The organism is Sphingorhabdus sp. Alg239-R122 (assembly GCF_900537065.1).
Taxonomy (GTDB): domain Bacteria; phylum Pseudomonadota; class Alphaproteobacteria; order Sphingomonadales; family Sphingomonadaceae; genus Alg239-R122.
Genome location: NZ_UNRC01000011.1, coordinates 1 through 57,671, shown reverse-complemented (window position 1 = coordinate 57,671; position 57,671 = coordinate 1). Strand labels below are relative to the sequence as shown.

Genomic DNA, 57,671 nt, shown 5'->3' with positions numbered 1-57,671 from the left:
GTCATAAAAGCCGCCCGGCGGACTGCCCTGGGGCAGGTTTATCGCATGCTCCAGTCCATCAATCACCCGGCCAACATAGCCGAAAGTCGTATCGAGGCTGCGCGCCTCTTCACCCGTTATAATGGAAATTTCACTCCCGCTGCCCGTATCGGGTGGATCATAATGCGCAGGCGAGAGCGCACCGCGGCAGGTGATCGGATAATATTTCCCGCCCTTCAGGCCCACCGGCCAGCCAGCCGCAAAACCGACCTTTGCGCCGTAACTCTCATATATGATTTTCATGAGCGGTTGGATTTCGGTCTTTTGGTGCGTGTTCGACCAGGTCCGCATTTCCTCAAGCCCGGCCATATCGGTTCTGCGCTTCTGCCCGAGAGCTGTGTTGAAATATTCACTTTCCGGCACAGTTTCGAGGGTCTCGGGCGGCATCTTGCCATAGGGGTTACTGCCAAACTGCGTAACAAAACCCCTGTCCACACGATAAACCCCCGTGTCATTCCACCAGCCCATTGCCGCGAGTTTGCGAACATTGCGCACATGCCCGCCTGAATAGCGGGCGGGCAATAGTTGTATGACAATTTCGCGTTTCGAACCATCTGCAGCATCGGCAAGCCGCATCACCATCAGGTCGGCCACGGGGATGGGCAGCCAGTGTTCAGCGGGCACGGCGGCCAGCACTTCTTCCGGGGACGGTCCTTCTACAGTCTCCTCTTCATACTCATCATAATCCTCGTCCTGTGCATGGACCGGGAAAGCGATGAGGGCGACGCATGTAGCAAGCGAAAGTAGCTGCCGCTTCATTCACCTGTCTCCGTTTTCACCCGGCGCACGGGAATCGGGATATTGCAGATATCCGCACCGCCCGCGGGCACGATAAAGAACGGATCGCGGCGATTGGCGCGCGCGTCGGCATATTTGGCGAAAGTCTTGCCAGCACCCAGATACTCGAAATGCGGCTGTTCCGCTTCGGGCAGGTCGCCGGCAACACGAACCGTCAGGATCGGAGTGCGCTTGTCGAGCTCATCCTCACCGTAAAAACCGAGCACGCCTTTGCCGCGCGGCAAAGAGGAAAGGTGTTCCATCCCCTCAATAATCCGTCCCACCAGCGCGATATTGCGATCGAGGTGCCGCGGCGCATGGCCGATCACAGTGTAGAGCTCGGCGCCGGAGCCGGTATCCGGCGAATAGCCGCGTCCGACCCCGACCATGCCATAGCAGTGGACGGGCCAGGTCGCGCCATACCCCCCCGCAACCGGAAAGCCTTTCCAGTGCGTTGCCATCGCTGCATAGGGATCTTTGCTGGATTTTTTCTCGTAATCAAAGTCTTCCTGATCGGCAATTCCCCCATCATTTCCGTAAAAATTTGGGGCTGCATACTGATCCTCTGTCATTTTTTTAAGATCCCCGGGCAACGCCTTTGTCTCCCCTTCCGCCTCGGGATTGTCGTAATTGGGGTCGCCCCACTGCACGACATAATTGTCCTGCACGCGGTTGACGCTGATATTGTCATACCATTTGGCACGTGCAAGGGCGCGGATGTTCTGGACCCAGCCCTGCGAAAAAGGTGCGGGCATCAGCTGGATCACGACCTTGCGCTCATTGCCACCGGCATCGGGCGCAAGTGTCATCACGACCAGGTCTTCAGGGTCAATCTTCACCCATTCCTGTGCCGATGCCCCCGCGACAATCTGCCCCGGCGACGGCGCACCTTCCGGCTCTTCCTGCGCATGGGATATGGTGGGGGAAAGCAGCAGTGCCGCGGCGGACAGGGTGGAGATTATCTGTTTCATGGGAAACAACCTGCCAGAAATACCAGCGAATGCAAGCAAGCCGCGATATGGATGCTTGCAAAAGCGGGAAAGCACCTTTAGGGGAGGCGGAATTGTTGGTTTGATGCCCTAACGGACATAATACGGCAGGCGCCGAATTGCGAACGAAAGTGAGCCAAAACAACTGCGGAGACGTGGCAGAGTGGTCGATCGCGCTCGCTTGGAAAGCGTGTATAGGGCAACCTATCGAGGGTTCGAATCCCTCCGTCTCCGCCATTACATTTTCATGGGCAGGCCTGAACTCCGGAGCTGGCATCAGATACTGTCCCGGTTTTCGGCGACTGCGAGCCTACCACAACCAGATATAGAGCACGATCAGGATCGCGATGACCAGCGTCGCCAGCGTATTGAAGAGCATGCTGGTGGCAAAGGCGATGTCGCCCATCTTTACCGTACGCTCTTCCTCTGGTGGCGCGGTAAAGCGCGAAACAACCGCAGCGGCGATCAGCGAGAGCACGAACACGCCCCAGATACGGATGATGAAAGGGACGTCGGGCATGACAAATTTCAGTAGCACATTAACCGCCAGCGACCCCAGCAAAGCGGTAAACGCCCCGGCTGCGTTCATCCTTTTGTCAAAAAAGCCCAGCAGGAACACAACCACGATACCCGGCGCTATGAAGCCGGTATATTCCTGCACCGTCTGAAACCCGCTTTCAAAGCCGCCTATAAATGGACGGGCAAGGAACAGCGCGATCACCATGGCCAAGAATGCCGCAATGCGGCCAACCATCACATAATGTTTTTCCGCTTCATCGGGCTTCCAACTGCGATAGAGATCCATTGTGAAAATGGTCGAAATCGAGTTCATCATCGACGCAAGCGATGAGACCACCGCCGCAATCAGTGCCGCAAAGACGAGGCCCCGCAGGCCCGCAGGTGCAAAGCTCATAAGTTCGCCATAGGTGCGGTCTGACTTCTCGGCCAGCGCCGCGCCGTCAAGCACGCCCTGCTGCGCCAGGATAATGGCGGCGATACCGGGAATAACCACGATGAAAGGCACCAGCACCTTCAGGAAGGCAGCAAAGGCCAGACCTTTTTGCGCTTCGCCAAGGTTTTCCGCACCCAAAGCACGCTGGATGATATACTGGTTAAAACCCCAATAGCTGAAGTGCAGCACCCATAGCCCGCCCAGCAGTGTCCAGATGCCCGGCAGGTCGCCATAGGCGGGGTGGCTTTCATCAAGGATCATTTCAAAATGCCCAGGCATTTCCTGGAACAACAGGCCAAGACCCCCGAGTGCGCCGTCCGCCGGAAGCGCGTCAAGCGCGATCCAGGTGATCGCAAGGCCGCCCAGGATCAGGATCACAACCTGAATGATATCCGTCAGCGCGACAGCTTTCAGGCCGCCATACAGCGAATACAGTGCCGCAAACCCGGCCAGCGCGGCCATGGCGGACATCACACTCCAGCCCGTCAGCGATGTGACCGCCAGACCGCCAAGCCACAACACGGTCGTGAGGTTTACGGCGGTGTAGAGCGCCACCCAAAAGACGCTCATCAGCGATTTCACACCTTCGCCATAACGCTGGTTCAGGAATTGCGGCATGGTGTAAATCTTGCGTTTGAGGAAAATTGGCAGGAAATATTTTGCAACAATGATCAAAACAATCGCGGCCTGCCATTCATAGGCGGCAATGGCTATACCCACGGCATAGCCCTGTCCCGACTGGCCGATAATCTGCTCGGCCGATATATTTGAGGCAATCAACGAGGCCCCGATTGCCCACCAGGGCAATGCCCGCCCAGCGAGAAAATAATCCTCGGTATTCTTGTCATGGCCCGCCGGTTCGCGGCTTACCACCAAGGCAATACCAAGCAGCGCCAGCGCATATATCGCAATGATAATGACATCAATTGTCTCAAGATTCATCGTCTTTTCCTCCCCGGGAAATAGCGCAGTCATGCATTATCGCCCACCTACCAAATCCATGTTGCTCTATGCCTGACATGGAGAACCATATTCGGCTATCTAGAACGAACACTGTGTCCCTTCAGGCAATTCCTGCCTCGCTATCGTACTGATGCGTATTGTCATCGGTGCGGCACTGGCAATCGTAAAGCTATCTCCCGTCATGCCTAGACATGCCTCGGTAAGCACCATTTCCCGCCAACCCTTGCCTGCACCTACGGTCAGCCCTTCGGTGATGTCAGCACTGTTATCACCGTTGGTGATCTTCACTGTGCCAGCAGGTGCTGCCGCGATGTTATAAGTAATCAGAAACGCCCCCTTGCCTTCGCCAGTCAGCGTAAAGTCGGTGTTTGCACCAAAACTAATCTCGCGCGCATCCTCCTGCCGGTCCTTGTCGACCCCGCGCGCGACCACACCGCCGCCTTCACCACGCAGGTTCGGCAAGTCGACACCACCCGCGCTAGCGACGATGCCAGCGGCCAAACGGCCGTTCGAATACCAGTCGGACACCGCCCCACCGCCGAGGAAGCCGCATGTTTCATCAAGCTTTTCAAGCGGTCGTGCATCCGTCAGCGAACGACCAAAACCAAGCGGGAAGAGCGCATCTGCAGGTCCGTTGAGCGGCTCACCCTCACAGCGCGCAGGCCAGCTGAAAGACAACTTACCGACCGCTTCACGCTTGCCAAACAATATATCTGCTACGCCTGCACCTTCACTGCCAGGCAGCCACGCGGCAACAAATGCGTCAGCGGCGTTGAGTTCGCGATTGACCCACATCGGACGGCCAGAAAGGAACACAGCGATAGCGGGAATACCCTGCTTATCGAACTTCCTGAGTAAATCGAGACCTTCAGTATCGGTGAAGACAAGGTTCTTCCTGTCACCGGCAAACTCCGCATAAGGCTCTTCGCCAAAAACTATGATGGCAACATCAGGTTTCGTTTCAAACGAACCGTCTTCGGACAACACGGCGCTGCCGCCATTTGCCTTGGCAGCCTCCTTGATCCCGGCAAAAATCGAAGTTGCACCTGGAAAATAGTCATTGGTAAGCTCACGGCCGCCCTGCCAGGTCAGTGTCCAGCCGCCCGCCGCCTGTGCAATGCTATCCGCTGCTTTGCCGGAAACCAGAATCGCAGCACCTTTTTTAAGTGGTAGCTGGCCGTTATTTTTCAGAATCACCTGTGATTTTGCCACAGCTTCACGGCCCAGGCTACGGTGCGCGGCCGATCCCAGCTTGTTCAAATCACCGGCATTGGGCCGCATGGAAGGTTTGGCGGCCCCCCGATCCAGAAGGCCCGCACGCAATTTGACCCGCAAAACGCGCCGCACGGCTTCATCTATCCGCTGTATCGGTATCGTCCCGTCCTGCACCTGTTTCACCAGATTTTCATGCAGCGTTTTCCAATCATCCGGCACCATGTAGATGTCCAGCCCCGCAAGCAGCGCCTGCGGACAGTCCTCTACAGTACAGCCCTTGATCTGCCCATGTCCGTTCCAGTCCCCCACGACCAGCCCGTCAAAGCCCATTTCCTCACGCAGGACACCTGTAAGCAACTCCTGATTCCCATGCATCTTCTTTCCATTGATCGAATTGAAACTGGCCATGATGGATTCTACTCCGGCATCGATAGTCGCCGGATAGGGCGCGGCGTGCACCGATTTTAGCTCTTCAATATCTCCATTGACATCCCCCTGGTCGACACCCTGCTCGGTTCCGCCATCGCCAAAAAAATGTTTTGCCGTGGCAATGACACGCCCTGCACCAAGATAGTCTGGGTCGTCAGTTCTGCCCTGCAGACCTTCAACCAGAGCTGCCCCGAGCTTCGCCACCAATTTTGGATCTTCCGAATAGCTCTCGTAAGTTCTGCCCCAGCGGTCATCGCGGGCGACGGCCACCGTGGGCGAGAAATTCCAGTCTATGCCCGTAACTTCGATCTCGGTCGCGGTTGCTCCGCCGATGCGGCGGACCAGGTCGGCATCACCTGCAGCACCAAGTGCAATATTGTGCGGGAAAATGGTCGCACCCACTATATTGGTGTGTCCGTGGACGGCGTCCGTCCCCCACATGGTCGGGATAGCAGGCTCTCCCCCCGGCAATGGTTTTGTGGAGGCGTCCCACATTGTGTCGGCAAGCCGCAGCCATTCAGACGCGGGAGCAAATTCGTCTCCGCTCGGGCCGCCATTGCCGCCATTAAGATAACTACCAAAACGATAGCGCTCCATATCCTCCGGAGTGAAGGAATTTATCTGCGGCTGAAGCAACTGCCCAACCTTACGCTCCAGGCTCATGCGTGCGATCAAGCCGTTAACGTGCCGGTCTTCCTCGGACAAGCCCTGGTTGACTGGCTCGCTATTGAACGAAAGCTCTGTTTCGGTCGGTATTGTTGCACACCCCGCAACAGCCATGAACCCCAGCAAGCTTGGCAGAACCTTACGCATCAAAACAGGCCTTTCTAATTTGTGAACGTTCTCAAGATTTGAGATTACAGCTACGGGTGCGGAAATCAAGCTTCTATTTACGCAAGGCCAGCGAAAGCAGCAGCAAGCTTGCAATAGCCGCTAGCAAGGCCAGCAGCATGAACAGGCCAGAAAATCCGAAAACCGGTACCAATGCCAATGCAAGCCACGGCATAATAAGTGATGGCACAGTGTTGGTAAGGTTAAACACGCCCAGATCGCGTCCGCGCCGCTCTGGTCTGGGCAATATGCGCAGAGTTTGCGCAGAATGCAGCGAAAGGAATATGCCAGCGGCAATTCCAAATATCGCATAACCGAAAATGGCTGCACGTATGTCAGTGACCCACGCCATGATTGCGAGGCCGAATGCAGCTATGGCAGCGCAGACAGACAGGGGCAGTATTGGCCGGTTGCGCAAATCTGTCCAGCGCCCTGCGATCATGGCCAGCGGAACGGCGGCCATCAAGACAAAGCTGAATATACGTGCAGTATCATTGTCGCTGAAAGAGGGCGCGATCGAACGAAACCAAAGCAGGAGGTAGGCAAATAATGCCGCTTCAGTAATTTGCACTAACAGCCGCGCGAACCACATGCGCACCACATCATTGTGCAATTTCGGTAAATCTGGGTTCGAACCTGTCTGCAGCTCTGTGACTTGCAGCAGTTCGGGAAATTTCCGCGGTCGGCCAAATGCAAGCACGGGAAGAACACAGATAGCGACCAGCATAGCGACAATGCCAAGACGCGATTCCACTGCAAATAGCCCCGGTATCGTCACAAGAGCCCCTGAAAGCGCACCGATCGCCGGAGCGAAAGCGAGCAGCCCCCCTAAAGCACCCTTCTGATGATCTGGCACACAGTCCCCAGCCCATGCCGCAAGCGGTCCCAGCATCATATTCAGGCCCAGCTGCCAAAGAACCACCATGCCCAGCAACGGAAGTAGGTGTTCCACTGGCCCGGCAGCCATAAGCAGCGCGCAGGACAGCACAAGGCCCACCGCAATCCACCCTCGGCGATTGCGTGTAATATCGCTGAGCCAGCCAAAACCGATATTGCCGGCGCTGGCGGAAATGGCACCGGCAAAGGCAATATAAGCCAGCCAGCTGACACTGTCTTCCTGGGCCAGGGTGATAACGTGGGCAGGAAGCAGGATGGTCAGGAACGGGACATAGGCAATCGAACCTCCTGCCCATGCCAGGGCATAGAGTATGAGAAACCGTATGTCTTGCCGATCTGCCAGTTCGTGCGCGCCCATGAATCAGGCAGGCGCTGGCGCAACGGAATCCCGTTTGACAAGTTGTGCGGGGACAACAACCTGCTCACGCGGCAGGTCATTGCCTGTATTTGCCGCAATGATCAGCTCAACCGCGACAGAGGCTATTTCTGCAACCGGCTGGTCAATGGCCGTCAACTGCGGCCGGGTAAACCTGACGCTCGGTGTGTTGTCGAAGCTGATGAGTGAAAGGTCGCGCGGGATATCCAGGCCTTTTTCCCTGGCAGCATCCAATGCGCCATGCGCCATATGGTCATTGCTCGCAATTATGGCTGTTACCGGATTTTCGCCCGACAATAGCTCGCGGGTGGCGCGCTGGCCCGACTCATAACTGAAATCACCCCGCACAAGCAGTCCATCAGCAGGAAGCTGTGCCGCTGCCATCGCCGTACGCCAGCCATCCACACGCCAACCGCTCAGGCTGTAATCTTCCGGACCGGCAATAAAACCGATGCGCCTATGGCCCTGCTCAGCCAAATGCTCCGTGGCGATGCTCGCAGAGCGCTCATCGTCCATCGATACCGGAATACCCGATCCAATCCCGTGCGAACCAACCCGCACAAAGGGGATTTGATGTTTTTCCAGCAGGCGTACAATCAAAAGATTATTCGAGTGCGGAGGCGTCAGGATCACACCATCGGGCTGTACCGCGGCAAGCGCGGCGGAAAGTTCGCGTTCAACATGGTCATTGCGAGTATCAACCAGTTCGACAAGCAGGCGATATCCATGCTCCGCGCATTTGAGCATGCCGCCAAGAAGCATCTGATCCACCCAGTCATTGCCTTCACGTGCGCGCCAGCCCGCAATTGTACGCTCCCGGTCATTCAGGGCGAGGATAAGATACGAGCGCGACCCGCTCATCCGCTGCGCAGCGATTGAGGGTACATAGCCGAGCTTGTCTATTGAAGCCTGCACCCGCTCTTTCATGGCCGGGCGAACATTGGGTTCATTGTTGATGACACGGCTTACCGTCTGCAGGGACACACCTGCATCGGCAGCGACATGTTTGATGGTTACTGCTTGGCGACGCCTCGCCATAGACTTAATTTCCCCCTGCGCAGCTCGGTATGTCAGCCGTTTGCCTATCACATTTCCAGACACGGACCCAGTCTATTTCGAAATGCTTCGGAAATCCGCCTGTATCGATACCGCCTCCATTGCGTTCCTCTGGCAAACCTCCACCAATTGCAAGGTTGAGTATCAGGTGGAAAGGCTGATCAAATGGTGCATCCGCCTCTTTTGAATTCGCGCTCCACCAGCTATCCGCTTCCTTTACGGCATAAACCTGTCCATCAATGGACCATTCTATCCGGCCCGGTGACCAGACAATCCCGAATGTGCGAAAACCGTCAAGCACGGCGGGGACATAGATTTCGCTGCTGTTAAGTGCATTATCCGGCCATTCCGTGCCAAAATGCAGCGTGCCCAGTACCGTGCTTTCTTTTCCGCCCGGACAGTCGTCGCAATCGACGCCCAGATTGACCGCCTCCATGATGTCAATCTCTCCAGACGCGGCCCAGCCACCATAGCTATTGCCTTCAGGCAGCATCCAGATTGCCGGCCAGGTCCCCTGCCCCTGCGGCAACTTCGTACGCACTTCGATACGGCCATATTTCCACGACTGTTTCCCGCGCGTTGTCAGCCGGGCCGAAGTGTAAGGTTTTGTCGCCTGCGCATCGGGATTTTCCACATTGCCCCGCATATGCGGCGGGTATGCGGGGCCGGTATGTTCTTCCCTGCGCGCCGTAATGATCAGCTTGCCATCTTCGATAGCGGCATTTTGCGGATCATCGCGGTAGCATTGCTGCTCCTCATTGCCACCGCCCCAGCAATCGACATCAAATGTCCATTTCGCCCGGTCAATTTCCGTACCTTCAAATTCGTCGGACCAGACCAGCTGCCAGTCGCTTTCATCAGACGGCTGACGCGAGCTTTCTGCCTGAGGCAGAGCAACTCTCTCAATTACTTTTTGCGGACGTTCAGTTTGCGCCTCACAAGCAGCAAGGCTAGCCGCTGCAAACGCAACCGGAAGGAAAAATGCAAATCTACACATCGAAATCATCCTCAGCTCCCCGCACCGCCCGCGCAGAGCAGCGCCCAGTGGAATGGCGCTCCACATGACTTTTTAATCGAGCGTTACTTCCCTTTGCCTAAAAATCAAAGCGGGCAAGGAATGTAAAGCGGCGGTCATTGCGGAAAGCAGAGCGTGTCAGCCGTGTGCCATCAAAGTCTACTACCTGCGATGTGCGGGTGACCTGGTCTAGCAGATTAACACCCTGAACGCCGACCTTAACACCATCAGTAACGTTAAAGAAAATGGAGGCATCAAGCTGCCCGCCCGATTCCTGCCAGATTGGCGAGAATGGGAAAATATCATCGCGCGGCGTGATCAGGAAGTCAGAGCGCCAGTTGTAAGCGGCACGCGCCGATACCGGCCCCTTTTCATAAAAGACCGTGGCGTTGAATGTATGCTCGGAAATTCCGGCCAGCGGCTGAAGCGAAGAAAACAAGCCTTGGTTTTCATCCAGATCGGCGTTGGTAAAGGCGCCGCCATCTACATAAGTATATGTCAGCTGCGTTCCCAACCCGCTTAATAGGCCCGGCAGGAAATCGTATGTTTGCTGATAGGCAACTTCTACACCCTTCAATGTGCCGCCCTGGTTATTACCGGGCCGCCTGGTTTCACCAACCACGCTTTCACCATTGTCGCCTGTGTAGGTAACAACAGGCACTTCAGTGTTTATTATTCCGCTGATGTCTTTCAAAAATGCTGAAACGGTCAGTGAGCCGACAGCATCAAAATACCACTCAGCAGAAAGGTCATAGTTCCACGAAGAGATCGGACGCAAACTTCTATTGCCGGTCTTGAGGGTAAATAACGGTCCCGTCTCAAGCGTTGCGTTGACCAAGTTGCCCACGTTGTTTGAAAGCGTGCCGCCAGTTTGGAATAGAGAAAGATCAGGCCGCGAAATACCTTTGGAAACAGCGGCTCTGAAGACCAGGCCGCCGCCTGTATCCAGCCTTGCGTTGAAACTGGGCAGCCAGTGGTCAAACTTGATGTCAGTGCTGTCATCAATAACCCCGCCTGTGAAAGCGGCCGCGAACTCTGCCTTGCGGGCATCTGAAAGGTCGCAATACTCCAGGCCAACTTGTCCTGGTACAGCATTGGCACAAATGGTCTGTATATCAGCCAAAGTTACAGGCATTCCTACAGGTAGCCCAATTGCATCAGGACGCGGAAAACCAATTTCCCCCGCACTTTGTATTCTTGTGTCGACATAACGCAGACCAATATTGCCAACTAGATTCCAACCATTGCCAAAATCCTGTCCAAAGTCGACCCGCACATAAGCAGCTTTGGTCTTCTCTGAAACATCAGAGATTTCAGATTGGCAGAAAGGTGAGCACGGCGTTCCGTCCTCATTGAAACGGCTATTAATCGGATTCCATGCATTTGGCGTCAATGTAAATGCTGTCAGCGTCCTGCCCTGATCGGTGGTCGTGCCATTCAAATATTCACCCAAGAAATCGTCACCACCGTAGAAGAATCCACCGCCATTTTCGATGGGAAGCGGCGCGTTACCGCGCTGGAAGCCATCTGCGAATGGATTGCGCGCACCAGTAAATCCAGGAAAGTCAGCTGCATAAGCACCGCCGCATCCGTAAATTTGCGGATCGCTGCAATTCCAGTTGCCGCCGCGACCGGTCCATGGTGCCCCCAGATTGCCCCAGTTACCAAAATTGCTGTCGCGGGTGACGCGGGTGCGGTCGGCCCAACGCGCGCCAAAGCGTGCCTTTTTGAAAAAGCCATCATCGCTGATATCATATTCCAGGTCTGCACGGAAACTATCCAGCTCGCCATCATTGCGCGCCTGGCTGTCAAGCAGGAACCAGAAATAGGTGTTGTTGGGGTCGCTGTAGAAATTGGCTGGCGCGCCCGCTGGTGCAAGAAATTCCACTTGCGGCACGTTACCGGTATTATCGATCCGTACGTCTGCGAAGGAGGCCATTGCACCGATGATCGAATCCTGGCGCAAATCTGACTTGATGTGCTGCGCTTCTAAATTAAGACGTAAGCGGTCAGTCACTTCCCAATCCACATCAAACGAGAAGTCTTCTGTTATAGCTTTTGTTGCACGCTGGAAGCGCAGCATTTCCAGTGGCAAACCGCCAAAAGGAGAAAAGCCAGAATCACCTGTCGATTGTGTCAATATGCCCGTTTGGAAAAGACCGTTGGAATCGAAGGTCCATGTATTGCCCGGTGCCTGAACCGGGAAGCCAGCATCATTATTAACCAGAGCCAGAAGCGAAAACTCTTCGGTGAAGAATTGGGTTTCTGAACGCAGCCATTCAAATGTCATCAGGAAGTCCTGATTCGGGCTTTCATACTGGAGAACTGCGGACCATGCCTCACGGTCACGCTTAAGGTCAGTCGTACGAACACCCGCTCCTTTTGGAGCCACCACAGTTCCGGCAGGCGGGAAATTAGACGCATCAAAACCGGTAGAATTTCCAACTCCGCCTGACGATACGTCCGCAGTCCGAATGCAGGTGGCATCCAATGCGGCTGTGCGATAACAAGGATCTGTAAGCTGAGATGCATCTGTGCGGCTGGTCAGTTCTGACTGCGCGTAACCAAGCTGGAAGCCCAAGCTGCCTGCATCGGTATCAACCGTGCCTGAACCCACGAGCGAGAAACCAGGAGACCATTCCTCTGCCAAATCACCCACATTGGCCTCAATCGTGCCTGCCAGCCTGAAGCCCGGATTATCAAGTGGCTTGCGCGTTACAAGGTTAACAGTGCCGGCAATACCGCCATCAATCATGTCAGCGGTGACGTTCTTGAAAACCTCTACCCGTCCAAGTAGTTCAGGGGAAATGTCATTAAAACTTAAAACCCTGCCGCCAGTGGCCGAGAAAATATCGCGCCCGTTCAGTTCGGAACGCACAAAGGGAAGTCCGCGGATGATAACACCAGTGCCTTCGACAGAGAAGCGGTCGGGATCGGTAGTCTTTTCAAAGCGCCCGATATTAACGCCCGGGACACGTTGTAGCGATTCGGCCACGGATCGGTCGGGCAAAGCGCCAATGTCTTCCGCCGTGATCGCATCAACAAAAGTGTCTGAGTCACGTTTGATATTCTGCGCAGATTCGAGAGAAGCCTTAAAGCCTGTCACAATAATTACGTTTTCATCTTCGGCAACGGCTTCGGTATCATCGCCACCTTCTTCCGCCTCTTGCGCAATGGCACCCGGGCTCATGGCGATCGAAATCGCCAGGCTGGAAGCCGTCGCAAGTGCCTTTGATCGCCCCGAAGACAGATCGAATAAAAACGGTAATTTACGAATCATCTGCATATCTCCCCCATGAATTACGGTTATATTCCGCTTTCACTTTATACCCCCATATCTGCTATTGTGAGCGTTCACAAGCCTAAAATGAACGTTCACATTTTTTACACCAGATGCTAGATGCGCAGCGAAAAATGCCCTAGTGCTATTTGGAACGATGGCAAGCAGGGGTGAAAATGGCAATCGAACACATTATTATTGTGGGTGGCGGCACTGCAGGCTGGATGGCAGCGGCGGCGCTGTCCAGGCTTAAACGTGGCGGCAACGTCGAGATCACGCTGATCGAATCTGAACAGATCGGCACAATTGGCGTTGGCGAAGCGACGATACCTCCTTTTGTCGACTTCAACCGCATGTTGGAAATTGACGAGCGCGAAATGCTGGGCGCGATCCAGGGCACATTCAAGCTTGGCATCCAGTTTGTAAACTGGGGCGGGGTTGGTGACAGCTACATCCATCCATTTGGTGATTATGGCTATAACATCGATGGCGTATCGTTTCACCATGTCTGGCATGCGATGAAGAACGCGGGAGACAAGCGCCCTATCCAGGTTTTTAACGCCGAAACGATGGCAGCCTATTTCGGGCGGTTCGCCCGTACGCCAGAAAGCCAGCGTGAAGACCTGCCGCCAATCAACTATGCCTATCATATAGATGCCGGACGATACGCCCAGTTTCTGCGTAAATATGCCGAGACAAGGGGCGTGGTCCGCCGTGAAGGCAGGGTTGCCGATGTCGCGATCGACAGCCAGAGCGGATTTGTCACGTCGGTGACAATGGATGATAGCGAAGTGCTGACAGGTGACTTGTTCATAGACTGCTCTGGTTTTCGCGGACTCCTGATCGAACAGGCACTGAAAACAGGTTATGAGGACTGGACGCACTGGTTGCCCTGCAACCGCGCCGTAGCCCTTCCCTGTAACCGCGATGATGGCAGCGCGCCACTCCCCTATACACGCGCCACCGCCCATTCCGCCGGGTGGCAATGGCAAGTTCCGCTCCAGCATCGCAACGGCAATGGTCATGTCTATTGCAGCGACCACATGGAAGATGAAGAGGCGCACCGGATTTTGGTGGAAAACCTCGCAGGCAAGCCAACCGCAGATCCGAATTTCCTACGCTTTGTAACCGGGCGCCGCAAGAAATTCTGGAACAAGAATGTGGTTGCCCTAGGGCTATCTGCAGGATTTATGGAGCCGCTTGAATCAACATCAATCCATCTGATCAACACCGGTATCAACAAGCTGATTTCCCTGTTGTCGCTGGGCGGTATTACACAGGTGCAGGAAGACGCATTTAATCGCCTGACCGCCAAAGAATATGAAAAGATCCGCGACTTCCTGATACTGCATTACCACCAGACAAGCCGGGATGATTCAGAATTCTGGAATTATTGCCGCACGATGAGTGTCCCCGACAGCCTGACCGAGAAAATGGAACTGTTCCGCGCCAATGGACAGATTTTCCGCGAAGATGACGAATTGTTCACCGAGACAAGCTGGGCCGCGGTGATGATGGGTCAGGGTATTGAGATGCAGGGCCATAACGCCATGGCTGATGCAATTGATTTTGCAGCGCTGAAGCCGGAGATAGATGGTATGGAGAAATCCATCCGTTACCTTGTCCAGAATATGCCGGGCCACGGTGAATTTTTGGCAAGATACTGTCCCGCACTGCAAGCGGGATGAACCCATTAGGCAACGCGCCAGATCAGGTGTGATTCAAAATCCGTATTTTATAAAAATCTGGATGCCCCACGAGGATTCGAACCTCGATTGACGGAGTCAGAGTCCGCAGTCTTACCATTAGACGATGGGGCAACACCCAAGAGCGCGCGATTTAGGTGTGATGACTGCGCAGGTCAAGGATTTTGTACGTTTCTACTATTATTGAATAGGCTTCCTGCCACTCGGAAAAGTGCGGCGCATGCTGCACCTGTCCGTATAACCTTGCACTTCATGCCGGTTTTCCCTACATTTGCAGGCAAGTACCGGCGGTATGACCCGATCCGGATAAAGATAAGAGTATTACGGCCGTGGTGGATAGATCGACCCCCCTGCCGCATGACAGAAGAGCCAGTGACGATGTGTCGCATGCCGATACCGAGTCTCCGGTCTATGATGCGGCCTCCCAGACAGGTGATTCGCCCAAGCGGGTGCCTCACAAAGGTCGCGTCAAACCGACGCGCAAACATCCCTATGACAAGCGCAATGCGCAGCAAAAGAATCATCACCATGCAAAGCCTGCACACCGGCCGACACAGGCCAATCGCGGGCATAATGGCTGGCCCGCTCGGCGTGCTTATGCAGCAATTGATCTAGGCACAAATAATTGTCGTCTGCTCATCGCAAAGCCAGCAGATGACAGTTTTGTCGTCGTAGACGCCTTTTCCCGCGTAGTGCGGCTCGGCGAAGGCCTGACGCACAGCGGGCGGCTCAGCGACCAGGCAATGGACCGCGCCGTCGCCGCACTTTCCATCTGTTCCGACAAGCTGCGCCGGCGTCATGTCACTCTGGCCCGTTCCGTCGCGACTGAAGCCTGCCGGCGCGCCAGCAATGGTGCCGCGTTCATTGAGCGGGTACGCCATGAAACGGGCATCGCGCTTGATATTATTACGGCTGAAGAAGAGGCGCGCCTGGCCATGCTGGGGTGTCATATCCTGCTCGAACCCGGGCAGGGTCCCGCCATGATATTCGATATTGGCGGCGGCTCGACCGAGCTCGTGCTGGTTGATACCGAGGGCAGCGCACCGCAGATTCTCGACTGGCAATCAGTGCCCTGGGGCGTTGTGTCGCTTACGGAAAGCGAACGCTATGACCGTGACGACGCAGCATCTCGTGCCACTGCCTATAAGAATATGCGCACCCGGGTCATGGACAGTTTTTCGGAATTTCGCGAACGCCTACCCGTCCACGCCGATGAGCATAAGCGCCTGCTTGGTACCAGCGGTACTGTCACAACACTGGCCAGCTTGCACCTGAACCTGCCCAGCTATGACCGCAATGTTATAGATGGCCTGATCGTGCCGTCGCAATCGATGCGGGATATCAGCACCGGCCTGGCCCATATGTCCCTTGATGAGCGGCGCGAGCTGCCATGTGTGGGATATGAGCGCGCGGACCTGGTGGTTGCGGGGTGCGCGATACTGGAAACGATACTGGATATATGGCCAGCACAGAGACTGGGTGTCGCCGATCGGGGTATCCGCGAAGGGATATTGCGCTCGCTTATGGCTGCAAATAATGCGAACCAGAACGGCAAACGGCAGGCCCGCAAATGAATCGCGGTAAAGTCGGCCAACGCCAGCGCGTCAAAAAGAAGCGCGGACGCAAGGCGTCCTCAACTGAATGGCTGCAACGCCAGCTTAATGATCCTTACGTGCGCAAGGCCAAGGCGGATGGCTATCGTTCGCGTGCTGCCTATAAACTTATAGAATTGGACGAACGCTTCAAACTGGTGCGTAAAGCGCGGCACGTCGTTGATCTGGGCATTGCGCCGGGCGGCTGGACACAGCTTGTCCACCGCCTCTCTCCACAGGCCAAAGTGGTTGGCATTGACCTTTTGCCCGTTGATCCGCTGCCCGATGTCACAATATTCGAAATGGACTTTCTCGACGATAAGGCGCCGGACATGCTGCTTGAAGCGCTGGGCGACAAGCCAGACCTTGTTTTATCGGACATGGCCGCAAATACTGTTGGTCATCAGCAGACAGATCATTTGCGTACCATGGCTTTGGTCGAGGCGGGCGCATGGTTTGCCATTGAAAACCTGAAACCCGGCGGCGCATTTGTTGCAAAGGTTCTTGCAGGCGGAACTGACAAAGACCTGCTCACCATGCTGAAAAAGCATTTCACCTCGATCAAACATGCCAAACCTCCTGCCAGCCGCAAGGGTTCATCCGAATGGTATGTCGTGGCGCAGGGGTTCAAGGGTGATAATCCGCCCGCATAGGCACCTAAAGGCCAATACGCAGTAAAAAATAAACGCGTGTTAACCATCTTTTAGAAGTTTTCATTCATTCCCGTTTTGAACCAGAAAACGGGGGAATGGGGAATGACAACAGGCGCAACCAATGTTGACGTGGCAATTATCGGCGCTGGACCAGCCGGACTGACTGCTGCCTATTTGCTGAGCAAGAAAGGCTATAGCGTCACGGTCATCGAAAAGGACGAGAAATATGTGGGCGGTATCAGCCGTACCGTTGAACATGAGGGCTTTCGTTTCGACATTGGGGGGCATCGCTTTTTCTCGAAAAGCCAGGAAGTTGTCGATCTGTGGAACGAAATCCTGCCAGATGACTTTATCCAGCGCCCGCGCATGAGCCGTATCTATTATGAAGGCAAGTTTTACAGCTATCCGCTACGCGCTTTTGAAGCGCTATGGAATCTGGGTATCTGGCGCTCTACGCTTTGCATGGCAAGCTATGCCAAGGCAAAAGTCTTTCCGAACAATAATGTGAAGAGTTTTGAGGATTGGACCGTAAATCAGTTCGGCCACAAACTCTATTCGATATTTTTCAAAACTTACACCGAGAAAGTATGGGGCATGCCGTGCGATGAAATGTCCGCGGACTGGGCGGCGCAGCGCATCAAAGGTTTAAGCTTGTGGAATGCAGTGACAGACGGACTGAAACGCTCTTTGGGCCTAAACAAGAAACCCAATGATGGCATGGAAACCAAAACATTGCTGGAAACCTTCCGTTATCCGCGGCTGGGACCCGGTATGATGTGGGACGCCGCGCGTGATTTTGTGCTGTCAAAAGGCAATCACGTGCTGATGGGCCATGCACTGAAGCAGCTGGCACAGGATAGCGACGGCAACTGGCGCATGAGTACAGATAGCGACAATGGCGGCACGGTTATTACCGCAAAGCATGTCATCAGCTCTGCGCCCATGCGTGAGCTTTCCGCGCGGATACATCCGATGCCCGAAAGCTCTTTCCAGGCGAAAGAACTGAATTACCGCGACTTCCTGACTGTCGCGCTGATGGTAAAATCCAAAGACCTGTTCCCTGACAACTGGATCTATATTCATGATGACCGGGTACAGGTGGGCCGTGTGCAGAATTTCCGCAGCTGGTCACCCGAAATGGTGCCCGACAGTTCAATCGCCTGTGTCGGTCTGGAATATTTCTGTTTTGAAGGTGATGGCCTCTGGTCATCCAGCGACGAAGACCTGATTGAACAGGCCAAGCGTGAAATGGAGATGCTGGGTCTTTGCGATCCAAAAGACGTGGTCGGCGGTGCGGTTGTCCGCCAGGAAAAAGCCTATCCTGTCTACGATGACGAATATGAAGCCAATGTCGAGGCAATGCGAAGCGACCTGGAGACACGCTACCCCACATTGCACATGGTGGGACGCAATGGCATGCACCGCTACAACAACCAGGATCATGCCATGATGACATCGATGCTGACAGTCGAGAATATCGATGCTGGAGAACGCGTCTATAATATCTGGAACGTCAATGAAGACGCTGAATATCACGAAGCTGGCGATGAAGGCGCCCACCGGGTTCTTCCCGAAGACCGCAAGGTTGCGCTGGAATCAGAACGCGATGTTCCAGCACGGGTCGACAGAGCCGCATAACCGCACAGGGGCGCAGGAAATATGATCGAAATCGCACAGAAACTGCGGCGCATCACTTATCTGCGCTATATCGGGGCCAGCGTGGGCGCTCTGACTGTCGATATGCTTGTGTTTATGGCGCTGCTTTGCGCGGCTATTCCAGCAGCAACTGCTTCTGCGGCAGGTTATAGCCTGGGCATCGCTGCGCATTGGATGCTTTCCAGCCGCAAGGTTTTTCAGGGGCAGGTCGCACGCGACAGCGCGAAACGGTATCGGCAGAAAATGCTGTTTGTCGTATCAGCGCTTATCGGTCTAGGCATTACCGTTGGCATTGTAGGTGCAGGAGATGCGTTCGGCATTGACCCGCGCATCGCCAAGCTCGCCGCCATCGCGGTGAGTTTCCAGACCACTTATTTCCTTCGCAACAGGGTGATTTTCCGGTGAACACCGTCACAGGCGGGCCGCGGGATGCATATCCGGCACGGATCATTGTCTTGATATGGGCCGCTGTATCGGCGCTGTTGGTCACCGTTAACGCTTCGGCGATTGCAGCATATAAATTCCCTGACGCCGATGATCTTCTCCGCCTGTTGCAGGTGCGCGACTTCCTCGCCGGACAAAGCTGGTTCGATGTTACGCAATACCGCATGAATCCACCCGAGGGCGCCCTGATGCACTGGTCGCGTCTGGTCGACATACCGCTTGCGGCAATGATCTATATTCTAACACCCATATTCGGGCAGCAATCTGCCGAACTTATTGCGCTGGTCGCGGTGCCACTCATCACGCTTCTTGTCTGCATGATGGTGGCAGGCCGTCTCGCACACCGGCTGTTTGACCGCGACACAGCAATCTTCACATGCCTGCTTATTCCGATTGCCGTACCTGTCATCCATCAGCTCCGCCCGATGCGTATCGACCATCATGGGTGGCAGCTAGTGATGGCTATCACCGCCTTCTCCGCTGCATTTGACGAAAACCAGAAACGCAGCGGCTGGATAACCGGGCTCATGCTGGCGCTATGGCTCAATATATCGATGGAAGGGCTACCGATCGCTGCGGCTTTCATGGCGCTATACGCATTGCGCTGGATGATTGATCCGGGGCAGCGTGCAAGGCTTGTTCACGCTATGGTGGCGCTTACGGCCGGATCGATATTCTTTTATCTTGTTACGACAAAGTCATGGATGCCCATTGTCAACTATTGCGATACGGTATCGCCGGTGCATATTGCCATTTTCACGCTTGGCACCGTCTTGCTGACACTTCTCGCTTATCTCAATCCGCGTGGCCGGGCGGCTTTGGTGGGCGGCTTTGCCCTTACCGGTACCGGTGCGCTGATTGTGATGTTGTCAATGGCACCGCAATGCGGGACAGACGCGTTTTCCGCGCTCGACCCGCTGGTGCGCGAATTTTGGTATGACCGCGTCATGGAAGGCAAGCCAATCTGGCACCAGACGCCTGTTATTATGGCGCAGATACTGGCTGTACCCATGGTTGCGCTTTTCGCGCTGTGGAAAATGCATTCCCGCGGTGGCGATAATATCCTGCCTAGTGACACAATCCTGACGGCAGCCTTCCTGGTTGTATCCGCTTTTGCGCTATCGCTGCTGGTCGAGCGTTCTTCCGCGATTGCGGCGCTTATTGCCATGCCGTTTGCCGCCTATTTCATCCGCCAGCTATTGCAGCGCGCGCGCGGCATCGCAACTTTTCCGAAAAGACTGGCGGCAATGGCGGGCATTTTCCTGTTGCTCGTCCCGGGGCACGTGGTGAAGGCAATATCCAGTGTCGCAGCTGACCAAAGCCGTGAAGTGGAATTGCGCACCGCCATGAAGTGCGAACTTTCCAAAAACCTTGACGCGCTTAATGCCCTGCCCGCCAGTGATATCATGGCGCCGCTTGATACTGGTCCCGCCATTCTTTTTGCCAGCCATCACAAAATTGTCGCCAGCGGACATCACCGCAATGACCTTGCGATGCGTGACATCATCCGCACATTCACAGGAAGCGAGCATGAGGCGCACGCGATAATCACCCGGCGCGGCATTGAATATGTTGCCTATTGTCCCGGCCTATACGAACAGCTTGTTTACCGCAAAACCGCGCCCGACGGTTTCATGGTGATGCTGGAGGATGGCAAGGTTCCGGCATGGCTCAAACCGGTTGAAATGGACGGGCTGGGCGGTGTCAGGATATGGAAAGTGACCCGCTGACCGGGGCATTGGGCCTCGCCGGGCTTTGGCGCGGTGCATCCATATGCTAGACTTCCCTCTTTCAAGGAAGAGGAGCATGACATGGCCAAGATAACAGGTTTGGGTGGTATATTCCATGTGGTGAAAGACCCTAAGGCGACGCGCGCATGGTATAAAGAATATCTGGGGCTGGAGGGGGAATATGGCCCGATGCTCAAATGGTCGGAAGAAACCGACGATAAACCCTATAGCCTTATCAGCCATTTCACAGATGATGAGTATATCAAGCCGGGTAAAGGCGGATTCATGATCAACCTGCGTGTCGACAATGTTGAAGAATTTGTGGAAGAGCTGAAGGCAAAGGGTGTGGAGGTCCTAGGCTTTGCCGATGAAGGCTATGGCAAGTTCGCATGGATACTCGACTGTGACGGGGTCAAGATTGAGCTATGGCAACAATGCGCTGCACCGGAATAACCTTTTATCAGGCAGGCCGGAAATCCATCGCTACGCCGTTCATGCAATAACGTTTGCCCGTTGGTTTGGGGCCGTCGTTAAACACATGGCCCAGATGACCACCACAGCGGCGACAATGCACTTCGGTACGCGGGACGCCAATCTTGTAATCGGTGGACGTGCCAATCGCGTTTTTAAGCGGCGTGTAAAAACTGGGCCAGCCGGTCCCGCTTTTAAATTTGGTGCGTGAGGAATAAAGCGGCAGCGCGCATCCCGCACAAACATAAATGCCTTTGCGCTTTTCCTTGTTGAGCCTGCTCGAATAAGGCCGCTCGGTCCCCGCCTGCCGGAGTATCCGATATTCTGCCGGTGTAAGCTGCCTGCGCCATGCGGCATCGGTTTTGGTGATTGAAAACTTGCGTTTTGTCCGCGCATCAGCGCTTGCCCCGCGGCTGATCGCATAGCCTGTCCCGGCCAAACCAAAAGCCGTCACCGCACCAAGGAAAAAGCGGCGGGTTTTTGGTTCCTGTCTATCGTTGTAATTCATGGCGATCATCCTCCAGCGGCCATATAACTATATGGGTATACGTTGCAGGATGCCAAAAAGTTACAAATCGCGGCCTTAGTAAGTGGTCAGCTCGACATCCATCGATTTATAACCGTGTACGAAACAGGCGCTGACCCGCTCGGGCTCGCTCAGCACATTGGCGCGGATCCGGCGCTTCGCCATTTCCTCCAGCAATACCGAGATCTGCAATTCAGCGAGCCGTGCACCGACACAGCGGTGGATACCGTAACCAAAGGCCAGATGCCGCCGCGCATTTTCGCGGTCGACAATGAGTTTATCCGGGTTTTCAAAAACGCTTTCATCGCGGTTGCCCGAAATATACCAGAGCGCCAGCTTGTCACCCTTTTTGATATCGGCACCGAACAGTTCTGCATCCTGGAGCGCGGTGCGGCGCATATGTGCAAGGGGTGTTTGCCAGCGGATAATTTCTGATGTTGCATTGGCGATAAGCTCAGGATTTTGCTCCAGCTTTTCACGCTCATCAGGGAATTTATCAAGACCGTAAATAGCGCCCGACATGCTGTTGCGCGTGGTATCATTTCCGCCGACGATCAGCAGCACCAGATTACCCATAAATTCCATTTCATCCATATGATTGGTGGCATCGCTGTGAATCATCATGGAAATCAGGTCGGGCGCGGGCGGCTGGCCCACGCGTTCATCCCACAGTTTTTTGAAATAGGCACCCATTTCGTACAAATGTGCGACACGCTCCTGCCGCAAGTCGGGATTGCGCGCTATTTCTATATCGCCTGCCCAATCCGACCAGAATGTCAGCTTGCGGCGGTCCTCCCATGGAAAATCGAACAGTAACGCAAGCATTTGCGTCGTGAGTTCGATCGAAACCCGGTCCACCCAGTCAAACGCTTTTCCCATTGGCAAGTCATCCAGAATCTCACCGGTGCGGTGACGGATATCATCCGCCATTTCCTTCATGTTGCTGGGTGTGAACTTGGGGGCAACCGTGCGGCGCTGTCCGGTGTGTTTGGGCCGGTCCATGGCAATGAACATCGGCAGGATAAACTCGTCCTCCCTGTCTTCCTCCTGTAAATCGGCAATGGTAATACCGCCATGTTCATAGGAAGAGGAATAGATGTCCGGCAAAGCCTCGACATGCTGTATTGGCTTATAGGTGGATACATTCCAGTGCGCGCCGAATTCGCTTTCCTTGACCTTATAGACCGGTGCGGTTTCGCGCAGCTTGCGGAAAGGTTCCTGCCAGCGGTCCTCGCGGTACATATCCGGCAGGGTCATGTCGAAAGGATCGGTCTGGACCGGTTTTTCGGTAGAACAGCATTTCGGGGCGGCAGTCGCCATGGTTTTTCTCCTGTCACTGGGAGCTGCCATCAGGCCTGCGACCCCCACTGGCGCATTTTTGCGCCTCGTGGAGCATTCAGGTCAACTCTCACCTGTTCCACCTGCCTCTCTTTTTCACGGAAAGCATATTCGGAACGCACCATTGCTAACAACGGTGTTAATAATGTCAAGCGGCCTGTGGCTGTTTATGGGCTTTATTGCGCACTGGTGAAATGCCGAAATCGGGTCTGATCCTTAGTTTGGTTGTGTAAATAACCGCTTGAAAAACCCCTGTTTTGTACCCCCACCCGATTTCATTACATTGCGCTTGAAGATGCTGGCACTGATACGCACTATCAAGATTGCCCAGCCAACCTGCCACGCAAGCGCGAGCAGGTGCGGCCATATCGACTCGAGCTGCGCCGCACGTGCCAGCATGGCAAAAGGCGAACTGAGCGGGAAAATCGCCGCGAAAACCTCAATTGGCTCACCCAGTTTTGTGACGGCATAGGATGCAAGGCCGAATACCAGCAATTGCGCCATGGTGACGGGCATGGACAGTGTCTGCACTTCGCGCACCGTGGTCGCCATCGCGCCAATGCCGAGGAACAGCGAACCGAGCAGAAGATAGGCCATAGAAAAGTAGAGAAAGGCGAGCAATATGAATATCGGCCAGCCAATGGCAGGGACCGGCAGGCTGGGCAGGCCGGGTCCGAATGTCTGGATCGCGAACGCACCCACGGTAATCCAAACCGCAATGCCGATAAATGCCATAGCCAGCATGGCAAACAGCTTGCCGATAAAAATTGCGTCAATCGGCACGGCAGCCGCGAGTATTTCTATAATCTTGTTGGTCTTTTCTTCAACGAGGTTGGACAGTACCATACCAGCGAGCAGCATGGTGAGCAGGAACAGCACCACCTGTGATGCCTGCGCGGTCAGCAACTGGTTTTTCGCCTTTGCACCTTCACTATCGGCGATAATGTCGGTGGCCATGGTGACAGGTGGTGTGTCGGATGCACTGCGCGCAGTGTCGATCAGTAATCGGATCTCCCCCTGCCAACGCTGCACATCCTCAGCAGCTCCCGTGAGAAGCGGCGCATCAAAACTACCCGAAAGAGCTGCGATATATTTTCCCCCGTCTTCGCCCCCTCCCTTGCGCACGAGCATGGAAGCCACCTGCGCCGGGACATCGGCTTGTGGCGGCACAATCCGTAGCTCCGGCAGGCGTCGCTGGCCAATCTGCGTGGCCAGCCGGTCATGAGCGGCGGTGAGCGCAATGGCTTCATCCGCGGGTAGCACCACAGCCACCAGCGGTTGGTCGATTTCCCTGGCCATCTGCTGACCCAGCCCGCCTGCGGCAATGCCTATTGCCAGTGGGAAAAGTGGGCCAAGCAGGAAAAAGAAAAACGCCTTGGAAAAAATAATCGCGGCAAAGTCGCGGCGCGCAATTACAAATGCGCTGCGGATCAGTTCTTTCATGCCGGCACCTCCGCTTCGCCTTCATCCATTTTCCGGGCCGCCGCTTCGCCTGCTATCGCCACAAAGGCATCGTGCAGACCTGGACGTTCGATCGAAAGCGACTCAATCCCCGCCTGCCCGTCTATCAGTGATTTGAGCAGCGGTTCGACACCGGTTTCGGGGAGCGTAAAGTGCCAGAAATCACCCCTGCGCTCTGATTCTTCAGGCAGCGCCTTGCGCCATGGTCCATCCTCCGCGCGTGTTTCCAGCATCACCTGTGGGCGCAGCCGGTCGCGCGCTGTGGAAACCTTCCCGTGAAACGGCACCTTGCCGCCTGCGATAATCGCGATTTCCTCACATAACCGTTCGGCATGGGCAATTACATGGGTGGAAAATATCACCGTTACGCCGCGATCCGCCTGCGCGCGGATCATGTTTTCCAACTTGCCCTGATTCAGGGCATCCAGCCCTGAAAAAGGCTCGTCCAGCACGATCAGTTTGGGTTCATGCACAATGGTGCCGAGCAGCTGCACGGTCTGTGCCATGCCTTTGGACAGCATGCGCACTTCTTTGTCTGCTGCTGCGCCAAGCCCGTTTTCTTCCAACAGCTGCCGTCCGCGTTCACGCCCGGTTTTCAGCGGCAGGCCGCGCAGTGCGCCCATAAACGCAATCGCATCATAGGCTTTCATCGACTGGTATAGCCCGCGTTCTTCAGGGAGGTATCCGACCTGCTTTGCCACTGATAATGGTCGGTCGCTGCCCAGCAATACGCGCGATCCTTCATCAGGGTCAATAATGCCAAGCAACATGCGCAGCATTGTTGTCTTGCCTGCGCCATTGGGGCCCAATATGCCGAATATACTGCCTTTCGGAACTGTTAGGTCGATCCCGTCCACGGCGCAGAATTTATCAAAATATTTGACCAGGCCGCGTGCCTCAATCGCATTTTCACTCACGCATGATTTCCTTTTCAGTGTGGACAGTGTCGCATCCGGCAGAGTAGCGGTGCTATATGCAAAGGGCCAAGATTAAATTAACGGCAGACAATTTTCCGGGTTGGCAGGCCGCACTGGAGGCAGAGGCCAAGACGCTTGGCCTTGCAAAAATAGGCATTACCGAAGCCGCATTGGATGACGTGCATCGCCAGCGACTTTCCGAATGGGTGGAAAACGGTGCGCATGGTGATATGGACTGGATGGAAGGCCGTATTGCCGAGCGCGCGCAGCCGCAAACATTATGGCCCGACGTGAAAAGCGCCATCATGCTGGGCATGAGCTATGCGCCTGACAAAGATCCAATGCGCCTTGCAAAGGCCCGCGATCATGGCCGCATTTCGGTCTATGCGCAGGGCACCGATTATCACAAGACATTCAAAAAAGCGCTGAAAAACCTCGCCCGATGGGTGGTGGAAACAACGAGCAGCGAGGTAAAGGTGTTTGTCGATACCGCGCCTGTTTCAGAAAAACCTCTGGCGGCCAAAGCAGGGCTTGGCTGGCAAGGCAAGCATACTAATCTGGTGAGTACATCGCATGGCAGCTGGCTGTTTCTGGGCGCAATTTACACCAGTGCGGAGTTACCGGCAGATACGGCAGAAACCGACCATTGTGGCAGCTGCACCGCATGTCAGGATATCTGCCCGACCAATGCTTTTCCGGCACCTTACCAGCTTGATGCGCGCGCCTGTATTTCCTTTTTGACGATCGAAAACAAGGGGCCAATTCCACATCAATACCGCCGTGCCATGGGCAATCATATCTATGGCTGTGATGATTGCCTGGCCGCATGTCCATGGAACAAGTTTGCAGATGCGGCGCAGCGTAACAAGGCGTATCTGCCCCGCGCCGAACTCACCGCACCTGACCTAGCCTCGCTGCTGGCGATGGATGATGCCGCGTTTCGGGGAATCTTCGCTGGTTCACCCATCAAACGCACAGGCCGGGACCGGATGGTGCGCAACAGCCTGATCGCAGCGGGCAATAGCGGCAATGCAGGTTATGTCCCGCAAATCTGCACATTGCTGGATGATGACAGCGAAATCGTGCGCGGGGCCGCCATTTGGGCGCTGGGCGAACTCAGCCCTGAACACTTCGCCCGCGAACGCGAAGCGCGCGCATCAGTCGAAACCGATCCTGCTGTGCAAACCGAATGGATGCTGCAATGCCCGGTCACAAACCGGCCCTCGCCCACTTAAAAGTCCCTTGAGAACCGTATGGCCACACCCGTGTCGTCCGGGGCCGTCGCAAAATGCCCGGGCTGCGTCCGGTAAAATATATTGGCTGACATATAGCCGCCCCAAAGGCCTCGCGCATAGCCAAGCTCAGCAGCCAGTTCGCGGCCTGAAGGAGAAAGATTGAGGCGCTGGGCGGCAAAGCCGGTCTGTAGCGTGCCATAATCATAGCTGACCGGCACATTCAGCCTGAACGCGCCATCGCTAACCCTGAGTGGTTGGGATAAACGCAAGGACACCTTGTCACTGTCCGTGGTAATCCCCGTCTTGCCAAAGTCGGCGGCAAAAGCGCTGCTCCATAGCCGGCTACCCGTAGTCAGCAGGCCGCCGCTGCGCGGCCGGGTATACCCCTGCCGCCAGGCAAAGCCCGCCTGCCACCCCTGCCCCAGGTCAAAACGGGATTTGGCATCAAAGAACATGGTCTGCGCACCGCGGCCGCCCAGAGCAGCTGTGAATTTGCCGCCCAATACGGTCTGTTCCTCATCCAGCAATGTCAGGCCCAGGCTGATATGCCCACCCTGCCATTTCCGGTCCATCGCCAGGCCCAGGCTGGTATAGCCGTAAAGCTGCGTTCGGTCATCCAGCGTTATCCAGGCGCTAGCACCTTGAACAAGGGCTTTTCCGCGCTCCATATTCACAGTCATGCCATAAGAACCGAGCTGATGCCGTATGGCGGCTGCACTATCCGGTGATTTGCTGAACCCAAGCGCATGGCCGGGTGACTGCGCAACCAGAAACGCGGGTTCATTCGCACCCTGCAGGCTTGCTACCAAACCACCCGCACCGCGCTTGATGCCAAAACCCATGGCGGTTTTGGGCGAAATACGTGTCATGACTGTTCCCGCCAACACTTGCGCCCTGTCCGCCTCCACGTAGGCAAGCCTGAGCGGCGTACGAACAATTTCACCATTTTGCCCCGGCGCGATCGTCACCGCAATATGTGATCTGCCGCCAGATGCAGACAGAGTCCGGGAGCGCGCAGACAATGCAGATGCGAGTTTGCGTTCACGCGGCGGCGCACGCAGCGAATTGCCAAGATCGGCGCCATATGCGCGTCCATACCCATCCAGAACGACAGTCTGTATTGATTGTGCACCCTGCCCCGCATCGCCCATAGGCGCTGATGTGATGCCAGTGTTGGCAGCAAGAGAAACCACCGTTCCCGTACCTGCCAGTGCCGTCTGACCTTGCGGTTTGAATGCCTCGGTTATGTCCAATATGCCGCGGCCATATACCACGTCTGTGCCCACGGCTCCCGCATCACGCCCAGTGTTAAGGAGCAGCCCAACTATCTGCGCGCCAGTAAGATTGGGAAACGCCTGTGCCAGCAAGGCTGCCGCACCGCTTATCTGCGGCGCGGAAAAACTCGTGCCGCCAAACAGGGTGACAAAACCGCCGCTGTCGACAACCAGTTCGCCATTTTCATAAATGCAGCACAGACTCTCCCCCAGTGCCGCCAGATAGGACGGGGCATATATGCCCGCACGGTTGCTAAATCCCGAAATCCTGCTCTGCCTGTCAACGGAGCCCGCGATTACCACCAGTCCATTGCCCGATTCCTGCAAGGCAGCGGCAAATGGATCAGGGTTATTCGGATCAATATCGGGATCGTTCGTCACATCACCATCATTGCCGGCAGCCACCACGACGACAACGCCCGCCTTGGTGGCATTGTCAATCGCCCGCAATAGCCGGGCCGGTGGCCGCGCACCGCCAAGTGAGAGGTTGATGATACGGGCGCCCGTGCGCACTGAATGGTCAATTGCGCTCGCAATGGCATCATTGTCATAGCCGCAACCTTCATTCGCACGTTCCTCCGCAGTGCAGTTGATCTGGTCGTCGGTTCGCAGCACCAACAGATCAGCATCAAAAGCTATGCCATGCACACCCCGGTCATCTTTCGCGCCTGCCGCAATCTGCGCCACCATTGTGCCATGTCCGTCCACGTCGTTGATATTGGTATTGCCCGCAAAATCAGCCGAGGCAGAATTGATGCGCCCGGCAAATTCGGGACTGTCAATATCAATACCGCTGTCAACAATCCCGATTGTAATGCCAGCCCCTGTCGCACCATCCTGATAGGCTGTTACCGCGCCATGGAAATCGGGGCCATCGGACCGCCTGAATTCCGCCGTGTCAAACTGGCTTGATGTAGGGGGAGGGGGAGGAGGAGGCGGCGGCGGTGGTGGTGGTGGTACAACAGGCGGCGGCGGGGACGTGACCACCCTTGTCCCGGAGCCCCCGCTTCCGCCGCAAGCTGATAGTGACGCCACGGCGAACGCAGCAGCGCCTATATATAAAACGGATTTGCGTGAAACTGAGATATGTACTGGTCCTGGCATGGTCACTCTTTTATCTGCCGCAGGTGATGCGGTACAATCAGCCGTCCCTTATGCATGAAAACATCTTATCCGTCCATGAACACAGGACATGGGTCGTCAACATGCTTGCCCTTTCCTGTATCGCTGTCTAGGCGTCACATTAATGCCACATCCTCTTTCCCACATCTGCAACTGGATTTTCGATCTCGACAATACGCTTTATCCGGCATCGAATAATCTGTTTGCCCTTATCGACGAAAAAATGGGTCTGTTTATTTCTGACCGGCTTCAGTGCGATCGTGACGAAGCTTATCGTATCCAGAAAGATTATTTCCATAATCACAGCACCACACTTGCCGGGCTGATGCGTCACGAAGGTGTCGATCCACATGAATTCCTGGATTTCGTACATAATATCGACCTGTCGCGTCTGACCCCTGCCCCGCTATTGAAAGCAGAAATCACAGCGCTTCCCGGGCGCAAATATATTTTTACCAATGCGGACCAGAACTATGCTGCGCGCGTGCTTGAAAAACTCGGCCTAGGCGGAATATTTTCCGGCATCCACGACATTCACGCCTGTGACTATCAGCCCAAACCAGAGAGATTCGCGTATAACAGCATGGCCCAAGCTTTTGCCATTGATCCAGGCCAATCGCTTTTTATTGAGGACATGGCCCGCAATCTGGCTCCTGCCAAAACACTTGGCATGGCGACTGTTTGGATTAATAACGGATCCGAATGGGGCGACAAGGGCGCACATTCTGATTTTATCGATTATGAGATCACAGACCTCACCAAATGGCTTTGCGAAGTGAACGACGCATTACAGAAGTAAAGGAAAGCATATGAGCAAGCAGATACAGGCGATTGTCGAAAGCGCGTGGGAAGAACGCAATACGATATCTGTGGCCACCACAGGCGAAGCGCGAGACGCAGTGGATGCTGCGCTCGAAATGCTAGACAATGGCAGCGCCCGTGTGGCGGAGCCAACCGCAGGTGGCTGGCAGGTGAATCAGTGGCTTAAAAAAGCGGTGCTGCTCTCCTTTCGCCTCAACGACAATGAAATCGCTGTAGGCGGCCCGGGCGGCGCAACATGGTTTGACAAAGTGCCATCCAAATTTGCCGAATGGGGTGAAAACCGGTTTCGTGAAGCGGGCTTTCGCGCGGTGCCGGGCGCTATTGTGCGGCGCGGATCGCATGTCGGGCGTGGTACGGTGCTGATGCCCAGTTTCATCAATATCGGTGCCTATGTCGATGAAGGCACAATGGTCGATACCTGGGCCACAGTGGGCAGCTGTGCGCAGATTGGCAAGAATGTGCATATCTCTGGCGGTGCAGGCATTGGCGGCGTGCTGGAGCCGTTACAGGCCGAACCCGTGGTGATTGAGGATGGCGCCTTTATCGGTGCGCGCTCCGAAGTGGCGGAAGGCGTGCATGTCGGCAAAGGCGCAGTGCTTTCCATGGGCGTATATCTGGGTGCATCGACAAAGATTGTCGACCGCGCTACCGGCGAAGTGCATATGGGCCGTGTGCCCGATTATGCGGTGGTAGTACCAGGTGCGATGCCCGGCAAACCATTGCCAGACGGCAGTGCCGGTCCCTCGCTTTACTGTGCGGTTATCGTGAAAACCGTGGATGCGCAGACCCGTTCCAAAACAGGTATAAACGAACTTCTACGCGACTGACACGCTGATTCAGACGTACCGAAGCGCATAAACAAAAGGCCGGGTTGATACCCGGCCTTTCTATTTTCGTATGTTTGTCGCTATCAACGGTAGAAAACGTGATTATCCACTGTTGCCATGCGCTTCAGGCGCCAGCCGGGTGATACATACCGTGCGTGAAAGAATAGCGCACCTTCAACCGGGCTTTCCCATGCATCATCATGTGCGATACGCGCGATTTTAACGGCGTTTCTCCATGCCCTGCTGCCTTTATTGATCCGGGGCATGCGACCACCGCGCACAAACGAGAACTGGCTGCGCTGGAACACAACGCCGCAATAGCTGTTCGGGAAACGGCGCGATTCAGAGCGTGCGATTACCACCTTAGCAACAGCAAGCTGTCCTTTGAGTGACTCGCCCTTGGATTCAAAGTAAACCGCACCGGCCAGGCAGTGCATTTCCTTACTCAGGCTGCCGGGCATGCTATAGGCATTGACCAGCTTGCGCAGCGATGAAGCGCGCAGGGCCGGAGCCGCCTCTACGACCTCCGGTTCTGCAACGACTGCATTCGGATCATGCTCGACATAATCCTGTGGCAGTGGCTGTACTGTCAGTGCTTCGCCATTTTCGTCTTTGGTGACAGAAACGGTTTCAATTTTCTCTGATGTGCCTGCTGAAGCTTCCGTAACAGATGCCGCAACCGCAGCCGCTGTTTCATTTTGCAGTTCAACGACGGTTTCCATAGCAGATTTGCCGCGGGAAATGTCGGATTCAACAGTTTCCACGGCATTTGTCGCCGTGTTATCAAATGCCAGCGTCACGTCCGTGCCGATTACAGCTGCGGTTGTTGATAGCACAATGGCTACCGCGCTGGCGGTTTTCAAAATCTTGCTCATAAACCTGTTTATCTGTGCGGTTGACCATCACTGAAAATAATTTTCTTCACGAAACCGTTCCGATCAGGAAACATTCATAAGTGTTCGTGCATTATTTCCGGACAATCACCCGTCTGCGTGCTGGTTTGATGCTTAACTCATGTCGCCGTCAAACTGCCTGCGCGTTCATTCACCTTGTGGTTTAGTGTGCACTGCAACATAGTCAACTTATCTGCTGCAAGAGTCCGGTGAGCCGTTCGCTATCTGCGATATCCAGTTCTATTAACCATAAATCACTGTCCCGTGCGAATCGCCTGTCCAGATACTCCTGTAAGTTTCCTTTGTTTTCAATTTCTTCTGACCATATCTCATGCCACACCGGGCCATCGTCGAGACTCGGCATCTGTTCATAAAGCCTGGGATTTCGCCCCTTTTCGAGAGTCTGCACCAGAATCGCGCCCGATACCGGATCACCCTTGTGCAGGACCATCGCAAACCCACCTTCTGATTCGACAAGTCGCTTGATGGCGCCAATGCGCATATCCGAAGAAAGGCGGGGTTCAATCATGGTAAGTTATTACAGATAAATGGTTTAAAAATGGTATCAGATACCATAGCCGTCCAGCGTGGACAGCGCGATGTGCGAGCGCATGAAAGTGCCTGTGCCGCGCGCAATTTCTTCGCCTTCACTGTCCAAAAGGCGTGATTCTCCAATGAAAACGCGCCGTTTTCCGCTGATCCATTTACCTTCAGCCACAACAGGTCCAGCCTTTACGGGACTGGTAAAATTCATATTGAAGGCGGTTGTGAGCAGAAAACGGTCGGAAACAAGGCTATTTGCAGCATAAAAGGCTGCATCATCAAGCATTTTGAAATAGATAGTACCATGCGCGGCACCTGCGGCATGGTAAAATCTCTCATCCACCATGAAGTGGATACGTGCCACGCCCGATTCGACGATTTCAAGCCGCGAATCGAATAAGGCATTCACCGGCGCCGATGCATAAAGCGATTCCAGTGCCCGGAAATGCCATCTTTCACCGTTTGATAGAGCTTTTTCGGACATTTCAGGCGGCGTCACGGTCAATCACGCTTGCCAACACTGCATAGGCCGCATCATGCCCCTTCACTCCGCGCAGGCTGCTCACGGTTTTTTCATCGCGTGAAAGGCGTGATATGCTAGCCAGCGCCTGCAGGTGGATCGAGCCGCCACTGACCGGCGACATAAGCGCGAACACAATATCCACCGGCAATTTGTCAACGGCATCGAAATCCATTGGGCGCGCGAGTTGCACAAATACTGCGACAGGCATTTCCATGCCTTCTATCTTGCCATGCGGAATGGCAATACCGCGCCCAAATCCAGTGGAACCCAGACGCTCCCGTTCATCCAGACAGTCGAGGCAGCTAGCCCGGTCCAGACCGTAACACTGACTGAATTTTTCGGCCAAAAGTTCCAGAAGTTGAGTTTTGCCCGACACTTGTGCGCCGGTCAGCACCGCTTCATCATCAAGAGTGAAAGTTCGCATAATTATTGTCTTGTGCGCAGAAAGCTGCGTGCACGCCCGTTTATATTCATAATTGTCCGCGTGGCTGCGGGGAATGAGGTTAATCGGATTTGGGTTCTACCCAGCCAATCGACCCATCGGACCGGCGATAAACCATATTATGTGCGCCAGTGCCAGAGTTTTTGAACAATAGTGCATTGGTGTCGCGCAAATCAAGCATCATCACCGCATCTGAAACACTACCTGACGGAATATCTACGCGCGTTTCGGCAATAACCAGCGGTGCATCGCCCGAAACGTCCTCTTCTTCGGCAGGTGTGTCGAACACCGTATAGGCAGCTTCTTCTTCCTTCAGCGCGTGTGCAGCTTGGTCATGCCGGTCTTTCAGCCGGCGCATATAGCGGCGCAACTGTTTTTCAATACGGTCGGCGGCCTGATCAAATGCGGGGTAGACATCTTGAGCCTGTCCGCTGGCTTTCAGGATAAGGCCGTGCATGATGTGCGCCACAATATCGCACTGAAACGCTTCGTGTGGGCCTTTGCCAAAGGTGACATGCGCCGAAATAGCCTTGGAGAAATGCTTCTTGATACTCGTATTCAGCCGGTCTTCGACATGTTGCTGCAATGCTTCGCCGGTATCCATCTGATGGCCTGAAACACGAATGTCCATATTTACTTCTCCATTATAGTTTTAGTGTCGTTTGTGGTGGCGGTGGGTTTGCTATCTGGCTCCTTTCATCCCCTGTGCCATATGGGAATCCCCATTTTTTCAAGAAATGCGGTGTTGGCAGCAAGTTCCTCCGCGCTGGCTTTATGCGGCCTTGGAGCACGGAAAGGCCGGTCTTCAGCAATGACTGCATCATCATCCACAGAAACAGCATGTTCTTTCTCGCTGCCTTCTGCGGCCAGGCTCAGCCCGATCTGCCGTCCACCGGTAAGTTCAATATATAATTGCGCCAACAGCTCGGCATCCAGCAGCGCACCATGCTTGACACGGTGGCTGCGATCTATGCCATAGCGGGTGCATAATGCATCTAGCGACAGTTTCGCACCCGGATGTTTGACCCGCGCCATGGCCAGCGTATCCACCATGCGATCCATCGCGATGGCAGTTTTTCCTGCACGCTCCAGCTCGGCATTGATAAACCCGAAATCGAATGTCGCATTGTGCGCCACCAGCGGTGCATCGCCCAGAAATTCAAGAAGTTCATCCGCTTTATCCGCAAATAGCGGTTTGTCGGACAGGAAAATATCGGAAAGTCCGTGAATCTCCTCCGCCGATTTCGGCATGTCGCGCTGTGGGTTGTAATAGCAATGATAGCTTTTGCCGGTTTCAACCCGGCCAATCATTTCGATACAGCCGATTTCCACCATCCGGTCCCCGTTCTTGGGGTCAAATCCGGTCGTCTCGGTATCAAAGACGATTTCTCTCAATGGAGTCGCTGTCATAAGAGTCATATTGGAGTGTTTTTTGGTTCAGGCAAGGGGCGGTGATAATTTTGTGACAAGATTCTGCACAATTTGTCGAGTCTCCTCCAAACTCACACCTGTATCGATAATATGATCGGCGCGGGCACGTTTTTCGGCATCGGGCATTTGCAGGCCCAGTATATAATCGAATTTCTGCGTGGTCATGTTTGGACGGGCCAGGACGCGGGCGCGCTGTATATCCGCCGGGGCAGAAACGACCACAATCGCGTCGACAGTATCTGCACCGCCTTTTTCAAACAGAAGCGGGATGTCGAATACCATAATCGGAGCTTCGCCATTTTCTGCCAGAAAATCTGCACGCATCTGCGCTACGGCAGGGTGCACAATCGATTCAAGTTTTGCGAGCGCCGCCCTGTCAGACAATACCGCTGCGCCCAGTTTCTGCCGGTCTACACCTTCCGGCCCGGTGGTACCAGGAAAAGCCGCCTCAATAGGTTCCAGCAATGCACCATTGGGGCCCTGCAATATATGCACTGCGGCATCGGCATCAAACACGGGCACATCCAGCTCGCGAAACATGTCCGCCACAGTTGATTTGCCCATACCGATTGAGCCTGTCAGGCCGAGTATAAAAGGTTTATGCTGGCTCTGGTTCGTCATTTGGCAAGCAGCTTCCGAAGTTCCTTGTCATATTTGCGCGGTGCAGGTTTGCCGAAAAACAGCTCGAACGCCAGATCTGCCTGTCCTATCAACATGCCGAGCCCGTCTATCACATTCAACCCACGCGATTTTGCCTGTTCCAGCAATGGCGTTATCAGGGGGTTGTAGACAATGTCATACACAATGGCTCCATCGGGCAGGGGGGTAAGGTCAATATCCAGCGTCTCTTTGGCGCCCTTCATGCCGAGTGGGCTGGCATTCACCAGCAGCTGCACCGGCGGAACCTCCGCATCCATCTGCACGCACCCACCCTTTAACCCAAACTGGCTGAGCAGCCCTATGGATTTGAGCGGATTGCGCGCCATGATATACACGTCATCCACATCCAGCCTGCTGAGCGCAAACAGGATCGCTCGTGCTGCGCCGCCATTGCCGATGACACATATATCGGCACCCGCAAGGTCACTGTTCGACAATGGCGTATAAAAACCGCCGGCATCCGTATTGGTGCCGATCAGTTTTCCATCCTCTCCGCGGATGATAGTGTTCATTGCACCTATTGAATCTTTGACGCCGCCCGGATCATCCACAAGATCCAGCACTGCGAGCTTGTGCGGGATGGTGACGTTACAGCCTTGCCAGTCCGGATCTTCCCGGCGGCTGGTGATATAATCTACCAGTTGCTCAGGCTTTATGTGTGCTATTTTATAATCCGCATCGATGCCCAGTTTGTCGAGCCAAAAACCATGTATCACGGGTGATTTCGACTGGTTGATCGGATCGCCAATCACTTCGGCATAGGGCCGCTTTGACGTCGTTGATGTCATGACGGCATTACCTTTCTTATCCTCAAATAATCAAGCAGATGCAGCAGTGGCAGGCCCATAATGGTGAACTGGCTGCCTAAAATCCGCGCGAATAGTTGGGCGCCCGGCCCTTCAATTTCATAGCAGCCGACACAGTGGCGGATATTGTTCCAGTTTTCGCTTACATAATCCTCAATGAAGGTTCCGCTTAATGGGCGCATTGTCATTTTGGCGATATCAATATGCCGCCATATTGGATTTCCATCTTCGTAAATCACTGCGGCGCTCAGCAAGCTGTGGGTCGAATCCGACAGCATGGCAAGATGCGCCTTTGCGTTATCCGGCGTTTCCGGCTTGTCGAGATAGTGCCCATCCGCCGTCACCACCAGCGAATCCGCGCCCAGCACCATCGCGCCCGGCACACGGTTTGACACACGCCGTGCTTTCGCGTCCGCCAGTGCGTCAACCAGATTGCGCGGGCTTGTGCCTTCCGCAATTAGGCTATCCTTGATGGCCGCCTCATCTACATTGGCGGGCAGGCATTCGATCTCCACCCCAGCATTTTCCAGCATAGCGCGGCGCGAGGAGCTTTTTGAGGCTAGTATGAGCATCATGTTTCTTTCCCGGAATTTCCGCCGCCTTCCGATTCTGATTCCGCCAGATGGCGTTCATTAACCAGATTGATAATCGCCGCCGCACTTTCCTCAATCGAACGCCGCGTCACGTCAATAACCGGCCAGCCATTATCGGCAAACATGCGCCGCGCGTATTGTAGTTCCTGTTTCACCCGGTCGCTGTTGACATAGGCAGTTTCCGGCGTCTGGTTGAGCGATAATAAACGGTTGCGCCGCACCTGCACCAACCGGTCGGCATGGGTAGTAAGCCCCACCACCAATGGATGTTTAAGGTGGAACAACGCATCGGGCGGCGGCGATTCCACCACAATCGGGATATTCGCAGTCTTGAACCCGCGATTGGCTAGATAAATGGAAGTCGGTGTTTTTGATGAACGCGACACACCCGCCAGCACAATATCCGCCTCTTCCCAGTTTTCCCAGCCAACCCCGTCATCATGCGCGATGGTGTACTGGATTGCATCCACGCGTGCGAAATAGGCGGCGTCGAGTATATGTTGCCGGCCGGGCCGGGTTTTCGCTTCCTGGCCGAGCAGGTTGGACAGCGCATCGGTCACAGCGTCAAGCGCCGGCACAGCGGGCAGGCCGAGCGAGCGGCAACGCCGTTCCAGCTTGCGCCGTGTTTCCGGGTTAACCAGAGTAAACAGAACAAGCCCGGGGTTGGCGGCCACATCGGTGAGGATCCGCTCGAGATGACTTTCGCTCCGCACCATCGGCCAGAAATGCTTTATGATCTCAACCCCGTCAAATTGCGCAAGCGCTGCTTTTGCGATATTTTCCAGCGTTTCGCCGGTGGAGTCGGACAGGAGATGCAGGTGCAGTTTCATATATGGACAGTCCTGTGGATAATGGGCGCATAAATCAAGGGATGAAATCGTGGATAAATCGCGTCCCCGCTTTCATGCCCATTGCCTTTATTTGTCCTGCCTGGTCATGCACATGGTGCGCTCGGAATCGAAATGTCGGGGACAAGTGATTCAGCTGATTCAATATTCTGGTTGGTTTTGTGGCGATTCGGTATGGAATCCCGGAGCGGAATTTTTTCATGTCATTCTGTGGACAAATCCGGCATAGGGCCCTTGTCCCCATTATCCACACACCATCTTAAATCATCAATATTCTATAATAATAAGATTATTTAGTATGACTGACTCCTTGTTACTCAAAACTATCCGCGGTGAATCCGCTGCCGTGCGCCCGATATGGCTTATGCGTCAGGCGGGGCGTTACCTGCCTGAATATCGGGCTTTGCGTGCAGAAAAAGGCGGATTTCTTGATCTTGTCTATGATGCAGATGCTGCAGCGGAAGTTACATTGCAACCGATCCGCCGGTTTGGCTTTGACGGAGCTATATTGTTTTCAGACATATTGATCATTCCGCATGCCATGGGCCAGAATCTGGAATTCCTCGCGGGTGAGGGGCCAAGGCTTTCCCCTCGGCTACTCGATAGCCAGTTAAATGCTCTTGAAGCGGTGCCTGAGCATCTTGAGGCGGTTTACCGGACCGTGACCAGGGTCGCGGGTGAGTTAAGCCCTGAGACATGCTTTCTGGGCTTTGCCGGATCACCCTGGACAGTCGCCACCTACATGGTGAATGGCGAGGGTAGCCGTGATCAGGCCGCGGTGCGTCAATATGCCTATATGAATGAAGCTGCTTTTGGGGAACTGATTCAGCGTATTATTGACCTTTCGGTCGAATATCTTTCCGGCCAGATAAAGGCGGGCGTACATGCGGTGCAGCTGTTTGATAGCTGGGCAGGGTCGCTGTCACCCGCGCAGTTCGAAAAATGGGTGATTGCACCCAATGCTGAAATTGTTTCGAAACTACGCGCGCTGCACCCTGATACACCGATAATAGGCTTTCCCAAGGGCGCGGGTGAGAAACTGCCTGCCTATGCGCGGGAAACGGGCGTTGATGCGCTTGGCCTGGATGAAACCATCGACGCGCGCTGGGCGGCGGCCAATTTACCGAAAGACCTGCCGGTGCAGGGCAATCTTGATCCGCTGGCGCTGATGGCGGGTGGTGGTGCGCTGGAACAGGCTGCGCTCGAAATCCTGGATATTTTCGCGGATCGCCCGCATATCTTCAACCTGGGTCATGGCATTTTGCAGCATACCCCCATTGCACATGTCGAAAAGCTGCTTACACTTGTAAGAGGCGATACCTAACCTGCCACCCGCGCATTATCGGGAGCAATAATTGAGCGAGATTCTGACCTTGCTGTATATCTGGCTGAAAGCGGCACATATTATTTTCGTCATCTTCTGGATGGCGGGCCTGTTCATGATGCCGCGCTTTTTCATTTATCATCAGGAATCAGAAATCGGCAGCGAAGAAGATTCCAAGTGGATGGAGCGTGAGTCCAAATTGCGCAATATCATCCTCAATCCATCGATGATTATCGTGTGGGTGCTGGGACTTGCGCTGGCCTATCAGACGGGCGCGTTCAGTCAGGGCTGGTTTCATGCCAAGCTGCTCTTTGTGCTGCTGCTCAGCGGCTATCATGGCTGGATGATTGCCTATTCCAAAAAACTGGCACGAGGCACACGCACATTGTCTGATAAAAAACTGCGCCTGTTCAATGAAGTGCCAGGTGTGGCAGTCGCAATTATCGTCATATTGGTGATTGTGCGGCCGTTTTAGATGTATCGGCGATAGCTTCACCTGTCCTGCTAACCGTTCGATGTATGTGCATACTGCGCCAATTCGAGCAATTAGCAATGGCTTGAACTTTTCCCAGTATGACGGGTGTTGGGACAGCTTATCTGCAAATCATTTGACTTGAACCGTTGCCGCGCATATTTAATGCCCATCCCGTCCGGGATAGCGTGAGAATAAGACTCGCTGACACCTTCATTGTCACTCCACGCGCAATTTTCCACATCCGAACCTTTGTTCACACCCATTATATTTGAGAAATTCTATGCACCTGAAAGAACTGAAACAGAAAAAACCCGCCGAGTTGGTTGCGATGGCGGAAGAGCTTGGCGTGGAAAGCGCCTCGACACTGCGCCGCCAGGACTTGCTGTTCGCAATCCTGAAAGAGCTGGCCGAAGATGGCGAGGAAATCATGGGACTCGGCACGATCGAAGTGCTGCAGGATGGTTTCGGATTCCTGCGTTCGCCTGAAGCCAATTATCTGGCCGGGCCTGACGATATTTACGTGTCGCCCAACCAGATCCGCAAATTTGGGCTGCGTACCGGTGATACTGTCGAAGGCGAAATTCGTGGGCCCCGCGATGGCGAGCGCTATTTTGCGTTGACTAAACTCACCCAGGTCAATTTTGATGATCCCGAGGCTGTCCGCCACCGTGTCAATTTCGACAATCTGACTCCGCTATATCCGGACGAGAAACTGAATCTCGACACGGCCGATCCAACGGTGAAAGACAAATCGGCACGCGTGATCGACATCATTTCGCCGCAGGGCAAGGGCCAGCGTTCATTGATCGTGGCGCCGCCGCGCACGGGTAAAACCGTGTTGCTGCAGAATATTGCCAAGGCGATTACCGACAACCATCCTGAAGTATATCTGCTGGTGCTGCTGATCGATGAACGCCCCGAAGAGGTGACCGACATGCAGCGCAGCGTGAACGGCGAAGTCATCAGCTCGACTTTTGATGAACCTGCCACACGTCACGTACAAGTCGCTGAAATGGTTATTGAAAAAGCAAAGCGCCTGGTTGAGCACAAGCATGATGTCGTCATTTTGCTCGACTCGATCACACGTCTGGGCCGTGCCTATAACACCGTGGTGCCGAGCTCAGGCAAGGTGTTGACCGGCGGTGTCGATGCGAATGCCTTGCAGCGTCCGAAACGCTTTTTCGGTGCTGCGCGTAATATTGAGGAAGGCGGTTCGCTTTCCATCATCGCCACCGCGCTCATTGATACGGGCAGCCGGATGGACGAAGTGATTTTTGAAGAATTCAAGGGCACCGGCAACTCCGAAATCGTGCTTGACCGCAAGGTATCTGACAAGCGTATCTTCCCTGCGCTCGATGTCGGCAAGTCCGGCACCCGCAAGGAAGAGATTCTGGTCGAGAAAGACACACTCAGCAAAATGTGGGTGCTGCGCCGTATCCTGATGCAGATGGGCACGATCGACGCGATGGAATTCCTGCTCGATAAGATGAAGGATTCGAAGACCAACGAAGATTTCTTCGATTCGATGAACCAGTAAGGCGGAGCGCCGACACATGCCTGATTTCTTGTTGTTCTTTGCTGCTGCTGTGAGCGGCCTTGGTTCGCCCGCTGAAATCTGGGACGCGATTGTCCATGATTTTTCCAACATCACTGAACCTGGCGCGCTGGCGGCGTTCGGGCAGGTGTTGCTGATCGATCTGGTGCTGGCCGGCGACAATGCGATTGCCGTGGGCGCGCTGGCGGCGGGCTTGCCGCCCGACCAGCGGCGCAAGGTAATCATGATCGGGATACTCGCGGCGCTGGTGTTGCGGATCGTGTTTGCGCTGACTGTCACCTATCTGATGGGGGTTATTGGGCTAATCCTGGCGGGCGGGCTGCTTTTGCTCTGGGTGGCCTGGAGGATGTGGCGTGAACTGCACCCGGTGGGCAATGTGGGGTCTCCTGAAATTGAAGGTGACGAGCATAGCGGCATCCGGCCTGGTAAAAGCTTTGCCGCTGCGGCCTGGGCGGTTGCGGTTGCCGATGTGTCGATGAGCCTCGACAATGTGCTCGCGGTTGCGGGCGCGGCGCGCGAGCATCCGGGAATCCTGATTGTCGGCCTGATTATCGCTGTCGCGCTCATGGGCGTCGCGGCCAATTTCATCGCAAAATATATCGAACGCTACCGCTGGATCGCCTATATCGGCCTTGCCGTCATTGTCTATGTCGCGGGCAAGATGATCTATGATGGCATACTCGACCCTGAACTGGGCGTATTGCAGTTGTTTGGGTAGCCAGCTACCCAAACAACTCCCTTTCAAAAAATGCTTCTGTCCTGCTGTCAGCCAGTCTTGCGGCGGCCTCGTCACGGCGCTTGCCGAATTCGGTGGCGAAGCCGTGGTCGAGGCCTTCATAATCGTGCAGCGTGACTTTTCGGTGGCCATACAGGGCGTCATGCATCGCTTTTTGCGTGTCCGCATCCACAAAGCCGTCCTCGGTCGGGATATGCAGCATGAGCGGATGGGCGATTGCGTGTTTCTCACCCAGCAGGCCGTCTATACCCACTCCGTAATAGCCGGTTGATGCGTTGATATCGGTGCGCGCGGCGGTCATGAAAGCGAGCCGCCCGCCCAGGCAATAACCGACACAACCAACCTTGCCGCCGCCAACTGCGGCGCGCGCATATTTGATGGTTGCCTCGATATCGCGAATGCCCTGATCCTGGTTGAACTTGCCCATCCATTCGAGTGCCTGCTTAAATTCTTCTGGCACATCCGGGTCGAGATTGATGCCGGGCTCAAGCCGCCAGAACAGGTCAGGGGCGACCGCGAGATAGCCTTTTTCCGCCCAGTTATCGCATTTTTTACGGATACCCGCATTCACCCCGAATATTTCCTGAATCACGACAATAGCGGCCTTTGGCGTGCCTTCCGGACGGCTTACATAAGCCGAAAATATACCGTCACCGCTGAGTGTGATCACATCTTCCATCGCCGCCATTTTACTCTCCTCACATCAAACCATTTGCTTTATGCGCCATTTATACCCATTTTGGGTTGGATGATAAGGGCGCAGCACAGCCATTATCGGATCGGGCATATCGTTTGGATATGGAGGATGCCGTGAAAGGAACATGATATGAAAGTGAATGTTGAATTGGATTGCACGCCGGAGGAAATGCGCCGTTTTCTGGGGCTTCCCGATGTATCGGCGGTCAATGACAAATATGTCGAAGGTGTGAAGAGCGCGATGGAAGGCGCCACCAATGTCGAACAGCTGCAGAATCTCGCCAAGAATATCGCGCCCATGGGCGAAATGGGGTTGCGCTTTTTCCAGTCGCTGATGGAAACAGGCATGTCGTCGGCATCGGGCGGTAGTAAGAAGTCCAAGAAAAACTAATAGTTACGTCCGTTCTGGGCGTGCAGCAACTGGCCGTGGGAGTGGGCGCTTATGGCGGCACAGGATACCATTTTCGCGCTGTCCTCGGGGCAGCCACCCGCCGCCATCGCCGTGATGCGGATCAGTGGCACGCAGGCAGGCGCCGCGTTACAGGCGCTTGGCGGCAGCCTGCCTGCGCCGCGTCAGGCATCGCTGCGCCAGCTCGTCCATCCTGAAACCGGGGCCACGCTCGATCACGCGCTTGTACTGTGGTTTCCGGGCCCCGATACCGCGACGGGAGAAGATCTGGCCGAGCTGCACCTGCATGGCGGCCGTGCCGTGGTGCGCGCTGTGGAGACGTGTCTTGCCGATATGCACGGTCTTCGTGCAGCCATTGCGGGTGAATTTACACGGCGCGCTTTCCTGAACGGCCGCATGGACCTGGCTGAAGCCGAAGGGCTGGGCGACTTGCTCACCGCAGAAAGCGAATTGCAGCGACAGGCGGCAATGTCAGCACTGAGCGGTCGGTTCTCTCAAGCCATAGAAAGCTGGCGTGAGGATATTCTAAAACTGTCAGCACGGGTCGAGGCGGAACTTGATTTTTCCGATGAGGATGATGTGGCAGCCGGCGCGCTTGATGCGTTGAAGGTAGAGGCGAGCACAATGCGCAGCGCGATAGACGCGGTGCTGGATCAGCCATCGGCAGAGAAACTGAAAGAGGGAATCCGGGTGGTGCTCGCAGGCCCGCCAAATTCAGGAAAATCAACTTTAATCAATCGATTAACAGAAAAAGAGGCTGCCATTGTCTCGGATATCGCGGGTACCACGCGTGATATCATCGAAGTGCCGGTCGCGTTTCAGGGCATACCTTTTGTGTTTACCGACACGGCCGGTCTGCGCGATGCCGAAGGTGATGCGATCGAGAAAATTGGCATAGAGCGGGCGCGCACTGTTATTGGTGAGGCAGATATCGTGCTGTGGCTCGGTGCGGAAGGCGAGGGGCCTCAGCATCCTATGCTATGGGAAATTGAAGCACAGGTTGACGGCACGCCACCATACGCAAAATCCGGTGCGGATATCCGGCTGTCGGCGCGTACGGGTGAAAATCTTGACCGGTTGATCGCAAAGCTAGTGTCGAGCGCAAGCGTATTATTACCGCCGCCCGACAGCTTTGCCGTTAACCAGCGTCAACGTATGCATCTGCTGAATGTGTCGACCGCGCTTACCAGTATAGCAGAGCTTGAGGATTACCTGCTGATCGGAGAAGAGCTGCGCCTTGCCCGCGCTGCGCTCGATGGATTGCTTGGCAGCACGCATACAGAAGATATGCTCGATGCATTGTTCGGGCGTTTTTGTATCGGCAAGTAGCCCTTGAATTCTAACAGGTGTTTCACGTGAAACACGCATAATCGCCCTTTGACCGGGCTCGCAAATTCCTTTATCGGCACATCCATGGAAAAGCATGACTTTGACATTATCGTGATTGGCGGCGGTCATGCCGGGTGTGAGGCTGCGGCTGTTGCTGCGCGTATGGGGTGCCGCACTGCGCTGGTGAGCTTTACACGCGACTCCATCGGTGCGATGTCCTGCAATCCCGCGATTGGCGGGCTGGGCAAAGGCCATCTGGTGCGCGAAGTTGATGCTTTTGATGGGTTGATCGCGCGCGCCGCCGACGCGGCCGCCATCCATTACCGCATGCTCAATCAGAGCAAGGGTAGCGCGGTACAGGGTCCGCGCGTACAGGCGGACCGCAATCTCTATAAAGCGGCGATCCACCACATGCTGGATGCGCAAGATAACCTTACCATTGTCGAAGGAGAGGTCGCAGCACTGCGCTTTACGGGTGATAGCTCAAGGCAAGTCTCTGGCGTTATTCTGGCAGATGGCAGCGAAATTTCCGCAAGTGCCGTCATTCTTGCAACCGGCACATTTCTGGGCGGAAAGCTCTATCGCGGCGAAGAGCGTATGGTGGGCGGCCGGACAGGCGAAAATGCTGCTACATTGCTGGCTGAGCAACTGCGCGATGCGGATCTACCCATGGCGCGGCTGAAAACCGGGACACCGCCGCGCATTGACGGGCGGACAATTAACTGGGCAGCGTTGGAGGAACAGCCAAGCGACGATGGCGACTGGACTATGTCACCGCTGACGCCGCACCGTTCTATCCCACAAATTTTCTGCGCAATCACTCGTACTAATGCGGAAGCGCACAATATTATCCGCTCTGGCCTTGATCGCTCGCCACTTTTTAGCGGAGCCATTGATGCCGAAGGCCCGCGTTATTGCCCTTCGATTGAGGACAAGATTTTTCGTTTTGGTGACCGGGATGGGCATCAAGTGTTCCTGGAGCCGGAAGGACTGGACACACATCTGGTCTATCCCAATGGGATAAGCACGTCTCTTCCCACTGATATTCAGGTGGCCATGGTGCGTGCGATGCAGGGTATGGAAAACGCTGAAATTGTCGTACCCGGCTATGCGGTGGAATATGACCATATCGATCCACGCGCGCTTGACCGTAATCTTGCTATCCGCGAGTTTGAAGGCCTGTATTGCGCGGGACAGATTAATGGGACGACCGGCTATGAGGAGGCAGCAGCACAGGGCCTGATTGCGGGTATGGCCGCGGCGTGTGCAATCCATGGACGCGATACGCCCAGGCTCGACCGTGCCAATAGCTATCTAGCTGTAATGGTGGATGATTTGACATTACAGGGCGTTACCGAGCCTTATCGTATGCTGACAGCGCGGGCGGAATATCGCTTGCGGTTGCGTGCCAATAATGCCTCATCACGGCTCACGGGGATTGGCATGGAGTTGGGATGTATAGGAGCAGATAGGAGAGATTGGTTTGCCGCACGGGAGAGCAGCAAGGCAGAGATAATGCATGGCCTGTCACGCCAAATCGCATCAGATAAAATGATTGAAGCGGGCTTTAGCGTAAAGGCTGACGGTGCGAAGCAATCGCTTTTTGACTGGCTCCGTTTCCCGAATATCGCCCTGAAAGATATGCAGCCATTTCTGCCGCTTATGGGGGATGCCTCAGATGATTTGCTGGTTGAGATTGAGGAAGATGCGCGTTATGCACCTTATCTGGTTAGGCAGGACGCGGAGATGCGCGACTTGCGTGCGAACGAGCAGATTGAACTGGGCGACCATATTAATTATCGTGCAATTACAGGTCTTTCCAATGAAATGGTAGAAAGATTGGAAAAGGCGCGGCCAGAGACTTTATCAGCGGCGGGAAGGGTTCGAGGCGTGACGCCGGCAGCTTTGGTAGCGATTATGGTGCATGTCAAAAGACTGGCTGCCTGATGATTCCACTTTCCATCATAACATCTGAAAATGAAGCACGCGAATGGCTACGAAGCCACCTGGATGTTTCAAGTGAAACTCTGGACAAATTGTCTGAATTTTGTGTGGTCCTGGAAAAAGAGGCCAAGTCACAGAACCTGATTGCTCCGTCGACTTTGCCGCATATCTGGATACGGCATATCGTTGACAGCGCGCAATTACTGGGCCTTGCCAAGTCTTATGGGCATTCAGAAGCGGGCGGCGCCTGGCTGGATCTAGGCACAGGCGCGGGTTTTCCAGGACTTGTCATAGCAATGCTCAGCAGCTGGGAAGTTGTGATGGTGGAATCGCGCGCGCGCCGTATCGACTATCTGCAACGTATGGTGGAGCGGTTCGATCTTGGCCGTGCCGCGCGTGTTGAAGGGACGCGACTTGAAAACCTGGACAGTTTCGACACTGCAGTCATCAGTGCTCGTGCTTTTGCACCGCTTGACCGATTACTGCTTCTCACAGAGCGATTTTCCACAGAAAAAACATTATGGCTGCTTCCCAAGGGACGAAATGCGTCTAAGGAATTGGAAGCGCTGAGTGATAAATGGCAACATTTGTTCCACGTGAAACACAGCATCACCGATGAAGATGCAAAAATATTAAGCGGCTATCTTGTTAAATAGCTGAATTATAGGTTTATATTTTGTTTCACGTGAAACGGGCGCTATTGGGAGTTGATAATGATCCGTATCGCCATTGCAAACCAAAAAGGCGGCGTTGGAAAAACCACCACGACTATTAATGTCGCAACAGCACTTGCGGCCATTGGTTGGCGTGTTTTACTGGTGGACCTTGATCCGCAAGGCAATGCTTCCACAGGTCTGGGCATCGAACAATCTGACCGTGAAAACTCAAGCTATGAATTGCTGACCGGTGAAGCTGACCTTGAGCAATGCGCAGTATCTACGGCTATCCCACAGCTTGACATTATTCCCGCTACGCAGGATCTGTCAGGAGCAGAAGTAGAGTTGGTCGAGTTTGAACAGCGCACACACCGGCTTAAGAACGCATTGGATAATGTGCCCGCAAATCATTGGGATGTTTGTGTAATTGATTGTCCACCGTCACTTGGTTTGTTGACGCTCAATGCGTTGGTGGCCGTGGATTCTTTGCTGGTGCCGTTGCAATGCGAATTCTTCGCGTTGGAGGGGCTTAGTCAACTTTTGCAGACGGTCGAGCGCGTCCAGAACAGGTTTAATGCGGATCTGTCGATCATAGGCGTAGTGCTGACAATGTACGACCGGCGCAACCGGCTGACTGAACAGGTGTCTGACGATGTGCGCGCCTGCCTGGGGCAATTGGTGTTCGGCACAGTTATACCGCGCAACGTACGGCTGTCCGAGGCTCCGAGCCATGGTCTGCCAGCGCTGGTATATGATCATAAATGCGCAGGGTCAGAGGCTTATATCTCGCTTGCACGCGAATTGATCGGCCGTATGCCGGATCGCAAGGTTGCAGCATAAACAGTTGTAAAGAAATAATAATGGGTAAGGATATGACAATCGCCAAAAAGAAAAACACGGGGCTTGGACGCGGATTGAATGCGCTTTTGGGCGAAGTACAGCGTGAAGAGCCACTGGTACAAACCTCTTCGGGTGATAGCCCTGCTGCAACAGGCGGAGTGCAGAATATCTCGGTTGCCCAGATCAAGCCGCATCCTGACCAGCCGCGTCGTTATTTCAGTGATGAAGCGCTGGAGGAGTTGGCGGATAGTATCTCAAAACGCGGCGTGATTCAGCCGATTATTGTGCGGCCCGCCGGGAAGGGCGGTTATCAGTTGGTGGCGGGTGAACGCCGTTGGCGTGCGGCACAGCGTGCCAAATTGCACGAAATTCCGGCAATCGTCCGTGATCTAAGCGATGAAGACACTCTGGCCATAGCGCTGATCGAGAATATTCAGCGCGAAGACCTGAACCCTGTAGAGGAAGCGCAAGCCTATCAACGTCTTATGGATAGCCAGGGCTGTTCACACAAGAAAATCGGCAAGTTGGTAGACAAGTCGCGCAGTCATGTTGCCAATCTGGTGCGATTGCTGGCCTTGCCTAATTCCGTGCTGCAGATGGTGGCTGAAGGCGACCTTTCCATGGGCCACGCCCGCGCATTGATCAACAGCGAGAATGCGGCGGCGATCGCAAAGGACGTGGTGGCGCAAGGATTGTCCGTGCGCCAGACGGAAAAACTGGTGCGGGGCCCGCGCAAGCAGGCCGAGCCGCCTCTGGAAACCAAGTCTCTGGATAGCGGTAATGCCGATATCGCCGCTGTGGAACGTCATTTGGAAGACCTTCTTGGCCTGAAAGTGAAAATCACGTCCGATTCGAATCATAGCAGCGGGCAGGTGGTGATTCGGTATGGAAATCTCGATCAGCTTGACCTGATATGCCAGCGCCTTTCGGGTGAGGGGCTTTAAGGTAAATTCATTAAAGTTCTGATATATATGACTATTAATCCTAAAAGGGTAAGAATTTAACCTTTTCTTCACCCTGTTTCTAAGCAATTTCTGAAATCTTTGTGTCCATAAGAGCTCGTGAATGGAGTGGATTATCCGTTCTCAGGGCCGCCATGGGGGCGTCCCAAGATGACCACTGCGCCGTGGCGCAATTCTAAAGGGACCAAATATATGTTTAACAAAGCGAAATTTCTGACCGCTGGCTCTGCTGTACTGGCGGCTGCTCTCGTTTCCACCTCTGCGAATGCTGCAACGGCCAATGCCGATGCGCGCGCCACCATCCTTGAGCAGATAACGGTCACAAAAACATCTGATCTTGATTTTGGCACAGTTGTTGTGGGCGCGACCGGCGGCAATGTTGCACTGAGCTCTGCTGATGGTTCGGTATCATGTGATGCGGCGCTGGTATGCTCTGGCACAACCACAGCGGCGGCTTTCGATGTAACAGGTACAGCTGGTGAAACTGTTGATATTACAGTTGATCCTTCGGTAAACTTGGTAAGCGGCGGTAACAGCATGACAGCTTCACTTTCCGGCAGCGACGCTTCATTGGTACTGGCTGGCGGTGACAGCTTTACAGTAGGCGGCACACTTGCAGTCGCCGCAAATCAGGCTGCAGGCGACTATGTCGGCAATTTTGATGTGACTGTTGAATATCAGTAATATCTGAAACAGCGCTGACATCAGGCCGGCTGAAAATACAGAAAAAGCCGCGTTCCCCGTGAAAACAGGGCGCGGCTTTTTTACGTCTCTTTTCTTCGGCCTTTTAGGTTATGGTTAGCGAAATATAAACCATATTGAGCGACACTCCTTGCATGAGAAGTAAAAATTTCTGCGGGAGTATGTACATGTCCGGATTCACCAAAAGCCTATATATATGGGCAGCAGCATTGATGCTGGCGCCGCTTCCAGCGCAGGCAGCAGGAGACCTGCTGGTGGCGCCGACCCGCGTTGTGCTGGACGGTGCGCGCGGAACTGAGGTGATACTCAACAATGTAGGTGCGGAGCCCGCGACGTACCGGATCAGCCTGGAACTGCGGCGGATGACCACAGATGGCAAGCTGGACGAAGTGACAAAGGAAGAGGCAAACGCGTTGGAACAGGCGGCGTTGTCGATGATCCGCTATGCGCCGCGCCGCATTACACTGGCACCGAACCAGCCACAGGCGATCCGCATCGGTGTCCGGCCGCCTGAAGGGTTGGCAGATGGAGAATACCGGGCGCACATGCTGTTCCGGGCAATACCGAAAGCCAGGCCGGTGGCCCCGCAGGCGGGTGAGGCACAAGGACTATCCATTGCACTGACACCTATTTATGGCGTCACCATTCCGGTCATCATACGCAAGGGTCAGCTGCAGGCGAGCGCGGCCATTGCCAATGGCCGTGTCGTTACCGATCAGTATGGCGCTGCTTTTGCATTTGATCTGTCACGGCGGGGCGACAAGTCAACCTATGGCGAAATACGTGTAACCAAACCGGGGTTGGATGAGCCATTGCTCGTTGCACGCGGCATCGCGGTTTATGCCGAGGTGGACGCGCGCGCAGTGAAATTACCCGTACCCCCGGAAATTGCCCGCCAGCTCACCGGACCGGTGAAAATCGAGTATTTTGAGGCCAGTAGCGCTGGAGGCGGTCTTATCGCTTCAGTGCAGACAGTGCTTAAATAGCGTCAGGCCCGGATAGAAGGCCAGGTATAATCCAGCACCGATGACATATTTCTCCAACCTTTCCAGACGGCTGGCCATAATGGCCGCAGCGATAACCGGACTCGCCATGGGTCCGGTTTCGCCCGTTTATGCGCAGGATGAGGATAGTGTCAGCTGGACTGCTAATGAGGATGATGCTGTTCTGCTGGACCTGCGGGTCGGACAGTACCGGATGGGCGATGGCATTCGCGGGTATCAGACCGACAGGGGTATATGCCTTGACCTGGCCGACACTATAATGGCGCTTGATGTGCCGGTCCGGCTCGATAAAAAGTCGCGCCGCGCAACTGGCTGGTTGTTTGGGGAGAATGAAATCCTGCGCATCGACCGTGACCAGAATATGGTACAAAACGTGAACAATAAGCGTACCCTCGCAAAAGGCGAGATTTATGATGCGCCCGAAGGGTGGTGCGTGGATTCGAAAAGCCTGTCCGAATGGTTTGACGTCACATTGACGCCAGATCTGTCAAATGCCGTGCTGCTCATGTCGGCAAAGCGTAAACTGCCGTTTCAGCTGGCAATCGAGCGCCGCGAACGGGCGGCGAAAGTGCGGCCACGCAAAGAATTTGATCTGGCATCACTGCCCCAGGCATCACAGCCCTATAAGGTGTGGCGCACACCGTCGGTGGATGCGGTTGTTTCGGTCGGCGGCCTGCGCGACAAGAGACGCGGCGGACAGGTTGATGCGCGCTATGAAATCTTTGCATCGGGTGAAATCGGCAAGGCTTCGTTTGATGCGCGGCTCTCGTCCGACAACAAAGCTGTTCCGCAAAGCTTGCGCCTGCGCGCCTATCGCGCTGATCCAAAAGCGAAATTGCTCGGCCCACTCAAGGCTACACAGGTAGCGGTGGGCGATGTCATCACCTATACGACACCTTTGGTGGCGCAATCGGTTGTTGGCCGCGGCGCGTTTGTAACCAACCGTCCGATCGAACGTCCGGATACATATGACCGCACCAGTTTTCGCGGTGAATTGCCGGTTGGCTGGGACGCAGAGCTTTATCGCAACGGGCAATTGCTCGGCTTTGCCGAAAGCCGCAGCGATGGTCGCTATGAATTTGTCGATATCCCGCTGCTGTATGGCAATAACAGTTTCGAAGTCGTGCTTCATGGCCCGCAGGGGCAGGTGCGGCGCGAACAGAAAAGTGTGCCTGTGGGGCTGGATTCGATACCACCCCGAAAAACCTATTATTGGGCAGGATTTAACCAGGCAGGGCGTGACCTTGTCACCATCGGAGATGGCTTTGCAGTACCTGAAAATAGCGGCTGGCGGGGGAGTTTTGGCCTGGAACGCGGTGTTGACGCCAGGACGTCGGTTGCTGCGGCGTTGCACAGCCTGCGTGTGGATGGGCGGCGGCATCAGTATCTTGAGGCATCGCTGCGACGTGCTATTGGACCTGCATTGGCTGAATTTTCGGGCGCCTATAACCTGTCAGGTGCAGGCGCCTTGCGTGGGCAGATATTGGGGCAGATTGGCGATACGCATTTCCGTGCCGAAACGATCTGGGCGGAGAATGATTTTGATTCTGACCTGCTCGATATCGATGTAAACGGGCGGCATAGCCTGACGTTCAACCATTTCTTCAAAATGGGGCGTTCCACACTGCCGGTCGAGCTGGAAGCGCGATACAAAACCCGGGCAACCGGGCTCGATAGCGCCGAGATTTCCAGCAGAGTATCATATAATTTCCGGAACATATCACTGACAAATGAAGTTAACTATCGGAAAAACATATCAAAATACGGACCAAGTCCACCCGACCGGATTGAAACAGGTGTGCTTGCGAATGTCCGGCTGGGCAAGGTGCGGCTGCGCGGTGAAGGCCGCTTTCGGTTGTCGCCTGAGGCGCGTTTCGAACGTGTGTCGGCGATTGCCGAATGGCGGTCGGGCGAGCGGTCGGACTTGCGTGCGGAACTGGCCTATGATGGCCCGCAGAGCCGGGTGCGCGGCGCATTAGGCTATATTCGGCAGTTCAACGCATTTTCGCTTAATGCGAGTGCGGAACTGGCCAGTGACGGGTCGGTTGCGGCGGGCCTCAACCTTGCTTTCAGCATTGGCCCCGATCCGCGCAGTGGGAAGATCCGCTTTTCCAATGAAAAACTCGCCACCAATGGCCAGGCGATGGCGATTGTGTTCCGCGACCGGAACCGCGATGGCATAAGGCAGGCGGATGAACCAGTGGAAAAGGATGTGGAGCTTGTTGCCGGCCGCACCACTGCGTTGACTGCGACCGATGCCAATGGCCGCGCAATTGTCGATGGCCTGCAGCCGTTCCAGCCAATATTGATCGGCATTGATGCGGGCAGCCTGCCTGATCCGTTTGTTCAGCCCGCCAATGCGGGTGTCGTGGTGACGCCGCGGCCTGGCATTGCCGCGCGCATAGAGCTGCCGCTGGTGAGTGCAGGCGAAATTGATGGCACGCTGATCAGCAGCGGTGGCGGCACATTGCAGGGTGTTGACCTGGAGCTGCTTGATGCTGAAAACCGTGTGGTGCGAACGACACGCAGCGAATTTGACGGTTTCTTCCTTTTTGAAAGTGTGCCCTATGGCGCGTACAGCATCCGTGTGGCCAAACTGTCAGCGGATGCGGCGCGTATTGAGAGGACCCTTGGCGCAAGGGCTGTGTTGTCGGATGCGGAATCGCTTGTGAAGCTCGGTTATGTGAAGGCGCGCGCGCGCAGTTCCGGCATCGCGGGTGCTGCACCTGATCCTGCAACACTCAATGAATAACCCTATATATCCTGCGCCGCGGCCCAGCCGCTTGCCCAGGCCCACTGAAAATTATAGCCACCAAGCCAGCCGGTAACATCAGCGGCCTCACCAATAACGTACAGGCCAGGCATTTTCCGCGCTTCCATTGTTTTGGAAGACAGCTCCGCGGTGCTGACCCCGCCCGCCGTGACCTCGGCCTTGGCAAATCCCTCGCTGCCATTGGGGTGGAATGCCCAGCTCGCCAACTGTTCTTCAGCCATCGCGAGTTTCCTGTCCGGCAGGTTGGCAAGTGTGCCGGGAAGGTCCAGTTTCTCCGCCAGTGCCGCCGCGAGCCGTGCGGGAAGATGTGACGATAATAGCGAGGCTAGGGTAGCGCTGTGCCTGTCCTTCTTGGCATTTTTCAGCCAGCCCGGCTCATGGTCTGGCAGGAAGCTGATCTTCAGCATGTCGCCATGACGCCAGTAAGAGGAAACCTGCAATATAGCTGGCCCAGACAGGCCGCGATGGGTGAATAGTGCGGCTTCGCGGAAACGCGTTTTGCCGCAGGTCGCGACTACATTCGCCGAGACTCCGGAAAGCTCACGGAACATCACTTCATCACCGCCCAGTGTAAGCGGCACCAGCGCCGGACGCGGCTCGACAATTTTCAGGCCGAATTGCCGCGCCAGGTCATAGGCAAAACCGGTGGCACCCATTTTCGGAATGGACGGACCGCCCGTGGCCACGACAAGTTTGGGCGCTGTATAGATTTTGTCGCGCAGCGCGACTTTATAATGCGATCCATCATGGCTGACGTCACCAACTGCATCACCGAGCAGGATGTGGGTCCTGCCTTTCTCGCACTCAGCCAGCAGCATATCGACAATCTGGCAAGCAGGCCCATCGCAGAAGAGCTGACCCAGTGTTTTTTCGTGCCAGGCAATGCCGTGACTGTCCACAAGCGCGATAAAATCCTGTGCCGTGTAGCGGCTAAGCGCGGACTTGGCAAAATGCGGGTTCCCGGACAGATAACGGTCGGGGGCGGTTTGTATATTGGTGAAATTACAGCGCCCGCCGCCAGATATCAGAATTTTCTTGCCCGGTTTGTCCGCATGGTCGATCAGCAGCACGCGCCGCCCGCGCTGCCCGGCCATGGCCGCACACATCATGCCCGCACCGCCTGCGCCCAGGATAATGGCGTCGTAATGGTCAGGCTGTTCGGGCAATGCACATCCTTTGTCTGTTGGTAATCCGCTCCCTCTGCATGGCTGGCGGTGCAAAAGCAAGGTAGCGGCATAAGTTTAACCAAGCGGTTAAATTGGATTGACCTACGCATGGCCATGTCGCTAAACCCGCCAACAACAGATAAGCTAACGGAGAATGTCCATGTCCCTCGATCGTATCCCGCGTAGTGCCTATAGTGAAGACCATGAGGCGTTTCGCGATACCGTGCGCGCCTTTATGGAAAAGGAAGTCGCGCCCAATGCGGAACAGTGGGACAAGGATAAGATCGTCCCCAGGGAGCTGTGGCCCAAGGCGGGTGAGCTGGGCATGCTGTGCCCCACTGTGCCCGAGGAATATGGCGGGTTGGGGCTTAATTTCGGCTATAATGCAATCGTTGACGAAGAGGTTGCCTATACCGGCGGATCGCCGCTGGGCTTTTCGCTGCAATCGGACATCGTGGTCAGCTATATTGTCAATTACGGTTCCGAAGAACAGAAGCAGAAATGGCTGCCGCGGCTGGTATCTGGCGAGACGATTACCGCAATTGCGATGACTGAGCCGGGTACGGGTAGCGATCTTCAAGGGATGCGCACTTCGGCCAAAAAAGACGGCAATCACTACGTCATTAACGGCTCCAAAACCTATATCACCAATGGCCAAAATGCAGATTTGACTCTGGTATGCGCCGTGACCGATCCTGATGCGGAAAAAGCGTGGCAAGGCATGTCCATCATCCTTGTCGAAGGGGACCGTGAAGGTTTTGAACGTGGCCGCAACCTTGATAAGATCGGACAGGATGCCGCCGATACGTCAGAGCTTTTCTTTAATGATGTACGCGTACCGATGACCAACTGCCTGGGTGAAGAAGGCAAGGGTTTTATCTATCTGATGAGCGAATTGCCGCAGGAACGTCTGTCGATCGCTGTGTCGGCGCAGGCGAGCGCGCAAAAGGCATTTGACGATACGGTTGAATTTGTTCGTGAACGCAAGGCGTTTGGTAAACCGATACTGGGTTTCCAGAACACCCGGTTCGTGCTGGCGGATCTCAAGACAAAGCTGCAAGTGGGTTGGGCGCATCTCGACTGGGCATTGAACCGGCATTACAAAAAAGAACTGACGCCTGAAGAAGGCGCCGCGGCAAAGTTGTGGCATACCGAGCTGCAATGGGAAGTGATGGACAAATGCCTGCAATTTCACGGTGGTGCGGGTTATATGAACGAATATAACATTGCCAAGGCCTGGCGCGCCGCGCGTGTGACGCGGATATTTGGCGGGACGAGCGAGATTATGAAAGAGCTGATCGGAAGAGGGCTTTGATTTGATTTTCTCACGGAAATAAGCCTGTCCCATCCCGCTCCCCCGCCCAATCTCCCGATGACATTATACCCTGTCGGGAGTTGGGCGGGGGAGCGGGATGGGACAGGCTTGTGAGCAAGAGCGAACTGGAGGCGTGAGCCGACCTAATCAAAGAATCCCAATCCATCTTGTTAAGACAGGCGCGTCAAACTAAAGACACTGCTTCAAAAAAGGATACCCTCACACCATGCCCAGACCTGAAAGCTGGCAGACAGATATTAACAGTTATCCCTTCGCGCATCCCACCGAGACGCGCTTTGCCGATGTCGACATGTTGGGACATATCAATAATGTCGCGATGGCCGGCCTATTTGAACATGGCCGCGGTAAGTTCAATCATGCAATATCGGTGGAGCGCCGTAGTGAAGGGCAACGCTGGTTGATCGCGGCGGTCAAGCTCGACTATATCGCTGAAAGCTATTTCCCCGAACCTGTGGTGATTGCCAGCGGCATCGGCCGGATCGGTAATAGCAGCTGGGATATATATTCGGCCGCGTTCCAGCAGGATAAATGCGTCGCCCTATGTGTGACCACGATCGTGCTCACCGACAAAAACGGCCCCACTCCCATAGGCGATGAACTGCGTGCAGAATTTGAACGGTTGAAGGTGGCAAAGGCCTAGCCTTCAATATCGACTTTCAGGCGGTCCAGAAGAGCTACCGCCCTTTTGGCATGCGGTCCGATCCAACGTTCATGGATCTGGTGTATAGGGAGCGGGTTGAGGTAATTCCAACGTTCGCGGCCCTTGCGCTCGACAATGACAAGGTCAGCCTCTTCCAGTACCGACAGGTGCTGCATAACCGCATAGCGGCTGAGTTCCGGAAAATGTTCGCACAACACCCCCGTCATTAATGGCTGGTCGCGCAAGTCATCCAGTATTTGCCGCCGGATAGGCGAAGCCAGTGCTTTGAAAACATTATCATATTTTTCTGTAATTGACATGTGATAAATATATAACATATTATTGTAGCGACTCAAAGGGAGAATTACGGTGGATTTGAAGTTCAAGGTGAGTGCGCGGATTGCGGGGCCAGTGGAGGAGGTATTTGAAGCGGTTGCGGATCCCGACAAGCTGTCCGCATATTTCACCACTGCCGGTGCAAAAGGGCGGATCAAGGCAGGTGCGACAGTCATATGGGGGTTTCACGATTGTCCCGGCCCATTTCCGGTCCTGATCCGCGAAGTCGTGGAAAACGAGAAAATCGTGCTGGAATGGGAGACAAGTGATGAGGGTGTCGATGAGCCGTATATGACGGAAACCACCATGACGTTCGAGCCGCTGGATAACAATTGCCGAACGCTGGTCACTGTTACTGAAAAAGGCTGGCGTAAAACGCAGACGGGACTCGATTCCTCTTACAGCAATTGCATGGGCTGGTCACAAATGCTGTGCGCCATGAAAGCCTGGGTCGAGCATGGCATCAATTTGCGCGAAGGCATGTATAGGTAAGGCTAGTCTTTAAACTCCGCCTTGCGTTTCCCCATAAAGGCCATCACGGCCTCCATCTGGTTCGGGCTACGGATGATTTTGGCTTGCTCAACGCTTTCCTCAATCAGGATGGCGTCGGAATCCATGTCAGGGACTTTGTTGAACAGTGCCTTGGCTGCGCGGATGGCGTCGGGGTTTTTGCTGGCAATTTCTGTCGCTATTGCCATAGCGCGGCCGTGCGGGTCGCTGTCATTATACGTGGCAAAGCCTAGCGATAACGCTTCTTCGCCGCTAAATTCGCGGTTGGTATATGTAAGCTCACGGATAACGTCATCGCGTACGAAACCCCGCCAGACTGTATAGCCGCCCATATCGGGGACCAGGCCCCAGCGCATTTCCATGACCGACAGCCGTGCATCGGGCGCGATAATGCGCATGTCCGCGCCAGACATTATCTGTGCGCCGCCGCCAAAACACACGCCATGCACCGCGGCGATTACCGGCATGGGCAGCTTGCGCCACACCATGGCCACCTGTTGGAACTTATTACTGTCGCCATAGGTGCGATCGGTCAGCTTGTTGGGGCCGCCGCTGTCTCCCAATGCTGTAAAACTGGCCATATCGAGTCCAGCACAGAAACTGCGTCCCTCGCCCGAGAGCACCACGGCGCGGACATCGCTGCGTTCATGCAGGGCCGCCCCTGCTTTGATAATGCCCGCAAACATATCGGGGTCGAGTGCATTCATCTTGTCGCTTCGGATCAGGTGCACATCGGCAACATGGTCTGCAATGTCGATACGGACACGGTCTTTGAAAGTAAGGATTTCGGTGGTCATGGGAGCATTCCGCCTGTTGTTTGATTTGTGCCAGTCAACATCGTTGTGCGGCACATGTCCAGCCTTAAAGCGCGGCGCGAGGCAACTAATCGATGTTCAACCGGTAACCCTGGCCTTTGACTGTATGAACGAGGCGTGCGGCTTTATAC

Annotated in this window: 53 protein-coding genes and 2 tRNA genes (1 of these 55 running past the window's edge); 27 read left to right on the top strand and 28 right to left on the bottom strand. The window is 54.9% G+C overall.

Translation table 11 applies throughout. The features are described from left to right. Both G6Q15_RS10575 and G6Q15_RS10570 read right to left on the bottom strand, forming a co-directional pair. Positions 1-798 carry the 5' portion of a peptidylprolyl isomerase gene (locus tag G6Q15_RS10575; protein ID WP_164118548.1) on the bottom strand. 180 nt of this gene lie to the left of the window's left edge, so the window shows 798 of its 978 coding nt (coding positions 1-798); its start codon is at positions 796-798; the stop codon falls past the left edge of the window. After that, the gene (locus G6Q15_RS10570) at positions 795-1,787 is read right to left on the bottom strand and encodes a peptidylprolyl isomerase (protein ID WP_164118545.1); all 993 of its coding nucleotides are present in this window, start codon (positions 1,785-1,787) and stop codon (positions 795-797) included. The genes G6Q15_RS10575 and G6Q15_RS10570 overlap by 4 nt, the downstream gene beginning before the upstream one ends. Before the next feature lie 167 nt (positions 1,788-1,954). Here G6Q15_RS10570 and G6Q15_RS10565 point away from each other — a divergent pair. After that, positions 1,955-2,042 (top strand) — tRNA-Ser (locus G6Q15_RS10565). A gap of 73 nt (positions 2,043-2,115) precedes the next feature. Here G6Q15_RS10565 and G6Q15_RS10560 read toward each other — a convergent pair. The 6 genes from G6Q15_RS10560 to G6Q15_RS10535 all read right to left on the bottom strand — a co-directional run bounded on the left by G6Q15_RS10560 (position 2,116) and on the right by G6Q15_RS10535 (position 12,819). Further along, entirely contained in the window at positions 2,116-3,699 is a 1,584-nt protein-coding gene (locus G6Q15_RS10560; RefSeq protein WP_164118575.1) for a sodium/solute symporter, read from the bottom strand. Between the two features lie 99 nt (positions 3,700-3,798). Beyond that, positions 3,799-6,177 (bottom strand): glycoside hydrolase family 3 protein, encoded by a 2,379-nt coding sequence (locus tag G6Q15_RS10555; protein ID WP_240330848.1) that lies wholly within the window; start codon positions 6,175-6,177, stop codon positions 3,799-3,801. A gap of 73 nt (positions 6,178-6,250) precedes the next feature. Continuing rightward, positions 6,251-7,450, bottom strand: a complete 1,200-nt coding sequence (locus G6Q15_RS10550; protein ID WP_164118543.1) for an MFS transporter — start codon at positions 7,448-7,450, stop codon at positions 6,251-6,253. Between the two features lie 3 nt (positions 7,451-7,453). After that, entirely contained in the window at positions 7,454-8,506 is a 1,053-nt protein-coding gene (locus tag G6Q15_RS10545) for a LacI family DNA-binding transcriptional regulator (protein WP_164118541.1), read from the bottom strand. A gap of 4 nt (positions 8,507-8,510) precedes the next feature. Then, positions 8,511-9,521, bottom strand: a complete 1,011-nt coding sequence (locus G6Q15_RS10540) for a glycoside hydrolase family 16 protein (RefSeq protein WP_164118539.1) — start codon at positions 9,519-9,521, stop codon at positions 8,511-8,513. Between the two features lie 97 nt (positions 9,522-9,618). Then, positions 9,619-12,819 (bottom strand): TonB-dependent receptor, encoded by a 3,201-nt coding sequence (locus tag G6Q15_RS10535; RefSeq protein ID WP_164118537.1) that lies wholly within the window; start codon positions 12,817-12,819, stop codon positions 9,619-9,621. Between the two features lie 176 nt (positions 12,820-12,995). Here G6Q15_RS10535 and G6Q15_RS10530 point away from each other — a divergent pair, with 176 nt between their 5' ends. Next, positions 12,996-14,507: a tryptophan halogenase family protein gene (locus tag G6Q15_RS10530; protein WP_164118534.1), complete on the top strand. Its 1,512-nt coding sequence runs from the start codon at positions 12,996-12,998 to the stop codon at positions 14,505-14,507. Between the two features lie 58 nt (positions 14,508-14,565). Here the strand turns inward: G6Q15_RS10530 and G6Q15_RS10525 are convergent. Continuing rightward, positions 14,566-14,639 (bottom strand) — tRNA-Gln (locus G6Q15_RS10525). A gap of 491 nt (positions 14,640-15,130) precedes the next feature. Between G6Q15_RS10525 and G6Q15_RS10520 the strand changes: the two genes are divergently transcribed. From G6Q15_RS10520 to G6Q15_RS10495, 6 genes are all read left to right on the top strand, one after another. After that, complete coding sequence (locus G6Q15_RS10520) at positions 15,131-16,099, top strand: Ppx/GppA phosphatase family protein (protein ID WP_240330850.1); 969 nt, start codon at positions 15,131-15,133, stop codon at positions 16,097-16,099. Beyond that, the gene (locus G6Q15_RS10515; protein ID WP_164118532.1) at positions 16,096-16,770 is read left to right on the top strand and encodes an RlmE family RNA methyltransferase; all 675 of its coding nucleotides are present in this window, start codon (positions 16,096-16,098) and stop codon (positions 16,768-16,770) included. Before G6Q15_RS10520 ends, G6Q15_RS10515 begins: the two co-directional genes overlap by 4 nt. A 102-nt stretch (positions 16,771-16,872) precedes the next feature. Then, the gene (locus G6Q15_RS10510) at positions 16,873-18,408 is read left to right on the top strand and encodes an NAD(P)/FAD-dependent oxidoreductase (RefSeq protein ID WP_164118530.1); all 1,536 of its coding nucleotides are present in this window, start codon (positions 16,873-16,875) and stop codon (positions 18,406-18,408) included. Positions 18,409-18,429: 21 nt separating this feature from the next. After that, on the top strand, positions 18,430-18,831 hold the full coding sequence (locus G6Q15_RS10505) for a GtrA family protein (protein WP_164118527.1): 402 nt from the start codon (positions 18,430-18,432) through the stop codon (positions 18,829-18,831). Further along, positions 18,828-20,600 carry a hypothetical protein gene (locus G6Q15_RS10500; RefSeq protein ID WP_164118525.1) on the top strand — a complete coding sequence of 591 codons (1,773 nt, stop codon included), beginning with the start codon at positions 18,828-18,830 and terminating at the stop codon, positions 20,598-20,600. The genes G6Q15_RS10505 and G6Q15_RS10500 overlap by 4 nt, the downstream gene beginning before the upstream one ends. A gap of 81 nt (positions 20,601-20,681) precedes the next feature. Further along, positions 20,682-21,053 (top strand): VOC family protein, encoded by a 372-nt coding sequence (locus G6Q15_RS10495; protein ID WP_164118523.1) that lies wholly within the window; start codon positions 20,682-20,684, stop codon positions 21,051-21,053. A 7-nt stretch (positions 21,054-21,060) separates the two neighbouring features. Here the strand turns inward: G6Q15_RS10495 and msrB are convergent, their stop codons facing one another. The 4 genes from msrB to G6Q15_RS10475 all read right to left on the bottom strand — a co-directional run bounded on the left by msrB (position 21,061) and on the right by G6Q15_RS10475 (position 25,313). Further along, positions 21,061-21,579: a peptide-methionine (R)-S-oxide reductase MsrB gene (gene msrB, locus G6Q15_RS10490; RefSeq protein WP_164118521.1), complete on the bottom strand. Its 519-nt coding sequence runs from the start codon at positions 21,577-21,579 to the stop codon at positions 21,061-21,063. A 75-nt stretch (positions 21,580-21,654) separates the two neighbouring features. Beyond that, positions 21,655-22,917 carry a cytochrome P450 gene (locus G6Q15_RS10485; RefSeq protein ID WP_164118518.1) on the bottom strand — a complete coding sequence of 421 codons (1,263 nt, stop codon included), beginning with the start codon at positions 22,915-22,917 and terminating at the stop codon, positions 21,655-21,657. A gap of 234 nt (positions 22,918-23,151) precedes the next feature. Beyond that, positions 23,152-24,378 carry an ABC transporter permease gene (locus tag G6Q15_RS10480; RefSeq protein WP_164118516.1) on the bottom strand — a complete coding sequence of 409 codons (1,227 nt, stop codon included), beginning with the start codon at positions 24,376-24,378 and terminating at the stop codon, positions 23,152-23,154. Then, the gene (locus G6Q15_RS10475) at positions 24,375-25,313 is read right to left on the bottom strand and encodes an ATP-binding cassette domain-containing protein (RefSeq protein ID WP_164118514.1); all 939 of its coding nucleotides are present in this window, start codon (positions 25,311-25,313) and stop codon (positions 24,375-24,377) included. The genes G6Q15_RS10480 and G6Q15_RS10475 overlap by 4 nt, the downstream gene beginning before the upstream one ends. A gap of 56 nt (positions 25,314-25,369) precedes the next feature. Between G6Q15_RS10475 and queG the strand changes: the two genes are divergently transcribed. Then, positions 25,370-26,548, top strand: a complete 1,179-nt coding sequence (gene queG, locus G6Q15_RS10470) for a tRNA epoxyqueuosine(34) reductase QueG (protein ID WP_164118512.1) — start codon at positions 25,370-25,372, stop codon at positions 26,546-26,548. Here queG and G6Q15_RS10465 read toward each other — a convergent pair. Continuing rightward, entirely contained in the window at positions 26,545-28,809 is a 2,265-nt protein-coding gene (locus G6Q15_RS10465; RefSeq protein WP_164118510.1) for a S8 family peptidase, read from the bottom strand. The two genes, queG and G6Q15_RS10465, sit on opposite strands and share 4 nt — an antisense overlap. Before the next feature lie 259 nt (positions 28,810-29,068). Between G6Q15_RS10465 and G6Q15_RS10460 the strand changes: the two genes are divergently transcribed. Both G6Q15_RS10460 and dapD read left to right on the top strand, forming a co-directional pair. Beyond that, entirely contained in the window at positions 29,069-29,743 is a 675-nt protein-coding gene (locus G6Q15_RS10460; RefSeq protein WP_164118508.1) for a pyrimidine 5'-nucleotidase, read from the top strand. Between the two features lie 10 nt (positions 29,744-29,753). Further along, positions 29,754-30,593: a 2,3,4,5-tetrahydropyridine-2,6-dicarboxylate N-succinyltransferase gene (gene dapD / locus G6Q15_RS10455; protein ID WP_164118506.1), complete on the top strand. Its 840-nt coding sequence runs from the start codon at positions 29,754-29,756 to the stop codon at positions 30,591-30,593. An 83-nt stretch (positions 30,594-30,676) separates the two neighbouring features. Here the strand turns inward: dapD and G6Q15_RS10450 are convergent, their stop codons facing one another. The 10 genes from G6Q15_RS10450 to G6Q15_RS10405 form a co-directional block, all read right to left on the bottom strand. Then, complete coding sequence (locus G6Q15_RS10450; protein ID WP_345940297.1) at positions 30,677-31,468, bottom strand: cell wall hydrolase; 792 nt, start codon at positions 31,466-31,468, stop codon at positions 30,677-30,679. Positions 31,469-31,670: 202 nt separating this feature from the next. Then, complete coding sequence (locus G6Q15_RS10445; protein WP_240330847.1) at positions 31,671-32,015, bottom strand: DUF1491 family protein; 345 nt, start codon at positions 32,013-32,015, stop codon at positions 31,671-31,673. Positions 32,016-32,051: 36 nt separating this feature from the next. Beyond that, complete coding sequence (locus G6Q15_RS10440) at positions 32,052-32,513, bottom strand: PaaI family thioesterase (RefSeq protein ID WP_164118564.1); 462 nt, start codon at positions 32,511-32,513, stop codon at positions 32,052-32,054. 1 nt (position 32,514) lies between these two features. Next, entirely contained in the window at positions 32,515-32,976 is a 462-nt protein-coding gene (locus tag G6Q15_RS10435; protein ID WP_164118504.1) for a PTS sugar transporter subunit IIA, read from the bottom strand. Positions 32,977-33,055: 79 nt separating this feature from the next. Further along, entirely contained in the window at positions 33,056-33,625 is a 570-nt protein-coding gene (raiA, locus tag G6Q15_RS10430; RefSeq protein ID WP_164118502.1) for a ribosome-associated translation inhibitor RaiA, read from the bottom strand. Positions 33,626-33,690: 65 nt separating this feature from the next. Then, the gene (gene dnaQ, locus G6Q15_RS10425) at positions 33,691-34,389 is read right to left on the bottom strand and encodes a DNA polymerase III subunit epsilon (protein WP_164118561.1); all 699 of its coding nucleotides are present in this window, start codon (positions 34,387-34,389) and stop codon (positions 33,691-33,693) included. Between the two features lie 42 nt (positions 34,390-34,431). Next, complete coding sequence (coaE, locus tag G6Q15_RS10420; protein WP_164118500.1) at positions 34,432-35,046, bottom strand: dephospho-CoA kinase; 615 nt, start codon at positions 35,044-35,046, stop codon at positions 34,432-34,434. After that, entirely contained in the window at positions 35,043-35,873 is an 831-nt protein-coding gene (gene aroE / locus G6Q15_RS10415; protein WP_164118498.1) for a shikimate dehydrogenase, read from the bottom strand. Before aroE ends, coaE begins: the two co-directional genes overlap by 4 nt. Then, on the bottom strand, positions 35,870-36,463 hold the full coding sequence (locus G6Q15_RS10410; RefSeq protein WP_164118559.1) for a nucleoside triphosphate pyrophosphatase: 594 nt from the start codon (positions 36,461-36,463) through the stop codon (positions 35,870-35,872). Before G6Q15_RS10410 ends, aroE begins: the two co-directional genes overlap by 4 nt. Beyond that, the gene (locus G6Q15_RS10405) at positions 36,463-37,314 is read right to left on the bottom strand and encodes a pyruvate, water dikinase regulatory protein (RefSeq protein WP_164118497.1); all 852 of its coding nucleotides are present in this window, start codon (positions 37,312-37,314) and stop codon (positions 36,463-36,465) included. The genes G6Q15_RS10410 and G6Q15_RS10405 overlap by 1 nt, the downstream gene beginning before the upstream one ends. A gap of 316 nt (positions 37,315-37,630) precedes the next feature. Between G6Q15_RS10405 and hemE the strand changes: the two genes are divergently transcribed. The 4 genes from hemE (at position 37,631) to G6Q15_RS10385 (ending at position 41,404) form a co-directional block, all read left to right on the top strand. After that, complete coding sequence (gene hemE / locus G6Q15_RS10400) at positions 37,631-38,656, top strand: uroporphyrinogen decarboxylase (RefSeq protein WP_164118496.1); 1,026 nt, start codon at positions 37,631-37,633, stop codon at positions 38,654-38,656. Between the two features lie 31 nt (positions 38,657-38,687). Continuing rightward, a complete protein-coding gene (locus G6Q15_RS10395; RefSeq protein WP_164118494.1) occupies positions 38,688-39,131 on the top strand; it encodes a CopD family protein in 444 nt (147 codons plus the stop codon). Positions 39,132-39,411: 280 nt separating this feature from the next. Then, positions 39,412-40,668 (top strand): transcription termination factor Rho, encoded by a 1,257-nt coding sequence (gene rho / locus G6Q15_RS10390; protein ID WP_164118557.1) that lies wholly within the window; start codon positions 39,412-39,414, stop codon positions 40,666-40,668. Between the two features lie 16 nt (positions 40,669-40,684). Next, positions 40,685-41,404 (top strand): YjbE family putative metal transport protein, encoded by a 720-nt coding sequence (locus tag G6Q15_RS10385; protein WP_164118492.1) that lies wholly within the window; start codon positions 40,685-40,687, stop codon positions 41,402-41,404. 4 nt (positions 41,405-41,408) lie between these two features. Here G6Q15_RS10385 and G6Q15_RS10380 read toward each other — a convergent pair whose 3' ends face one another. Beyond that, positions 41,409-42,110, bottom strand: a complete 702-nt coding sequence (locus G6Q15_RS10380) for a dienelactone hydrolase family protein (RefSeq protein WP_164118490.1) — start codon at positions 42,108-42,110, stop codon at positions 41,409-41,411. 138 nt (positions 42,111-42,248) lie between these two features. On the opposite strand from G6Q15_RS10380, the gene G6Q15_RS10375 reads away from it, so the two are divergent. From G6Q15_RS10375 to G6Q15_RS10335, 9 genes are all read left to right on the top strand, one after another. Next, a complete protein-coding gene (locus G6Q15_RS10375) occupies positions 42,249-42,509 on the top strand; it encodes a DUF6489 family protein (RefSeq protein WP_164118488.1) in 261 nt (86 codons plus the stop codon). 51 nt (positions 42,510-42,560) lie between these two features. Then, positions 42,561-43,856, top strand: coding sequence for a tRNA uridine-5-carboxymethylaminomethyl(34) synthesis GTPase MnmE (gene mnmE, locus G6Q15_RS10370; protein ID WP_164118486.1), 1,296 nt, complete (start codon positions 42,561-42,563; stop codon positions 43,854-43,856). An 84-nt stretch (positions 43,857-43,940) separates the two neighbouring features. Beyond that, positions 43,941-45,803 (top strand): tRNA uridine-5-carboxymethylaminomethyl(34) synthesis enzyme MnmG, encoded by a 1,863-nt coding sequence (gene mnmG / locus G6Q15_RS10365; protein ID WP_164118485.1) that lies wholly within the window; start codon positions 43,941-43,943, stop codon positions 45,801-45,803. Further along, on the top strand, positions 45,803-46,456 hold the full coding sequence (locus G6Q15_RS10360; protein WP_164118483.1) for an RsmG family class I SAM-dependent methyltransferase: 654 nt from the start codon (positions 45,803-45,805) through the stop codon (positions 46,454-46,456). Before mnmG ends, G6Q15_RS10360 begins: the two co-directional genes overlap by 1 nt. Positions 46,457-46,513: 57 nt before the next feature. Continuing rightward, the gene (locus tag G6Q15_RS10355) at positions 46,514-47,296 is read left to right on the top strand and encodes an AAA family ATPase (protein ID WP_164118481.1); all 783 of its coding nucleotides are present in this window, start codon (positions 46,514-46,516) and stop codon (positions 47,294-47,296) included. Positions 47,297-47,316: 20 nt separating this feature from the next. Further along, positions 47,317-48,240: a ParB/RepB/Spo0J family partition protein gene (locus G6Q15_RS10350; RefSeq protein ID WP_240330846.1), complete on the top strand. Its 924-nt coding sequence runs from the start codon at positions 47,317-47,319 to the stop codon at positions 48,238-48,240. Between the two features lie 210 nt (positions 48,241-48,450). After that, positions 48,451-48,942: a DUF4402 domain-containing protein gene (locus G6Q15_RS10345; protein ID WP_164118478.1), complete on the top strand. Its 492-nt coding sequence runs from the start codon at positions 48,451-48,453 to the stop codon at positions 48,940-48,942. A gap of 185 nt (positions 48,943-49,127) precedes the next feature. Then, positions 49,128-49,946, top strand: coding sequence for a molecular chaperone (locus tag G6Q15_RS10340; RefSeq protein WP_164118476.1), 819 nt, complete (start codon positions 49,128-49,130; stop codon positions 49,944-49,946). Between the two features lie 40 nt (positions 49,947-49,986). Beyond that, positions 49,987-52,716, top strand: coding sequence for a carboxypeptidase-like regulatory domain-containing protein (locus tag G6Q15_RS10335; protein WP_205518154.1), 2,730 nt, complete (start codon positions 49,987-49,989; stop codon positions 52,714-52,716). 2 nt (positions 52,717-52,718) lie between these two features. Here G6Q15_RS10335 and G6Q15_RS10330 read toward each other — a convergent pair whose 3' ends face one another. After that, on the bottom strand, positions 52,719-53,903 hold the full coding sequence (locus G6Q15_RS10330) for an NAD(P)/FAD-dependent oxidoreductase (protein ID WP_164118472.1): 1,185 nt from the start codon (positions 53,901-53,903) through the stop codon (positions 52,719-52,721). Positions 53,904-54,063: 160 nt separating this feature from the next. Between G6Q15_RS10330 and G6Q15_RS10325 the strand changes: the two genes are divergently transcribed. Both G6Q15_RS10325 and G6Q15_RS10320 read left to right on the top strand, forming a co-directional pair. Beyond that, positions 54,064-55,218: an acyl-CoA dehydrogenase family protein gene (locus G6Q15_RS10325; protein ID WP_164118470.1), complete on the top strand. Its 1,155-nt coding sequence runs from the start codon at positions 54,064-54,066 to the stop codon at positions 55,216-55,218. 226 nt (positions 55,219-55,444) lie between these two features. Next, positions 55,445-55,879: an acyl-CoA thioesterase gene (locus G6Q15_RS10320; RefSeq protein ID WP_164118467.1), complete on the top strand. Its 435-nt coding sequence runs from the start codon at positions 55,445-55,447 to the stop codon at positions 55,877-55,879. Here G6Q15_RS10320 and G6Q15_RS10315 read toward each other — a convergent pair. Continuing rightward, positions 55,876-56,199 carry a helix-turn-helix domain-containing protein gene (locus tag G6Q15_RS10315; RefSeq protein ID WP_164118465.1) on the bottom strand — a complete coding sequence of 108 codons (324 nt, stop codon included), beginning with the start codon at positions 56,197-56,199 and terminating at the stop codon, positions 55,876-55,878. The two genes, G6Q15_RS10320 and G6Q15_RS10315, sit on opposite strands and share 4 nt — an antisense overlap. Before the next feature lie 49 nt (positions 56,200-56,248). Between G6Q15_RS10315 and G6Q15_RS10310 the strand changes: the two genes are divergently transcribed. Beyond that, entirely contained in the window at positions 56,249-56,707 is a 459-nt protein-coding gene (locus G6Q15_RS10310; RefSeq protein WP_164118463.1) for an SRPBCC domain-containing protein, read from the top strand. A gap of 2 nt (positions 56,708-56,709) precedes the next feature. Here G6Q15_RS10310 and G6Q15_RS10305 read toward each other — a convergent pair whose 3' ends face one another. Further along, complete coding sequence (locus tag G6Q15_RS10305; protein ID WP_164118461.1) at positions 56,710-57,522, bottom strand: crotonase/enoyl-CoA hydratase family protein; 813 nt, start codon at positions 57,520-57,522, stop codon at positions 56,710-56,712. Positions 57,523-57,671 lie beyond the last annotated feature (149 nt).

Coding starts and splice junctions, on each gene's coding strand:
- G6Q15_RS10570 (WP_164118545.1), bottom strand. CDS start 1,787: ATGAAACAGATAATCTCCACCCTGTCCGCCGCGGCACTGCTGCTTTCC.
- G6Q15_RS10560 (WP_164118575.1), bottom strand. CDS start 3,699: ATGAATCTTGAGACAATTGATGTCATTATCATTGCGATATATGCGCTG.
- G6Q15_RS10555 (WP_240330848.1), bottom strand. CDS start 6,177: ATGCGTAAGGTTCTGCCAAGCTTGCTGGGGTTCATGGCTGTTGCGGGG.
- G6Q15_RS10550 (WP_164118543.1), bottom strand. CDS start 7,450: ATGGGCGCGCACGAACTGGCAGATCGGCAAGACATACGGTTTCTCATA.
- G6Q15_RS10545 (WP_164118541.1), bottom strand. CDS start 8,506: ATGGCGAGGCGTCGCCAAGCAGTAACCATCAAACATGTCGCTGCCGAT.
- G6Q15_RS10540 (WP_164118539.1), bottom strand. CDS start 9,521: ATGTGTAGATTTGCATTTTTCCTTCCGGTTGCGTTTGCAGCGGCTAGC.
- G6Q15_RS10535 (WP_164118537.1), bottom strand. CDS start 12,819: ATGATTCGTAAATTACCGTTTTTATTCGATCTGTCTTCGGGGCGATCA.
- G6Q15_RS10530 (WP_164118534.1), top strand. CDS start 12,996: ATGGCAATCGAACACATTATTATTGTGGGTGGCGGCACTGCAGGCTGG.
- G6Q15_RS10515 (WP_164118532.1), top strand. CDS start 16,096: ATGAATCGCGGTAAAGTCGGCCAACGCCAGCGCGTCAAAAAGAAGCGC.
- G6Q15_RS10510 (WP_164118530.1), top strand. CDS start 16,873: ATGACAACAGGCGCAACCAATGTTGACGTGGCAATTATCGGCGCTGGA.
- G6Q15_RS10505 (WP_164118527.1), top strand. CDS start 18,430: ATGATCGAAATCGCACAGAAACTGCGGCGCATCACTTATCTGCGCTAT.
- G6Q15_RS10495 (WP_164118523.1), top strand. CDS start 20,682: ATGGCCAAGATAACAGGTTTGGGTGGTATATTCCATGTGGTGAAAGAC.
- msrB (WP_164118521.1), bottom strand. CDS start 21,579: ATGAATTACAACGATAGACAGGAACCAAAAACCCGCCGCTTTTTCCTT.
- G6Q15_RS10485 (WP_164118518.1), bottom strand. CDS start 22,917: ATGGCGACTGCCGCCCCGAAATGCTGTTCTACCGAAAAACCGGTCCAG.
- G6Q15_RS10480 (WP_164118516.1), bottom strand. CDS start 24,378: ATGAAAGAACTGATCCGCAGCGCATTTGTAATTGCGCGCCGCGACTTT.
- queG (WP_164118512.1), top strand. CDS start 25,370: ATGCAAAGGGCCAAGATTAAATTAACGGCAGACAATTTTCCGGGTTGG.
- G6Q15_RS10460 (WP_164118508.1), top strand. CDS start 29,069: ATGCCACATCCTCTTTCCCACATCTGCAACTGGATTTTCGATCTCGAC.
- dapD (WP_164118506.1), top strand. CDS start 29,754: ATGAGCAAGCAGATACAGGCGATTGTCGAAAGCGCGTGGGAAGAACGC.
- G6Q15_RS10450 (WP_345940297.1), bottom strand. CDS start 31,468: ATGAGCAAGATTTTGAAAACCGCCAGCGCGGTAGCCATTGTGCTATCA.
- G6Q15_RS10445 (WP_240330847.1), bottom strand. CDS start 32,015: ATGATTGAACCCCGCCTTTCTTCGGATATGCGCATTGGCGCCATCAAG.
- G6Q15_RS10440 (WP_164118564.1), bottom strand. CDS start 32,513: ATGTCCGAAAAAGCTCTATCAAACGGTGAAAGATGGCATTTCCGGGCA.
- G6Q15_RS10435 (WP_164118504.1), bottom strand. CDS start 32,976: ATGCGAACTTTCACTCTTGATGATGAAGCGGTGCTGACCGGCGCACAA.
- raiA (WP_164118502.1), bottom strand. CDS start 33,625: ATGGACATTCGTGTTTCAGGCCATCAGATGGATACCGGCGAAGCATTG.
- coaE (WP_164118500.1), bottom strand. CDS start 35,046: ATGACGAACCAGAGCCAGCATAAACCTTTTATACTCGGCCTGACAGGC.
- aroE (WP_164118498.1), bottom strand. CDS start 35,873: ATGACATCAACGACGTCAAAGCGGCCCTATGCCGAAGTGATTGGCGAT.
- G6Q15_RS10410 (WP_164118559.1), bottom strand. CDS start 36,463: ATGCTCATACTAGCCTCAAAAAGCTCCTCGCGCCGCGCTATGCTGGAA.
- G6Q15_RS10405 (WP_164118497.1), bottom strand. CDS start 37,314: ATGAAACTGCACCTGCATCTCCTGTCCGACTCCACCGGCGAAACGCTG.
- hemE (WP_164118496.1), top strand. CDS start 37,631: ATGACTGACTCCTTGTTACTCAAAACTATCCGCGGTGAATCCGCTGCC.
- rho (WP_164118557.1), top strand. CDS start 39,412: ATGCACCTGAAAGAACTGAAACAGAAAAAACCCGCCGAGTTGGTTGCG.
- G6Q15_RS10385 (WP_164118492.1), top strand. CDS start 40,685: ATGCCTGATTTCTTGTTGTTCTTTGCTGCTGCTGTGAGCGGCCTTGGT.
- G6Q15_RS10380 (WP_164118490.1), bottom strand. CDS start 42,110: ATGGCGGCGATGGAAGATGTGATCACACTCAGCGGTGACGGTATATTT.
- G6Q15_RS10375 (WP_164118488.1), top strand. CDS start 42,249: ATGAAAGTGAATGTTGAATTGGATTGCACGCCGGAGGAAATGCGCCGT.
- mnmE (WP_164118486.1), top strand. CDS start 42,561: ATGGCGGCACAGGATACCATTTTCGCGCTGTCCTCGGGGCAGCCACCC.
- mnmG (WP_164118485.1), top strand. CDS start 43,941: ATGGAAAAGCATGACTTTGACATTATCGTGATTGGCGGCGGTCATGCC.
- G6Q15_RS10360 (WP_164118483.1), top strand. CDS start 45,803: ATGATTCCACTTTCCATCATAACATCTGAAAATGAAGCACGCGAATGG.
- G6Q15_RS10355 (WP_164118481.1), top strand. CDS start 46,514: ATGATCCGTATCGCCATTGCAAACCAAAAAGGCGGCGTTGGAAAAACC.
- G6Q15_RS10350 (WP_240330846.1), top strand. CDS start 47,317: ATGGGTAAGGATATGACAATCGCCAAAAAGAAAAACACGGGGCTTGGA.
- G6Q15_RS10345 (WP_164118478.1), top strand. CDS start 48,451: ATGTTTAACAAAGCGAAATTTCTGACCGCTGGCTCTGCTGTACTGGCG.
- G6Q15_RS10340 (WP_164118476.1), top strand. CDS start 49,128: ATGTCCGGATTCACCAAAAGCCTATATATATGGGCAGCAGCATTGATG.
- G6Q15_RS10335 (WP_205518154.1), top strand. CDS start 49,987: ATGACATATTTCTCCAACCTTTCCAGACGGCTGGCCATAATGGCCGCA.
- G6Q15_RS10325 (WP_164118470.1), top strand. CDS start 54,064: ATGTCCCTCGATCGTATCCCGCGTAGTGCCTATAGTGAAGACCATGAG.
- G6Q15_RS10320 (WP_164118467.1), top strand. CDS start 55,445: ATGCCCAGACCTGAAAGCTGGCAGACAGATATTAACAGTTATCCCTTC.
- G6Q15_RS10315 (WP_164118465.1), bottom strand. CDS start 56,199: ATGTCAATTACAGAAAAATATGATAATGTTTTCAAAGCACTGGCTTCG.
- G6Q15_RS10305 (WP_164118461.1), bottom strand. CDS start 57,522: ATGACCACCGAAATCCTTACTTTCAAAGACCGTGTCCGTATCGACATT.